Source organism: Belnapia mucosa (genome assembly GCF_016775475.1).
GTDB lineage: Bacteria > Pseudomonadota > Alphaproteobacteria > Acetobacterales > Acetobacteraceae > Belnapia > Belnapia mucosa.
In genome coordinates this window covers 55532-110678 of the sequence record NZ_JAEUXJ010000010.1, presented here as the reverse complement: position 1 = coordinate 110678, position 55147 = coordinate 55532, and the positions used below count along the sequence as shown (strand labels likewise).

Sequence of the window (55147 nt, the reverse complement as noted above, 5' to 3'; positions counted from 1 at the left end):
CTAACGCAGCGGCGGCGGGACTGTTCGCCATCGCACATGGCCGGAAGGTCAGCCCGGCCGGACCTCCGCCCGCACCCAATCCATGAATTCCGCATCCCCTGCCGCCGCCGGCAGGGCCAGGATCGATGGCAGGCTGTAGCTGTGCATGGCGCGGATGCGGGCGCGCAGCGCCTCGAAGTGGCTCCCGGTGGTCTTGAGGACCAGGGCCGCCTCGGTCTCCTCCCGCAGCTCGCCCTCCCAGCGATAGATCGCGGTATGGCCGGGGAGGAGGTTGGCGCAGGCGGCCAGCCGCTCCTCCACCAGCGCCCGGCCGAGGCGGCGGGCTTCCGCCGCATCGGCCGCGGTCACATAGACCCAGAGGACGGGGTCCGCCGCCATCCTCAGGTGCGTTCGAGGATCGAGACGTAATTGGCCACCGCCGCCCCGCCCATGTTGAAGACGCCGCCGATCTCCGCCTTCGGCAGCTGCATCGCCCCGGCCGTGCCCGTCAGCTGCATCGCCGTCAGCACATGCATGGAGACGCCGGTCGCGCCGATCGGATGGCCCTTGGCCTTCAGCCCGCCGGAGCGGTTGACCGGCAGCTTGCCATCGGCGGCCGTCCAGCCCTCCAGCGCGGCGCGGGATCCCTGCCCGTCGGGCGTCAGCCCCATCGCCTCGTATTCCAGGAGCTCGGCGATGGTGAAGCAGTCATGCGTCTCGACGAAGGAGAGGTCAGTGACGGCGCCGAGCCCGGCCTGGTCCAGCGCCCGGCCCCAGGCCTCGCGCGGGCCCTCGAAGCGGATGATGTCGCGGGAGGCGATGGGCAGGTAGTCGTTCACCTGGACCGCGGCGCGGAAGCGGACCGCCTTCTGCATCGCCTTGGCCGTCTCGGCATCGGTGATGATCATGGCGGCGGCGCCGTCGGAAACCAGGCTGCAATCGGTACGCTTCAGCGGCGGGGCGACGAAGGGGTTCTTCTCCGACTCCGCGCGGCAGAAGGCGAAGCCCAGGTCCTTGCGCATCTGCGCCCAGGGGTTGTCGACGCCGTTCTTGTGATTCTTGGCTGCGATCGCCGCCAGCGCGTCGGACTGGTCGCCATGGCGCTGGAAATAGGCCTCGGCGATGCGGCCGAAGACGCCGGCGAAGCCGCCGCGGATATCCTGCTCGGTCTTGCGGTAGCTGGCATTGAGCAGGATCTCGCCGACCTGCGGCCCGGGCGTCGCCGTCATCTTCTCGGCCCCCAGCACCAGGGCAAAGCGGCCCCGCTTGGCCGCCAGGAAGTCCAACGCGCCATGGATGGCGGCGCTGCCGGTGGCGCAGGCATTCTCATAGCGGGTGATGGGCTTGAAGCGCAGTTCCGGAATGGACTGCAGCACCAGCGAGGCCGGAAAGCCCTGGTTGGTGAAGCCCTCGCCGAACACTCCCAGGAATCCGGCATCGATCTCGGCCGGGGAGATGCCGGCATCCTCGATCGCGGCGCGCCCGACGCGGGCGAGCAGGCTCTCGATATCCGGCTCCTCCAGCTTGCCGAAGGGGGTATGGGCCCAGCCCACGATGCAGGCGTCCATGGCATCCTCCGTTTGGCGCTTGGCCGGACCATAGCTAGGGTCGCCCGCACCACAAAGGGGGAAACCGGGCATGAGCTGGCAGCCGGAATTGGAGGAGCTCGCGACGCGCGAGGCGATGGCGCGGGCAATGGGCGGGCCCGACAAGGTCGCCCGCCAGCATGCCGGCGGCCGGCTGACGGTGCGAGAGCGGATCGATGCGCTGGTCGATCCCGGCTCCTTCCATGAGGTCGGCGCCATCGCCGGGCGGGCGGAATACGGGCCGGATGGGCGGCTGAAGCAGCTGACGCCCTCCAACTGCGTCATGGGCCGCGGCCGGGTCGACGGGCGGCCGGTGGTGGTGGTCGGCGACGACTTCACCGTCCGCGGCGGCAGCGCCGATGCCACCATCCGCGAGAAGCCGATCATGGCCGAGCGCATGGCGGCCGGGCTGCGCCTGCCGCTGATCCGGGTAATCGAGGGCTCGGGCGGCGGCGGCTCGGTCAAGACCATCGAGACCACGGGCCGGGCCAACCTGCCGGGCGGGATCGGGGGCGAGGCGCTCTACCAGCTCACCGGGGACAACCTCTCGCTCGTGCCGGTGGTCGGGCTCGGCCTCGGCTCAGTCGCGGGGCTCGGCGCGGCGCGGCTGGCGGCGACGCATTTCTCGGTCATGACCAAGGAGACGAGCGCCATGTTCGTCGCCGGCCCGCCGGTGGTGAACGCGATGGGCGGCACGCCGCTCGGCAAGCAGGAGCTGGGCGGCTGGGAGATCCAGACCCGCTCCGGCGCCGTCGACCATGCCGTGGAGGATGAGGCGGAGGCCTTCGCGGCGGCGCGGCGCTTCCTCTCCTACCTTCCCGCCTCGGTGCATGAGGTCGCGCCGCGCACAGCGTGCGAGGACGATCCGGCGCGGGCGGAGGAGTCCTGGCTCTCGGCCATCCCGCGCGACATCCGCAAGCCCTACCGTGCCCGGCCGCTGCTCGAGAGCATCTTCGACCGCGGCAGCTTCTTCGAGATGGGGCGCTATTTCGGCCGCTCGGTCATCACCGCCCTCGCCCGGCTGAACGGATTGCCGGTCGCGGTCATCGCCGGCGACCCGATGTTCTATGCCGGGTCCTGGACCGCCGATGCCTGCGCCAAGGTGATCCGCCATGTGGACCTGGCCGACACCTTCCACCTGCCCGTCGTGCATATGATGGACTGCCCCGGCTTCATGATCGGGCTGGAGGCGGAGCAGCGGGCCACCATCCGCTGGGGTGTGCGCACCATGGCGGCGATCAACCAGAGCCGCACGCCCTGGTGCACCGTCATCCTGCGCAACGCCTTCGGCGTCGCCGGCGCCATCCATCAGCCGGCCGGGCGGTTCAATCTGCGCTTCGCCTGGCCCTCGGCCCGCTGGGGCTCCCTCCCGCTGGAGGGCGGGATCGAGGCGGCCTACCGCGCCGATATCGACGCGGCCGAGGACCCGGCGGCGAAGCTCGCCGAGATCGAGCAGCGCCTGCAGCTGCTGCGCAGCCCGCTGCGCACCGCGGAGGCCTTCTGGGTCGAGGAGATCATCGACCCGCGGCGGACCCGCGCGCTGCTCTGCGAATTCGCCGATCAGGCGGAGCGGCTGCGCGAGCCGGGGCGGATCGGGCGCGGGATGCGCCCCTGAGGCGGGGCCGCCTCACTCCGCCCGGATGCCGGCGCCCTGGATCAGGTCGCGGAACTGGGCCCGGTCGCGCTCCATCCGGGCGGCGAGCGTCTCCGGTCCCTCGAACATCGGGGTGAGGCCGTTATCGAGCAGGCGCTTCCGCCAATCCGGCCGCTCCAGCCCGGCGCGGATCGCGCCGGCCCAGGCCTCCACTGCCTCCCGCGGCATCGTGCGCGGGGCGCAGGCGGCGAACCAGCCGGCGATGGTGAAGCCGGGGACGCTGGCCGAAAGCGGCGGGGCGCTGAAATTCGGATGCCCCGTCTCGTCGCCGACCGCCAGCAGGCGCAGCGAGCCCTCGCGGATCTGCCCCGCCACGTCGCCGAGATTGGTGATGAGGATATCGACCCGGCCGCCGAGCATATCCACGATCGCCGGCGCGGCGCCGCGATAGGGAATGTGGACCAGATCGATCTTCGCCAGCCGCTTCAGCAACTCCCCCGCCAGATGCTGGGCGCTGCCGGTGCCGGCGCTGGCGAAGCTCAGCGCGCCGGGCTTCGCGCGCGCCTCGGCCAGCATGGCCGCGACATCGGCGAAGCGGTCGCGCGCCGCGACCAGGCCGTAGGTCGAGAGGGCGAGATTGGCGACCGGCACCAACTCCGTCGTGACATCCAGCGGCAGGCGCTGGCCGGGCAGGTTCGGGGTGATGGTCATTGTGCCCATCGGGCATTGCAGCACCGTCAGCCCATCCGTGCCGGAGCGCGCCACCGCCTCGGCAGCGATGACGCCATTGGCGCCGGTGCGGTTCTCCACCACTGCATTCTGGCCGAGCGCGGCGCCCGCCATCTCGGCGATGATCCGGGCGGTGAGGTCGCCGGTGCCGCCGGCGGCGAAGCCCGCGACGACGCGGAGCGGCCGGTCGGGCTGCCAGGCGGCGGCCGGCATCAGCGGCAAGGCGGCGAGCAGCAGCGCGGCCAGGGCATTGCGCATGGACCTTGGTTCCTCCCCTTTGTCGGCATCCTCCGGCCCAGCCCGGCAGGCCGTCAAGCCGCGGGGGATGGACCTCGGCCCGGCTCTGGCCGAAGCTTCGGGCTTCGCAGCGAGGAGCCGCGCCATGCCGACCAGCCTGATCCGCAATGCCGCCTGGGCGGTGGTCTGGGATGCGGCGGCGGGGCGCCATGCCTATGCCCGCGGCGTCGATATCCGGCTGGAAGGCGGCAAGGTCGCCGCCATCGCCCCGCACGACCCGGCCGCTCCGCCGCCCGCGGGCACGGAGGTGATCCCCGGCGAGGCGCTGCTGGTGCTGCCCGGCCTGGTCGACGTCCATACCCACCCGACCACCGAGCCCGGCCTGCGCGGCGTGCGCGAGGATCATGGCGTGCCCGAGCAGCAGATGAGCGGCCTGTTCGAGCGCGCGCAGTCCCTCCGCCTCGACGAGGCCGGGCGCGAGGCGGCGCAGCGCCTGGCCTATGCTGAGCTGCTCTCGGGCGGCGTCACCAGCGTCGTCGATCTCTCGGCGCCGCATCGCGGCTGGCTCGGGGTGATGCGGGAGTCGGGGATGCGGGTCTGGGCCGGGCCCGGCTATGCCTCGGCGCAATGGGGCATGACGGCGCCGCAGACCGTCACCTGGACCTGGACCGAGGGCGCCGGCCGCGCCGGCTTCCAGCGCGCCCAGGCCCTGATGGACGAGGCCGAGGCCGATCCCTCCGGCCGGCTGTCCGGCATCGTCTTCCCGGCCCAGATCGACACGGTGGAGGAGGCGCTGCTGCGCGATTCCATCGCCCTGGCGGAAGCGACGGGCCGCCCCTTCACCACCCATATCGCCCAGGCCGTGGTCGAGGTGCGGGAGATGATCACCCGCCACGGCATGACGCCGATTCAATGGGCCGCCTCCATCGGGCTGCTGACGCCGCGCAGCATCCTCGGCCATGCGATCTTCCTCGATGAGCATCCGAGCATCGGCTGGCATGGCGCGCGGGATCTGGCCCTGATGGCGGAGCATGGCGTGGCGGTGGCGCATTGCCCCTCCCCCTTCGCCCGCTATGGCGAGCATCTGAAGGATTTCGGCCGCTATGCGCGGCGTGGCGTGCGGATGGCGATGGGCACGGATTGCGCGCCGCACAACCTGATCGAGGAGATGCGGCTGGCCATCCTGCTGGCGCGCAATGCCGGGCGGGACCTCGCCGGGGCGGATACCGCCATGGTCTTCCAGGCCGCGACGGTGGGCGGGGCGGAGGCGCTGGGGCGGCCGGATCTCGGGCGGCTGGTGGTGGGCGCGGCGGCCGATCTGGCGCTGGTGGACCTCACCCATCCGCTGATGAACCCGCCGCGCGACCCGCTGCGCTCGCTCGTCTTCCACGCCGCCGACCGCGCGGTGCGGCAGGTGATCGTGGCCGGGGAGACGGTGCTGCGCGACGGCAAGCCGACCCGGCTCGATGTCTCGGAAGCCGCCGGCATCCTGGCCGAGAGCCAGGCGCGGATGCTGCGGGATGCCGCCGGGCTCGACTATCGCGGCCGGGATGGCGATGCCATCGCGCCGCTCAGCCTCGGGATGCTGGCATGACCTTCTCCCTGATCGGGCGCTGCGCCAGGACGGGGCAATTCGGCGCCGCCGTTACCACCTCCTCCATCGCGGTAGGCAGCCGGGTCCCTTTCTGCGCCGCGGGGGTGGGGGCGGTGCTGACCCAGCACCGGACCGATCCGGGACTCGGGCCGCGCGGCCTGGCCCTGCTGCGCTCCGGCTGCTCGGCCGAGGAGACCGTGGCGGCGCTGGTCGCCTCCACCCCGCACCATGCCTGGCGGCAGATCGCGGTGATGGATGCGGCCGGGCGGACGGCGCATTTCGACGGGGCGCGGGTGAAGCCGGAACGCGCCGCGGCGCATGGGCCCGATGTGGTGGCGCTGGGCAATATCCTCTCGACCGAGGCGGTGCCGGGGGCGATGGTCGCGGCCTTCCTCGCCGCGCCCGGGGCGCCGCTGGCCGAACGGCTGCTGCGGGCGCTGGAGGCGGGCGAGGCTGCGGGCGGCGAGCATGGCGAGGTCAGCTCGGCCAGCCTGATGGTCGTCTGGGGCGAGAGCTTCCCCTATGTGGACCTGCGGGTGGACAAGGCACCGGCGCCGCTGCCGGCGCTGCGCGCCCTCTGGGAGGAATACGCCCCCCTGGCCGATGGCTTCCGGCAGCGGGCGCTAGCGCCGGAGGATGCACCGGTCATCTAGCGAACCCGAGGCGGGGCCGGATCGTTAGGGGGTTATCCAACAGGAGACTCCGCATGAGCATTTTCGGCCGTATCCTCGACAAGCTGCGTGGCCACGCCCAGGCCGCCCCCGCCGGCCCGGCCGGCGGCCCGCCGCAATCCCCGGCGCCGAGCGATGACCTACCCACTGCCGCGCCGGCCGGCGCCGCATCGGCCATGGCGCAGGTGGATGTCGAGGCGATCCTCAACGGCCTGGCGCAGAAGGCCTCGCAGCGGCTCGACTGGCGGCATTCGATCGTCGACCTGATGAAGCTGCTCGACCTCGACAGCAGCCTGGAGGCGCGGAAGTCCCTGGCGCAGGAGCTGCACTTCAGCGGCGACACCAACGACTCCGCTTCGATGAATATCTGGCTGCACAAGCAGGTCATGCAGAAGCTGGCCGAGAATGGCGGCAAGGTCCCGGCCGAGCTGCGGGACTGAGCATCGCGCTTCCCTCCGGACGGCGGCGGCACAAAGCCGTTCCGCCACCGGAGGGGGCTGCCTCAGCCCTCGCTACGCGAGCACGGCAACCGCCTCGATCTCGATCAGCCATTCCGGCATGGCGAGGGCGGAGACGCCGATCAGCGTGCTGGCCGGTGGCGTCCGGCCGGCGAAGAAGGGCGATCGGGCCTGGCCGATGATGGGCCGGTGCTCCGGCCGGTAGTCCACGACATAGATCGTGATCTTCACGATATCCGCGAAGGATGCGCCTGCCGCGGCCAGGGCCAGCCCGACATTGCGCATCGCCTGCGCGGTCTGGGCGCCGAGGTCGCCGGCCCCGACCAGCCTCCCCTGCTCATCGATGGAGACCTGGCCGGCCGTGTAGATCGTGCGCGATCCCGAGGCGACGACGACCTGCGAGAAGGCCGGGTTGTTCAGCAACCCCTGCGGCTGGGGATATTCGATCCTGCCCATGTCCTGGATACCTCCGGTATCGCAAATCCTGGACCGGGGTCGCGCTTGGCGCCAGATTGGCCGCACGGATAGCCAGGGGACGAGACGCCATGAAGACACGCGCGGCGGTGGCCTGGGCGGCGGGGAAGCCGCTGAGCATCGAGACCATCGAGATCGAGGGGCCGAAACCCGGCGAGGTGCTGGTCGAGGTGATGGCGACCGGCCTTTGCCATACCGACCAGTACACCCTGAGCGGCCGCGACCCGGAGGGGCTGTTCCCGGCCATCCTCGGGCATGAGGGCGCCGGGATCGTGCGCGAGGTCGGCGCCGGCGTCACCAGCCTGAAGCCGGGCGACCATGTGATCCCGCTCTACACGCCGGAATGCCGGCAGTGCAAAACCTGCCTCAGCCAACGCAGCAACCTCTGCACGGCGATCCGCGCGACCCAGGGTCGCGGCGTGATGCCGGACGGTACCAGCCGCTTCTCCTGCGAGGGCACGCGGGTGATGCACTATATGGGCTGCAGCACCTTCGCCAATTTCACCGTCCTGCCGGAGATCGCGCTGGCGAAGATCCGCGAGGACGCGCCCTTCGACAAGATCTGCTATATCGGCTGCGGCGTGACCACCGGCGTCGGCGCCGTCATCAACACCGCCAAGGTCTGGCCGGGCGCCAATGTCGCAGTCTTTGGCCTGGGCGGCATCGGGCTGAACGTGCTGCAGGGCGCGCGGATGGTCGGCGCCGACAAGATCATCGGCATCGACCTGAACCCGGCGCGCGAGGCGATGGCGCGCCAGTTCGGCATGACCCATTTCATCAACCCGAACGAGGTCGGCGCCGACAAGGTGGTGCAGGCGATCATCGACCTGACCGGCGGCGGGGCAGATTTCTCCTTCGAGTGCATCGGCAATACCAAGGTGATGCGCCAGGCGCTGGAATGCACCCATCGTGGCTGGGGCGAGAGCATCATCATCGGTGTCGCCGGCGCCGGCGAGGAGATCAGCACCCGGCCCTTCCAGCTCGTCACCGGGCGGAATTGGCGTGGCACCGCTTTCGGCGGCGCACGGGGGCGGACCGACGTGCCGAAGATCGTCGACTGGTACATGGAAGGGAAGATCGACATCGACAGCCTGATCACCCACACCATGCCGCTCGAGCAGATCAACCATGGCTTCGAGCTGATGGAGCGCGGCGAGAGCATCCGCAGCGTGGTCATCTACTGATGCGGCGGCGCGCGCTGGTCGCGGGGCTGATGGCCGCGCCGAGCCTGGCGCGCGCCGAGGGCCCCTTCCCCAACCGCCCCATCCGCCTCGTCATCCCCTGGCCGCCGGGCGGCACCAACGACATCGTCGGCCGGCTGGTGACGGAGGGGATGGCGGCGCGGCTCGGCCAACCCATTGTCATCGAGAACCGCGGCGGCGCCGGTGGCATGCTCGGTGCCGAGGTCGTCGCCAAGGCGCCACCGGATGGCTACACCCTGGTGCTGGGCGGCAGCGGCAGCCTGACCATCACCAGCCTGGTGCAGGCGCGCGTCCCCTATGACGTCGCCACCGCCTTCGCCCCGATCGGCATGATGGCGCTCGGACCGAATGTGATCGTCGTGCATCCGTCCTTGCCGGTGCACAGCCTGAAGGAATTGCAGGCGGTGGCGCGGCGCTCCTCCCCGCCCCTCTCCTATGCCTCGCCCGGCGTCGGCAGCACCGGCCATGCAGCAGGGGCGATGATCGCCCAGGCGCTGGAGGTGGAGATGGAGCACATCCCCTATCGCGGCACCGGCCCGGCGCTGAACGACGTGCTGGCCGGGCGGGTGCCGGTCTTCACCAATGCGCTGGCGCCGATGCAGCCGCATATCCAGTCCGGCGCGCTGCGCGCCATTGCCATCGCCGGGCAGCGGCGCAGCACCGCCATGCCGGCACTGCCGACCACCGGCGAACAGGGTTTCCCGCAGATCGAGGCGGCGACCTGGTTTGCCCTCCTCGGCACCGGCGGGACTCCGCCCGACCGCATCGCCACCCTCTTCGCCGCGCTGAATGCGACCCTCGCCGACCCCGAGGTGCGACGGAAGCTGCTGGAAGGCGGGCTGGAGGTGGAGCCGAGCGAGAGCCCGGAGGCCTTCGCCCGCTATTTCGCGGAGGACCGGGCGCGCTGGGCACCGGTGGTCCGGCGGGCGGCGATGCGCGTGGAGTAGCTTGGCAAGCGGGCGCCTTGGCCCCATCCTCCTGGCAACGAAAGAAAGTCTGGGAAACGTCACCATGGACCGCCGCACCCTGTTGCTTGCCACCGCGGGCCTCGCCGCGCCGCGCCTCGCCCGCGCCCAGGGGGGGCCCTACCCCTCGCGGCCCATCCGCATGATCGTGCCCTGGCCGCCGGGCCAGGCGACGGACCTCATGGCCCGGGTCGCCGGGCAGCAGGTCGCGGCACAATGGGGCCAGCCCCTGGTGCCGGAGAACAAGGCCGGCGCCGGCGGCATGATCGGGACGGATGCCGTCGCCAAGTCGCCGCCCGATGGCTACACCATCCTCGCCGCCTCGACCGGGCCCATCACCACCGCGCCGCTGGTGCAGCGCACGGCCTATGATCCGGAGAAGGATTTTGCCCCGGTCGCGATGATCGGCATCTCGCCCTATCTACTGACGGTGAACCCAAATTTCCCGGCCCGCACGGCGGCGGAATTCCTCGCCGTGGTGAAGGCGAATCCGGGGAAATACACCTATGCCACCTCCGGCACCGGGGCGGCGGCGCATCTCATCACCCTGATGTTCCTGAGCCGCACCGCGCTGGAGACCGTGCATGTTCCCTTCGCCGGCAGCGGGCCGGCGCTGACCTCGGTGGTGGCGGGACAGGTTGATTTCGCGGTGGACACGCTGGCGGCGACCGGGCCTTTGGTGCGGCAGGGGGCGCTGCGCGCGCTCGGCATCTCGCTCGCGGCCGGCAGCCCGCTGGCACCCGACATCACGCCCCTCGCCCAGCTGCCCGAGGCGCGCGGCTTCGATGTCGGCGCCTTCGGCGGCTATATGATGCCGGCCGGGACGCCGGCGCCGATCATCGAGCGGCTGGCAGCGGAGACCGAGCGCGCCATGGCGACCGATGAGGTGAAGTCCCGCATGGCCGCCATCGGCTTCCAGGCCCAGGCCCGCAACACCGCCGACTTCACCGCCTATCTCAAGACCCACCGGGAGCAGTTCCGGCAGGTGATCGAGGCGAACAACATCCGCGTGGAGTAGCGGCTCAGTAGCTCTTCGGCAGGCCCAGAACCCGTTCCGCGATGTAGCAGCAGATCAGGTTCGGGCTCACCGGCGCGATCCAGGGGATGAGCGCTTCGCGCAGGAAGCGCTCCACATGGTATTCGCGCGCATAGCCGAAGCCGCCATGGGTCATGACGGCGTTCTGCGTCGCCTCCCGCGCCGCCTCCGCCGCCAGGTATTTCGCCGCATTGGCCTGGGCGCCGCAGTCGAGGTGCTGGTCGTAGCGCCAGGCGGCCTGCAAGGTCATCAGCCAGGCCGCCTCCAGCGCCATCCAGTCCTTGGCCAGCGGGTGCTGCACCGCCTGGTTCTGGCCGATGGGCCGGCCGAAGACCGTCCTCTCCCGCGCATAGGCGGCGGCGCGGGATAGGGCGGCGCGGCCGATGCCGATGGCCTCGGCGGCGATCAGCACCCGTTCGGGGTTCAGCCCGTGCAGGATGGTGCGGAAGCCCGTCCCCTCTTCGCCGATCCGGTCTTCGACCGGGACTTCCATATCCTCGAAGAAGATCTCGTTCGAATCGACCGCCTTGCGGCCCATCTTGTCGATCTCGCGGATGCTGGCACGGCTGCGGTCGAGCTTGGTGTAGAACAGGCTGATGCCATCGGCCGGGTTGCGGCACTGCTCGATGGGCGTGGTGCGGGCCAGCAGCAGGATGGTGTCGGCGACCTGGGCGGTGCTGATCCAGACCTTCTGGCCGTTGACGATGTAGCGGTCGCCCCGCCGCTCGGCGCGCGTCTTCAGCCGTGTGGTGTCGAGGCCGGTGGTCGGCTCTGTCACGCCGAAGCAGGCCTTCACCTCGCCGCGGGCGATGGGCGGCAGCATGCGCGCCTTCTGCTCCGGCGTGCCATGCACCACCACCGGATGCAGGCCGAAGATGTTGAGGTGGACGGCGGTCGCGCCCGACATCCCGGCGCCGGAGGCGGCGATCGCCTCCATCATCAGCGCCGCCTCGGTGATGCCGAGTCCGCTGCCGCCATACTCCTCCGGGATGCAGATGCCGAGCCAGCCGGCCTCGGCGAGCGCATGGTGGAAGTCGTGCGGGAAGCCGCCCTCCTTGTCCTTCCGCAGCCAATAGGCATCGTCGAACCGGGCGCAGATGGCGCCGATCGAGCGGCGAATCTCCTCCTGTTCGGGGCTGAGCGCGAAATCCATGGGGGTTCCTCCTGCCGCCAAGCCTGGGGCATCCTGGCCGCGGACAAAAGGGGGGGCGGGGATGCTGCCGCTGATCGGGTATCTCGACCGGTTCTCGGCCCGGCCGGGCGAGGCGCTGGCGGTGAAGGTCTCCGCGGCGCGGCCCTACCGCGCCGACCTGGTGCGAATCCGCCATGCCGACCCGAACCCGGCGGGGCCGGGGATGCGGCTGATCCCGGTCGAGGCCGACTGGGCGGGCGAGTATCCAGCGCGGGAACAGGCGGTGGCGCTCGGCTCCCATGGCGAAGCCGAGGGGCGGCTGGCTCTGGGCCGCGCCTTCACCCTGCTGCTGCGGCTGCAGCCCTGGCTTCAGGGCGGGGTGCCCCTGGCGCTCGAGGTCGGCGACCATGCGCTGCGCCTCAGCCTCTCGCCCGAGGGGTTGCGGGCCGAGGCGGATGGGGCGGCCTGCACGGTGCCGGCGCCCCTGCCCCGCCGCTGGTACGAGGTGGCGGTGCGGATCGGCGAGGGCCGGCTGCGCCTGTCGCAGCGGGCGCTCTCGCCCATTGCCGGCCGGGACGACGAGGGCGAGGCGGAGACGGCGCTGGCGGAGGCCGACTGGTCCGGCGCCGCGCGCATCGCCTTCGGCACCGGCACTGACGGAAGGCTGGAGGACCCGCTGCTGCTGGCGGGCATTGCCCCGGCCGGGCTGGAAGCGCCGGAGGCGCTGCTGGCGGAGGGGCGGGTGCTCGCCTGGTGGGACTTCGCCGAGGGCATCCACACCCAGACCATCAGCGATCGTGGCCCTGGCGCGCTGCATGGGCGGCTGGTGAACCTGCCGGCCCGGGCGATGCGCGGCAGCCGCTGGACCGGGGCCGAGCATTGCTGGCGCCACGCCCCTCGCCACTATGCCGCCATCCATTTCCATACCGACGACCTCGCCGATTGCGGCTGGGAGACCGCCTTCACGGTGCCGATCCCGCCGGACATGCGCAGTGGCGTCTATGGCGTGCGGCTGCGGGCGGAGGGCGCGGAGGACATCATCCCCTTCTATGTCCTGCCCCCCAGGGGCGAGGCACGGGCGCCCATCGCCTTCCTCGCCAGCACCTTCACCTACCAGGCCTATGCCAACCATGCCCGGGGCAATTTCGATGCGGCCTTCCGGGCGCGGGTCGAGGCCTGGGGCGCCTGGCCGCACAACCCCGACGACCATCACGACTTCACCCACAGCACCTACAACCGCCACCCGGATGGCAGCGGGATCGGCTTCACCACGCGGCTGCGGCCGATCCTGACCATGCGGCCGGGCTTCCTGACCTTCGACGACCCGCGCGGCTCCGGCCTGCGCCACTTCCCGGCCGACAGCCACATCACCGACTGGCTGGAGGAGCTTGGCTTCGCCTTCGACGTCATCACCGATGAGGACTTGGACGAGGAAGGGCTGGCGCTGCTCGCCCCCTACAAGGCGGTGGTGACGGGCAGCCACCCGGAATACCACACCCAGGGCACGCTCGACGCGCTGCAGTCCTATGTCGATGGCGGCGGGCGGCTCGCCTATCTCGGCGGCAACGGCTTCTACTGGAAGGTGGCACGCCGCGGCCCGGTGCTGGAGCTGCGCCGGGCGGAGGGCGGCATCCGCGCCTGGGCCGCCGAGCCGGGCGAATACTGGCACCAGTTCGACGGCGCGCTCGGCGGGCTGTGGCGCCGCAACGGCCGCCCGCCGCAATTGCTCTGCGGCGTCGGCTTCTCCGGCCAGGGCGCCTTCGAGGGCTCGCATTACCGCCGCCTGCCCACGCCGCCGCATCTCGCCTGGATCTGGGAAGGGATCGAGCCAGCGGTGATCGGCAATTTCGGCCTTTCGGGCGGCGGCGCGGCGGGGTTCGAGCTGGACCGGGCCGACCCGCTGCTGGGCACCCCGCCAGGGACGGCGATCCTGGCGCGATCCGAGGCGCATCAGCCGCATTTCGTCACGGTGCCAGAGGAATTGCTGGGCCGGCTGACCACCATCAATGGCGAACCGGCACCGGATCTAGTGCGGGCCGAGATCGTCTATGGCGAGACGGCGGGGGGCGGCGCCTTCTTCTCCACCGGTTCCATCACCTTCGCCGGGAGCCTATCCCATGCCGGCTACGTTAACCCGGTCTCCCGCCTGCTCGAGAACGTGCTCCGCCGTTTCAGCTTGTGACCGATTGGATAGCCCCGATGCCCGATAGCGCCCCGCACACCACCCGCCGCGCCGATTACCACCCGCCCGTCTTCCTGATCGATACGGTGGAGCTGGATTTCCGCCTCGACCCCGCCGCGACGCTGGTGCGCGCCCGCCTCGCCTTCCGGCGCAACACGCCGGGGCCGATGCGGCTGGACGGTGTCGGCCTGACCCTGCTGGAGGCGAGCCTCGACGGCACGGCGCTGCCGCAGGAGCGGCTGGTTCACGGCGAGGATGGCAGCCTGACGGTCGAAGGCGTGCCCGACTCCGGCACGCTGGAGACACTGGTGCGGATCGCGCCGCAGGAGAATACCGAGCTCTCGGGCCTCTATACCTCCGGCGGCAATTTCTACACCCAGTGCGAGGCGGAAGGCTTTCGCCGCATCACCTACTTCCCCGACCGGCCCGATGTGATGTCCCGCTACACCGTGACCATCACCGCGCAGCGGGAACTCTGCCCGGTGATGCTGTCGAACGGCAATCCCGGTGGGACCGGCCATGGCAAGGACGGCACGCATTGGGTGCGCTGGGTCGATCCGCATCCGAAGCCGAGCTACCTTTTCGCCCTCGTCGCCGGTGAGCTGGTCACGGTGCATGAGCCCTTCGTCACCAAATCGGGCAAGCAGGTCTCGCTGAACATCTGGGTGCGGCGCGGCGACGAGGATCGCTGCGGCCATGCGATGGACAGCCTGATCCGCTCCATGCGCTGGGACGAGGAGGTCTTCGGCCTCGAATACGACCTCGACGTGTTCAACATCGCCGCCGTCTCCGATTTCAACATGGGGGCGATGGAGAACAAGGGTCTCAACGTCTTCAACACCAAATACGTGCTGGCGAAGCCGGAGACGGCGACGGATGGCGACTACCAGGGCATCGAGACCGTCATCGCCCATGAGTATTTCCACAACTGGACCGGCAACCGCGTCACCTGCCGCGACTGGTTCCAGCTTAGCCTGAAGGAGGGGCTGACGGTCTTCCGCGACCAGGAATTCAGCGCCGACCAGGGCAGCCGCGCAGTGAAGCGCATCCGCGATGTGCGCGGGCTGCGCGCGGCGCAATTCCCCGAGGATGCGGGGCCGATGGCCCATCCGGTGCGGCCGGAGAGCTATATCGAGATCGACAATTTCTACACCCCGACCGTCTACCAGAAGGGCGCCGAGGTGGTGCGGCTGATCCATACCCGGATCGGCGCCGCCGCCTTTCGCCGCGGGATGGATCTCTATATCGCGCGTTGTGACAACCAGGCGGTGACGATCGAGGATTTCGTCTCCGCCATGCAGGAGGCTTCGGGCGTCGATCTCTCCCGCTTCATGGGCTGGTACGACCAGGCCGGCACGCCGGAACTCACCGCCGAGGACCGCTATGAGCCGGAATCGCGCCGCTGGGTGCTGACGCTGCGGCAGCAGATCCCGCCGACGCCGGGCCAGGCGCAGAAGCATCCGGTGCCGATCCCGGTCGCCATGGGCCTGCTGGACGGCGCCGGCACCGAGCTGCCGACACGCCTCGCCGGTGAGAACGAGGCGCGGCCGGGCACGCGGCTGCTGCTGCTGGAAGGCGCCGAGCAGAGCTTCACCTTCGAGGACGTGCCCGCACCCCCTACCCCGTCCCTGCTCCGCGGCTTCTCCGCGCCGGTGAAGCTGAAGGGCGTCGCGCCGGAGCGGCTGCGCTTCCTCGCGGTGCATGACACCGACCCCTTCGTCCGCTGGGAGAGCGGGCTGCAATATGCGACCGGGCTGATGCTGCGGATGGTGGAGCAGCAGCAGCGCAGCGAGCCGCTCGGCTTCGATGCGGCGCTGGAAGAGGCGGTCCGCACCACCCTGCGCGCCGCCGAGACCGACCCGGCCTTCGCCGCCGAGGCGCTGGCCCTGCCCGGCGAGGGCTTCGTCGCCGACCAGATGGAGATCGCCGACCCGGCCGCGGTGCATGCGGTGCGGGAGCATCTGCGGGCCGAGATCGGCCGCCGCTGCGCCGATGCGCTGCGCGCCACCTATGACGGGCTGGCGGAGTCGGGCGAGTATCGCGTCGATGGCCGCAGCATCGGGCGGCGGGCGCTGCGCAATGCCTGCCTCGCCTATCTCGTCGCTGCCGGCGATACCGGCCTGGCCTCGGCGCAATACGGATCGGCGGGCAATATGACGGACCGTCTGGCCGCGCTCTCGCTGCTGGCGGATGCCGAGGGTCCGGCGCGGGAGGCACCGCTGGCCGATTTCCATGCGCGCTGGCACGGCGACGACCTGGTGCTGGACAAGTGGTTCTCCATCCAGGCCATGTCCAAGCGCGCCGATACGCCGGCTGCGGTGCGGGCGCTCTACCGCCATCCGGATTTCGACCTGCGCAACCCGAACCGCGCGCGGTCCCTGATCGGTGCCTTCGCCAGCGGGAATCCGCTGCATTTCCATGCCGAGGATGGCGAGGGCTACCGCTTCCTCGCCGATGCGGTGATCGCCCTCGACCCGATCAATGGCTCGATCGCGGCGCGGCTGATCGGGCCGCTCGGCCAGTGGAGGCGGCAGGCGCCGGCTCGGGCCGCGCTGATGCAGCGGGAGCTGCGGCGGGTGCTGGACACGCCGAAGCTCAGCCGTGGCACCTTCGAGAAGGCTTCGAAGGCGCTGGCCTAACCCGAAAGGGTCAGGCCGCCATCCACCACCACGGTCTGGCCCGTCACCATGGCGGCGCCGGCCAGGAGGAAGAGCATCACCTCGGCCAGGTCGTCTGGGGTGCAGCGGCGCTTCAGCAGGGCCTTGTCGATGCTGCTGCTGCGCTGCTCGTTGGTCCATTCGATCATCCAGGCGCTGTCCACCGCGCCCGGCGCCACGGCATTCACCCGCACTTCGGGCGCCAGGGCACGGGCGAGGTTCTTGGTCAGGCTGATGACGCCGGCCTTGGTCGCGCCATAGGCCATGGAGGAACCGGGCGAATTCAGCCCGGCAATGGAGGCGGTGTTCACCACCGCCCCGCCGGCCGCCCGCAGCGCCGGCGCCGCCGCCTTGGTGCAGCGGAAGACGCCGATGAGGTTCACCTGCACGAGCGTCTGCCACAGCTCCTCTGTGATGCGGTCGAGTTCATGGCTGGCGATGCTGGTGCGGCTGCCCGGGGTGCCGGCATTGTTGGCGAGGAAATCGAGCCGGCCGAGATCGGCCACCGCCTGCTCCACCATGCGCGGGCCATCCACCGCGTCGCCGACATTGCCGGGCGCGGCGATGACATCGAAGCCCTCGGCGCGCAGCCGCTCCACCTGCTCCGGCCCACGCGGATCATCCGCCAGGTGGTTCAACGCGACCCGGGCGCCGTTACGGGCCAACTGCGTTGCCAGGGCGAGGCCGATGCCGGAAGCGGCGCCGGTGACCAGCGCCGTCTTGCCGGTGAGGTCGTAGCGGATCATTCGCTGCGCTCCAGCCCGGCCATAGTGCCGATCTCCCGCATCGCCTGCTTCAGTGCGATCAGGCGTCGGTCACGCGCCTCGAACAGCGCGGCAGGGTCGCCCGGCCAGTCATAATAGCCGGCGCCGGCGAGGACGCCGGTGCGGCCTTCGGCCACCAGCCGGTCCAGAGTGTCGCTCCGACCACGCACCGGGGGAGGCGTATAGCTCTTGTTGGCGAGGATCGCCTGGGACAGGGCAAGGCCGGTGAAATCCGCCTTGGCGAAGACGCCGAGGATGGGCAGGCGCAAGGCAAGCCCGTGGATGATCGCGGCGTCGATCTCGGCCGGGCTCGCCACGCCTTCATCGAGGAGATGCTGCACCTCCAGCCCGATCGCCGCCTGGATGCGGTTGGCGACATAGCCGGGGACGAATTTCTTGAGGCCGAGCGGCTGCTTGCCCATGGCGCGCAGCATCCCCATCACGCCCTCGAAGGCAGCCGGCTCGCAATGCGGGCCGGGGATGACATCGACGAGGTCGACCAGATAGGGCGGCGTGTACCAATGGGCGATCAGTGCCCGCGCCTGCCGCGCCTCCGGGATCAGCGGAAAGACATCGAGATGGCTAGTATTGCTGGCGATCACCGCTTCAGGCGGCGCCAGGGCGTCCAGCTGCTCGAAGAGAGCGTGCTTCGCCTCCGGCGTCTCGATGATCGCCTCGACGATCAGCTCCGCCCCATCCACCGCGGCCGCGAGGTCGGGATGGCGGGTGACGGCCTGGGCGAGATGGGCGGAGGTCCAGTCCGCCGGCGCCTCGCCGCCCTCGACCAGCGTGGCCAGCGCCTTCTCCATCAGCCCCTGAGCGCGGGCGAGCGTCGCCCCGTTGCTGTCCGTCAGCCGCACTTGGTGCCCGCCCAGCGCAAAGACCAGCGCCAGCGCATGCCCCATCGTTCCCGCGCCGATGACCGCGACCCGTGCCATGGCTTTCCTCCTCTTTGGATTCGGGCCGATACTGCCGCCGGAGCGGAGGAAACAGAATGGCCGATCTGCTGATCCAACAGGGGCAAGGCCCCGGGCTGCGCTACCAGGACCTGGAGAACGGGGAGGATATCTGGCACTGGCTGGACGCGCCGCCGGCAGGCGCCACGGGCGGCATCCCCTACGCCTTCATCGCATCGCTCGGCGATGTCTCGCGCCCTGCCCCTTTCCTCTACACGGTCGAACTCGACATCGCCGAGGCCGACCTGCCCGCGATCTTCGAGTGGTATGAGCAGGAGCACCTGCCGATGCTGACCAGCTGCCCCGGCTGCATCGGCGGCACGCGCTACCAGCGGCTTGATGGCGGTGCGCCGAACCTGCTCGCCGCCTACCGCTTCGAGCGGCCGGAGGCGAACCAGACGCCGGAGTGGATCGCTGCCCGCTCCACCCCCTGGACGGAGCGGGTGCGGCCGATGTTCCGCAGCTCCCGCCGCTTCACCCGGCGCCTGCTGGCGTGACGTAGCCGAGCGCCCGATCGCGCGCCACTGCCTCGGGGCTGCGGCGCGCGGGGTCGCCGAAGCCGCCGCCGCCAGAGGTTTCGAGCCGGATGCGGTCGCCGCGCTGGAGCGGCACGTTGTCGGATTTCGGCGGCATCGGGCTTTCGCTGCCATCGCGCGTCAGCACCAGCTTGCCGGTGCTGGCGGGCGCCCCGCCGGCGAGGCCGTAAGGCGCATGGACGAAGCGGTCCATGTTCGCAGTGAAGAAGCAGCGCGGGCTGTCGATGCGCCATTCCCGCAGCAGGCCGAGGCCGCCGCGATGCTCGCCCGCGCCGCCGGAGTTGGGCAGCAGCACATAGCGGGTGATGGTGAGCGGGGCCTGCGCCTCGATCATTTCGATGGGGATGTTGCTGTTGTTGTGCATCCCGGCCGAAAGGGCGTTCACGCCGTCCTTCTTCGGATGCGCACCGGTGCCGCCGATCTCAATTTCGACCAGAACCTCGCGCTTCTCGTCCGCCGCCACGGTCTGGAAGGTGCAGACATAGGAATTGCCGTAATAGGCCGCCGGGATGCGGTCCGGCACCGCCTGGTGCAGCGCGCCGAACATGGCGTTCAGCAGCCGGTGGGTGACGGCGATGCGGTGAACGACCGGCGCCGGCGCCCGGGCATTCACCACCGAGCCTTCCGGCGCGATGGTGCTGACCGGCCGGTAGCAGCCGGCATTGGCGGCGAAGGGTTCGTCGCAGGCGCACATCACGGCGAACATGACAGCGGCATTGCTGCTGGCGAGCGTCGCATTGGTCGGCCCCTGCACCTGGGGCGAGCAGCCGGAGAGATCGACCGAGATGCTGTCGCCCCGGATGGTCAGCGCGACATGCAGCCTGATGGGCTTGTCGAGGTCGATGCCGTCATCGTCGAGCCAGTCGGTGAATTCATAGGTGCCGTCCGGCATGCGGGAGATGGCGGCGCGCATCGCCTGCTCACTCATGTCGAGGATGCGGCGCCCGGCCTCGATCATGCCCTCGGCGCCATAGCGGGCGGCGAGGCGGCGGAGTGCTGCGGCGCCCACCTCAAGCGAGGCGATCTGGCTCTGCAGGTCGCCCAGCAGCAGGTCCGGCTTGCGGATGTTCTGGCGGATCATCGCCCAGACGCCCTCGTTGCGGCGTCCGTTCTCGATCAGCTTCAGCGGCGGGATGCGAAGCCCTTCCTGAAAGATCTCGATGGCCTTCGCCGCATAGCTACCGGCGACCAGCCCCCCGACATCAATATGGTGGCAGAGCGTGCCGACGAAGGCGATGCGCCTGCCCTCTCGGAAGACGGGCTTGAAGGCGCAGATGTCGGGCAGGTGCTGGCCGCCGCAATAGGGGTCGTTGGAGATGACGACGTCATCCGGCCCCCAGGTCGCGGGATCGACATAGCGGTCGAGGATCTCCCGCAGGAAATGGGACATGCTGTTGAGGTGGCTCGGGATGCGGGCGGATTGGGCAAGGTTGTTGCCCTCCGCATCGAAGACGGCGGTGGAATAGTCGAGCAGCTCGCGCACGATGGTGCTGCGGCTGGTCCGCCAGACGGTGACGTCCATCTCGGCGGCGGCGGCGGTCAGCGCGTTGCGGATGACCTCGATCTCGATCGGTCCGAGGCTCATGCGTCGCTCCTGGCAATGAGGGCGCCGGCGGTGCCGAGCGTGGCGGTCCAGCCGGAGCCGATCCAATGGGTGGCGAAGGGTTCCTCGACGATGGCGGGGCCGGTGATGCGGTCCTCGGGCTTCAGCGCCTCGCGATCCCAGACCGGCAGGTCGTGCCACGCGCCATCGGCGAAGACGCGGCGCTGGCCCTTCAGCGATGGCCGGTCCTCGGGGCTGGGCTCCGCCGCATCCGGCTTCGGCAAGCGGCCGGTGGCGATGGCGCGGAGGGTGACGATCTCGACCGCCTCCTGCTCGTCGGCATAGCTGAAGCGCTGGCGGTGCACCGCATGGAAGCGGGCGAGCAGCGCGGCGAGGTCCGGTATCTCGGGCCAGGGGATCAGCAGCTCGAAGGCTTGGCCGTGGTAGCGCATGTCGGCGGCGACGGCGACCTCGCGCCGTTCGGGCGGCACGCCGTCACGGGCCAGGCCGGCCTCGGCCTCGGCGCGGAGGGTGGCGATGCTCTCCTCGATAGCGGGCAGGCTTGCCGGCACGGCCGGCATGACGCGGGAGCGGGCGATGTCCTGCACGAGGTCGCTGTAGAGGATGCCATAAGCGGAGAGCGTGCCGGGCTCCCTCGGGAAGATCACCTCGCGGATGCCCATCTCGGCGGCGACATCGGTCGCATGCAGCCCGCCGGCGCCGCCGAAGCTGAGCAGCGCAAAGTCGCGCGGGTCGAGCCCCTTCTCGAAGAGCGAGAGCCGCACCGCCGCGCCGAGATTGGCGTTGGTGACGGTCAGCATGCCCTGCGCCGCCGGCTCGACCGCGAGGCCGAGCGGGGTGCCGACGCGGGCGGCGATGGCCTCGCGCGTCGCCGGCATGTCTAGCTTCATCATGCCGCCGAGGAAATAGTCGGGATCGAGCCGGCCGAGGGCGAGGTTGGCATCCGTCACCGTCGGCTCCGTCCCGCCGCGGCCATAGGCGACGGGACCGGGGCGGGAGCCGGCACTGCGCGGGCCGACCGTCAGTCGCCCGCCGCTGTCGACGCTGGCGATGGAGCCGCCGCCGGCGCCGATGGTGCGCATCTCGACCATCGGCAGCCGCACCGGCAGCCGGTCGATCTCGCCCTGGGTCACGACGGAGACGCGATGGCTCTGCACCACGGAGACGTCGTAGCTGGTGCCGCCCATGTCGACGGCGACGAGGTTCGGCCGCCCGAGCAGCTCGGCGATGCGGCCCGCGGCCAGCGCGCCGCCGGAGGGACCGGAGAGCAGCAGCCGCGCCGGCTGCCCGGCCGCCTGGCGCAGGCTGCACACGCCGCCATTGCTCTGCACGAGGAAGACGAGCGGATGGAAGCCCCCTTCACCCAGCCGCGCCTCTAGCCGGTCGAGATACGCTTTCACCACCGGCATCAGCAGGGCGTTCAGCACGGTGGTGCTGCTGCGCTCGTATTCGCGGGTCTCGGGGCTGATCTCGGAGGACAGCGAGATGGGCAGTGCGGGCCGGGCGGCGGCGATCAGTGATTTCAGCCGCCGTTCATGCGCCGGGTTGACGTAGCTGTGCAGCAGGCAGACCGCAACCGCCTCCGCGCCGAGCGCATCGAGTTGCGCGAGCAGGCCGGGCAGCGCCGCCTCATGGAGCGGCTGTTCGGCAGTGCCGTCGGCGCGCATGCGCTCCGGCACGCCGAGGCGGCGGTCGCGCTCGATCAGGCAGGGGAAGGGATCGAGGTCGAGCTTGTAGAGCTCGCGCCGTACATGGCGGGTGATCTCCAGCACATCCTCGAAGCCCGCCGTGGTCAGCAGCACGCCGCGGGCAAGCTTGCGCTCGAGCACGGCATTGGTGGCGATGGTGGTGCCGTGCAGCAGCAGCCCGACCTCGGGCAGGGCGAAGCCGAAGCGCGCCGCCGCCTCGGTCACGCCGCGCAGCAAGCCGATGGACGGGTCCTCCGGCGTGGTCGGCGTCTTCCAAGCGCGGACGGCGCCGTCGCGGGCGTCGAGGATCTGCAGGTCGGTGAAGGTGCCGCCGATATCGACGGCGATGCGGATGGGCTTCTCGCTCATCCCATCACCCGCGGCAACCAGAGCGCGATATCGGGCCATATCATCATCAACACCACCGCCAGAAGATAGGCCCCGAGGAAGGGCATCACGCCCGCGAAGACATCGGTGATGGGCCCGGGCCGCGGCCGCATCCCCTGCAACACATACATCACCGTGCCGTCCGGCGGGCTGATCTGGGCGATCTCGACCAGCATCGTCACCATGACCCCGAACCAGATGGGATCGTAGCCCAGCGCCTGCACCACCGGGAAGATCACCGGCACGGTGGTGATGATCATGGAGAAGCCCTCCATGAAGGTGCCAAGCGCCAGATAGAGCGCGAGGATCGCCGCCATGATCGCCCAGGGCGGCAGCGGCAAGCCGCCGATGAAGGCGGCAAGCGTCTGCGGCACGTTGATCGTGGTCAGCAGGTAGTTCAGCAGGTAGGCGCCGAAGATGATGAGGCCGAGCAGCGCCGTGTTGCGCGCCGTCGCCTCCGCGCTGGCGTTCAGCAGGCGAAGCGAGAGCTTGCCCTCGATCGCGGCGAAGACCGCGGCGCCGATCACGCCAAGCGCCGCCGCCTCGGTCGGCGTGGCATAGCCGGCATAGATGGAGCCGAGCACCAACAGCATCAGCAACAGCGTCGGCACGAGATCGACAAGCGCCCGCAGCTTGAGGGCCAGCGGCAGCCGTTCCGGCTTCGGCAGTGGGTGCCGCAGCCCGTGGATAGTGATGACAAGGATGAAGAGGCCGGTCACCAGGATGCTCGGCAGCAAGGCGGCGATATAGAGCGCGCCGACCGAGGTCTCGGTAATGAGGCCGTAGATGATGAAGGTGATGCCCGGCGGAATGAGGTTGCCGAGCGCCCCGCCTGCGGCCAGCGAGCCGAGCACCATCCGCTGGCTATAGGCCGAGTTGTTGAAATAGGGCAGCGCGACGGAGCCCATCGTCGCCGCCGTCGCGACCGAGGAGCCGGAAATCGCCGAGAAGACGGCGCAGGAGACGATGTTGGTGTGCAGCAGACCGCCCGGCAGCCGGTTCAGCCACACGTTGAGCGCCCGGTAGAGCCGGTCCGAGAGGCCGGCGCGCAGCAGGATCTCCCCCATCAGCAGGAAGAGCGGCACGGCGACGAGCACGAAGTTGGAGGACGGGCCCCACAGCGTCTGCCCTGCGAAGGCCCACCAGGGCCGGTCGGAGAAGGTGAGCCCGATCAGCACGCCGAGCAGGCCGAGCACCGCCGCGACATAGACGCCGGCACCGAAGAAGACGAGGAAGGCCCCGGTCAGCGCCAGGATTTCTGCCAGTGGCATCGCCTGGCCGCCGCTCACCGCCGCGAACAGCGCAAAACCCAGCAGGACCAGCATCAGGACGACGGCGATCATGGGTGACGCGCCATCTCGACGGCCTCCAGGGCCTCGGCCGCTTCATCGTCGATACTGCGGGAGCCAAGCAAGCGGTCCAGCTCCTCGGGCCGGCCAGCGAGCAGGGCAAGGACGCCGTCCAGCATCAGCACCAGGATCATGGCGCAGAAAGCGAAGATGCCGAAGGCCCAGATGCCCTGCGGCAACACCAGCGGCACGCGCAACGCGCTGTTGTCGTGGGCGTCGAACAGGATGCTCTCATCCACCAGCGACCAGGCGGCCCAGGCGCAGAACGCGGCGAAGACGCCAAGCAGCAGCAGCGAGAGCAGGTGCAGCACCGCCCGCAGCCGCAGCGGCAGGCGGTTCACCCAGACATCGACGCGGATATGGGCCCGCCGCGCCAGGGTATGCGCCAACGCCCAGGCGATTCCGCCGGCCAGCATATAGCCCGTCACCTCCACCGTGGCGGCGGAAGAGATGCCGAGGAAGCTGCGCCCCAGGATATCGAAGGTGATGAAGACTGCGCAGGCCAGGTAATTCCATCCTGCGACATAGGCCATGCCCGCCGCCAGGGCGGCGACGCCGCGCCGCAACCCCCTCACCCGCCGAACCGGATGCCGGAGATGGGCGCGATCACCTGGTTGTAGACCTCGCCGCAGCGCGCGCCGCAGCGGCGGACGAAGCCGGGCAGGACAGTCTTCTCCAGGATCTCGCGCAGCGCGGCGCTGTCGGCGGCGGTCGCCGGCACCTCCGTCATCGGCCGCGTCGCCAGGCTGTGGATCCGGCAGGCATCGGCCTTGCCGATGGCGCAGTCGAGCCCGTCCCGCGTCGCCGCGGCGCCGAGCTCCCACTGCTTCTCGCTCACCTCGCGCAGCGCGCCTTCGAGGAAGGCTCGCACCTGCGGGTCGAGCCGGTTCCACCAGGCGATGTTGACCATGTAGCCGGCCAGCGCCCAGGAGACGGGGAGGTTCGAGACATGCGTCGTCACCTCTGGCCAGCGCGCTGCGACGCCGCTGCCGGTGCCGGTGATGGCGCAATCCACCACGCCGCGCTCCAGCGCCGAATAGACCTCGGGGAAGCCGATCGAGACCGGCTGCGCACCGAGGGCGGTGAAGAAATCCACCAGCGAATTGCCGAAGGTCCGCACCTTCCGCCCGCGCAGGTCGGCAAGGCTGGCGAAGGGCGCGCGGCAGAAGACCACCTGCGCCGGGAAGGGATAGATCACCATCAGCCGGGCGCCGAAACGCTCCAGGTCCCGGTTCACCACCGGCAGCATGGCCTCGGCGATGCGCTTGGCCGTGCCGATATCGGGCGCGAGGCCGGCGAGATCGACCATGTCGAGGATTGGCACATCGCCCGAGAGCGTCGTCAGTGTGGCGGCACCGATATCGGTCTGGCCGGAGCGCACCAGCCGCACCAGCTCCGTGCCGGAGAGGTTGCGTTCGGCATGGGTCGAGAGCTGCACCTCGATCCGCCCACCGCTGCGTTGGCCGACCGCCTCGCGCAGCACGGGGATATCGACGCGGGTATATTGCGGCTGGGTCGGCAGCGGCTGGGTCACGGCGACCACCGTCACCTTCGGGCCGGCCGGCAGGCTCGCCGGCACCTGGGCGGTGGCGGCGCCGGCCAGGGCGAGCGCCGCCACGGCGGCAAGCAGGATCGATCTCATGCGGAAGCCACTCCCAGCTCGATGGTGATGTTGCCGAACCCGTCCAGCGCCGCGACGGCGCCGGGCGGGACCAGGCAGGTGCAGTCATATTCCTCGATGATGAGGGGGCCGGCCTGGGGCGCGGCCAGCGCGGCGCGGGCCAGCACCGGCGTCTCCAGCCAGCCATGGGCGCGGCCGAAATAGGCGGGGCGCGCCGGCTCCGGCGGCGGCGTGGCCCCGGGCGAGAGCCTGTCCGGCATGCGCGGCCGCTCCGGCAGGCCGCGGCCAAGCACCTGCAGCGCCACGACCTCCACCGGCTCGTCGGCGCCGGCGCGGTGGCCATAGGTGCGCTCATGCTCGGCGCCGAAGCGCTCCGCCAGCACATCCGGCCCATCGCCCGCCCCGAAGCCCACCTGCAATTCGAAGGACTGGCCCTGGTATCGCAGCGTCGCGGCGCGCTGGACGGCGATGCGGGCGGCGGGGAAGCCCTGCGCCGCCAGGCGGCTCCTCGCCTCCTCCACCAGCGCCGCACTCGCCGCCTCCAGCGCAGCGGGATCGAGGCCCTGGACGGGCCGCCGCCAGGAGCGGGAGAGATGCACCTCGACATCCGAGGCGAGCAGCCCGACCGCGGAGAAGACGCCGGCCGAGGGCGGGATCACCACCTGCCGCATTCCCAGCGCCTCGGCCATGCCGGCGGCGAAGAGCGGCCCGTTGCCGCCAAATGCGACCAGGGCGAAGCCACGCGGATCGCGCCCCCGTTCGGAGGAGACGGCCTTGATGGCGCGGATCATGTTGGAGGCGGCGATCAGATGCGCGCCATGCGCCGCTTCCTCGGGCGCAAGGCCGAGCGGCACGGCGATCTTCCCGGCGATGGCGGCGCGGGAGGCGGCGGCATCGATCGGCAGTGCACCGCCCACCAGATGGCGGGGATTCAGATAGCCGAGCACGACATTGGCGTCCGTCACCGTCGGCTGGGTATTGCCGCGGCCATAGCAGACCGGGCCGGGCAGCGCCCCGGCACTCTCCGGCCCCACCTGAGGTGCGCCCGCCGCATCGAGCCAGATCAACGAGCCGCCACCGGCGCCGACCTCGGCCAAGTCGATGGACGGGACCTTCAGCTGGTAGCCGGCGCCCGAGAGCAGGCGGGAGCCGACCATGATGCCGGCGCCGACGCTGTATTCGCCGGCCCGCGCCACCTCATACTCCTCGATGACGCCAGCCTTGGCCGTGGTGCCGCCCATGTCGAAGGAGATGACGCGCGGCAGGCCGGCCCGCCGCGCCAGGGCCTGGGCGCCGATGACGCCGGCGGCCGGGCCACTTTCCACCACATGCACCGGCAGCCGCGCCGCCTCGGCGGCCGGCATCAGCCCGCCGGAGGATTGCATCAGCAACAGTGGCGCCCGCAACCCGCCGCCTTGCAGGTCGCCGATCAGGGCATTGAGGTAGCGCCCCAGGACCGGGCCGATATAGCTGTTAATGACGGTGGTCGAGCTGCGCTCGTATTCCTTCATCTCCGGCAGCACATCGACGCTGAGCGAGACCGGCAGGTCCGGCGCCAGCTCCGCGATGATGGCGCCGATCCGCCGCTCATGCGCCGGATTGGCATAGGAATGCAGCAGGCAGACGGCAATAGCCTCGACACCCTCGCGCAACAGCGCCTCCACCGCCGCCCGGGCTCCGGCCTCGTCGAGCGGGATCTCCACCTCGCCGCGATGGTTGACCCGCTCCGTCACGCCGAGGCGGAGATGTCGGGGCACCAGCGGCGCCGGCTTCTCCCAGCGCAGGTCGTAGAGGCGCGGCATGCGGAGGGTACGGATCTCCAGCACGTCGCGGAAACCCTCGGTGGTGATGAGGCCGGTGCGGGCCCCCTTGTGCTCGAGGATGGCGTTGGAGGCGACCGTCGTCGCATGCAGCACCTCCTCCACCTCCCCGGCGGCGAAGCCGGCCTCGTCGAAGAGCATGGCCAGGCCCTCGACGATGGCGCGGCCGTAATCGCCGGTGCTGGAGGAGACCTTCTTCGTCCGCAACGCGCCCTCGTCGCTGATGGCGACGAGGTCGGTGAAGGTGCCGCCGATATCGGCGCCGACCCGCCAGCTCATGCTGCGCGCTCCCGCGTGATGGCAGGCAGCGGGCCGCGGCCGGCGCGGCGCTCAGCCCGCAGCACCTCGGTCGCCTCCCGGTCCACCGCCCAGCCCGGGGTAATGACGACGCCGTAGTCGAGCCGCGCCGCATGCAGCGAGACGAGGCCGTTGCGCGCGTCGCGCAGCACCAGCGCCGGGTCGCGGGCCAGCGGGTCGCCCCAGCCGCCGCCCCCCGGCACCTCCAGGCGGAAGAGATCGCCATGGCGGAGGGTGATGCAGAATTTGGAGGGCAGCGGCTCGGTCTTCCCCTCCCGCGTCAGCCAGTTCATCGAGGGCGCACCGGCGCCGCCGCCTTGCAGCCCGAAGGGCAGGAAGGCGCGGCGATCGGCGCGGACCTGAAGCACCCCCTCGGCCTCGAGGAAGCGGTATTCGCGGCAGAAGGGCGCGCCACCGCGATACTGGCCGGCGCCCATGGTGTCGGGCAGGAACTCGTAGCGGGTGATCTGAATCGGCTGCTCCGCCTCCGTCACCTCGATCGAGGGTGAGGCCATATTGGCGAACATGTGGCTGTTGCCGTCACAGCCATCGGCGAAGGGCCGGCCGCCCCAGGCGGAGCAGGTGAAGTCCACATAGATGAAGGGCGTCCGCTCCGGCGTGTAGCCGCCGATGGAGACGCCGATATTGCCGCCGTCGCCGGCGGCGCCGACCCGTTCGGGCAGCATCTGCGCCAGCGCACCGAAAAGGCAATCGACCATGCGGAAGCCGGTGAGGCCGCGCGCCGCGCAGGCGGCGGGCAGCACGCCATGCGCCAAGGTGCCGCGCGGCGCAATCACTTCGATGGCGCGGAAATAGCCCTCATTGTTCGGGATATTGGTCGGCAGGACGCTGCGGATACCGCAATAGGCCGCCGAGCGCGTATAGCTGAAGGTGTTGTTGATGGCGCCCTTCACCTGCGGGCTGGTGCCGGTCCAGTCCACCACCATCCGGTCGCCGCGCTTCTCGACCCGGACGCGCAGCGGGATCGGCTTGCCGACATCAACGCCATCATCGTCGATATGGTCCTCGAACCGCCATTCGCCATCGGGCAGGTCGAGCAGCGCGGCGCGGGTCAGCCGTTCAGCATAATCGAGCAGCTCATCCATATAGAGCTGCGTCATCTCCCGGCCGTAGCGCGCGACCAGCTCCTTGAAAGCCCGCTCTGCGATGGTGCAGGCGGCGAGCTGGGCGCGGAGATCGCCGAAGACCTTGACCGGCACGCGCACATTGCGCTCGATCATCATGTGCAGGGTCGGGTTCGGCCGACCGCGCTCATAGAGCTTCAGCGGCGGGATGCGCAGCCCTTCCTGATAGATCTCCGTGCTGTCGGAGGCATTGGAGCCGGGGACGCGGCCGCCCACATCGGTGTGGTGGCAGATGGTCGCGGCGATCGCCACCCGTTCCCCATCCACGAAGATCGGCTGGAACAGGAAGATATCCGGCAGGTGCATGCCGCCCTCGAAGGGGTCGTTGAGGACGAAGATGTCGCCCTCCTGCATGTCCTCGCCATAGCGGCGGATCACCGCGGCCAACGCTTCGGGGATGGAGCCGAGATGGCTCGGCAGCGTCAGCCCTTGCGCCACCAGCCGGCCGCCCGCGTCGCAGAAGGCGGTGCTGTAATCCATATTGTCCTTCAGCACCGCGGAATAGGTGGTGCGATGGACCGTCAGCGCCATCTCATCCGCGATGGAGAAGATGGCGTTCTTGAACAGCTCGAACTCGATCGGGTCGTAGTCCCGGGCCGCCATCTGCCGCCTCCGCGCCGATTTCCGCGGCAGCATGGCATGGCTGCGCCGCCTGTCCATCATCCGCGGCGGGGGCAATGGGGCCGCAGCGACCAGCCCTGCCCGCCGCTTGGGCAGGCGAGCCCAGCCCCTGGGCAGGCGCTGGGGACTTTGCGGCGCGGGATGCTGTGCTAGCCTCCGCGCCGAGGATGGGATGGATCGGCATGCCGCAGAGGATCGGACGCAGGGGCCTGGTCGCCTCCGGCATGGCGCTGGCCCTGCCGGCCTGGGCGGAGACCTATCCCAGCCGGCCGATCCGCATGATCGTCCCCTTCCCGCCCGGCGGCGGCGTCGATCTCACCGCCCGGCTGCTGGCCGAGCCGTTGCAGCGGGAACTGGGCCAGACCATCGTCATCGAGAATCGCGGCGGCGCCGGCGGGGTCATCGGCGTGGAGGCCATGGCCCGCTCGCCGGCCGATGGCTACACCCTCTCGCTGACCGGCGCCGGCACTACCACGGCCGGGCCTCATCTGCGGCCGCTGCCCTATGAGGCAATGGGTCTCGCCCATATCACCCGCCTGGTGCGGATGCCCTTCATCATCGCGGTGCGCAACACGCTGCCGGCGAAGACGCTCGAGGAGTTCATGGCACTCGGCCGCCGCGGCGAGATCCGCTGGGCCTCGGGTGGCATCGGCACCAGCCAGCATCTGGCGGGCGAGCTGTTCAAGCAGATGTCGGGGCTTGCCATGGTGCATGTCCCCTATCGCGGCACCGGGCCGGCGCTGAACGACCTCGCGGCGGGGGTGGTCGATGCCTATTTCGGCGATCCGGCGACGCTGACGCTCATCAAGGGCGGTCAGGCGCGGGCGATGGCCGTGACTTCGCCCGAACGCTGGCCGCTGCTGCCGGAGGTGGCGGCCGCGGCCGAGGCGGTGCCAGGCTACGAGGCCGAGAATTGGTATGGGCTCGCCGCGCCGCCGGGCACGCCGCAGGCGGTGCTCGACACGCTCTCGGCCGCGATCCGCAAGGTGATGGCGGACCCGGCCGTGGCAGCCAAGTTCGATGCGGCGGGGCTGCATCCGGCGCCGCTGCCCATCACCGAGTACCGCGCCTTCCTGGCGCGCGACACCGAGACCTGGGGCCGCGTCGTGCGGGCCGGCAATATCCGCGTGGATGGCGATTAGCGCATGCTGAGACTGGCGGTCGATATCGGCGGCACCTTCACCGACCTGGTGCTGGAGGAGGACGGGCAGTCCTGGTCCACCAAGCTCCTCACCACCCCCGCGGCGCCGGAGCAGGCGGTGCTGGATGGCACGCGGCGCATCCTGGCGCTCGCGGGGCGGCAGCCGGCGCAACTCGGGCTTGTGGTGCATGGCACGACGCTCGCCACCAATGCGCTGATCGAGCGCAAGGGCGCCCGCACGGCGCTGGTGACGACCGAAGGCTTCCGCGATTCCATCGAGATCGCCTGGGAACATCGCTTCGAGCAGTACGACATCCATATGGAGCGGCCGGAGCCGCTTGTGCCGCGGCCCTGGCGGCGCGGCGTGCCGGAGCGCGTCGCCGCCGACGGCGCGGTGCTGAAGCCGCTCGACGAGGCGGCTCTGCGCGCCATCGCCGAGGATTTCCGCCGCGACGGCATCGAGGCCGTGGCCATCTGCTTCCTCCACAGCTTCACGCATGAGGCGCATGAGCGCCGCGCCGCCGAGATCCTGGCGGAGGCGCTGCCGGGCGTCGGCCTGTCGCTGTCCTGCGAGGTGGCGCCGGAGATCCGCGAATACGAGCGCGCCTCCACCACCATTGCCAATGCCTATGTGCAGCCGCTGATGGCCGGCTATCTCGGCCGGCTGGAGAGCGGGCTGCGCGAGGCCGGCATCGTCGCGCCGCTGCTGCTGATGATGTCCTCGGGCGGCGTCACCACCGTCGAGACCGCGCGGCGCTACCCCGTGCGGCTGGTCGAGAGCGGGCCGGCGGGCGGCGCCATCCTGGCACAGGCCGTCGCCGCCGAATGTGGGCTCGACCGCGCCGTCGCCTTCGACATGGGCGGCACGACGGCGAAGCTGACGCTGCTCGACGGATTGGAGCTCCAGCGCTCCCGCCAGTTCGAGGTGGCGCGGGCCTATCGCTTCGTGCAGGGGAGCGGCATCCCCGTCCGCATTCCGGTGATCGAGCTGGTGGAGATCGGCGCCGGCGGCGGCTCCATCGCGCGGCGCGATGCGCTGGGGCGCATCCAGGTCGGGCCCGACAGCGCCGGCAGCGTCCCCGGCCCTGCCTGCTACGGCAATGGCGGCACCGAGCCGACGGTGACGGATGCCGATGCGGCGCTTGGCCGGCTCGATCCGGCGCGCTTCGCCGGCGGCAGCATCCCGCTGCATCTCGACCGCGCCGAGGCCGCTCTCACCGGGCTCGGGACCGATGCGGCGGCGGGCGTGGCCGAGATCGTGGACGAGACCATGGCGAGCGCCGCCCGCGTCCATGCCGTGGAGAACGGCAAGGACACCGCCGAGCGCACGCTGATCGCCTTTGGCGGCGCGGCGCCGCTGCATGCGGCGCGGCTGGCGCGGAAGCTCGGCATGGCGCGCGTCGTGGTGCCGGTCGGCGCCGGCGTCGGCTCGGCGCATGGCTTCCTGCGCGCGCCGATCGCCTATGAGGTGGTGCGCACCCGGCACATGCGCCTCGACGCGCTCGATGCCGCGGCGCTGGAGGCGCTGTTTGCCGCCATGCGGGCGGAGGCGGAGGCGGTGGTCCGCCTCGGCGCGCCAGCCGAAGAGCTGGTCGAGACGCGCACCGGCTTTATGCGCTATCGCGGCCAGGGGCATGAGATCGCGGTGCCGATCGCCACGCTCGACTCCGCGGCGCTGCGGGCGGGCTTCGATGCCGCCTATGCAGCCCTCTTCGGCCGCACCATCCCCCGGCTGGAGGTGGAGGCTCTGACCTGGACCCTGGCGCTGGCCACCATCCGGCCCCTGCCCTCGCCCATTGCCGATCCGCCGCCCCGCCCCGCCCCGGCGCCCGCCGCCTGGCGGATGGTGCTCGACCCCGCGACCGGGCTGCGGGAGGAGGCGGCGCTGCATGAGCGGACGGCGCTGGCGCCGGGCATGGCCCTCGCGGGACCGGCGCTGATCGTCGAGGACGCCACCACCACCGTCGTACCGCGCGGGGCCAGCGCGCGGGTCAATGCGCTGGGGCAGCTCGTGCTGGAGATCGCGCCATGAGGGATATCCGCCTGCAGGTGATGTGGAACCGGCTGCTCTCGGTCGTCGAGGAGCAGGCCCGGGCGCTGGTGCGTACCGCCTTCTCGACTAGCGCGCGGGAGGCGGGCGACATCTCCGCGGGCGTCTTCGACCTGGAAGGCCGGATGCTGGCTCAGGCCGTCACCGGCACGCCCGGCCATGTAAATTCCATGGCCCGCAGCGTGGTGCATTTCCTCCGCGAGTTTCCCGTGGAGACGATGAAGCCGGGCGACCACTTCATCACCAACGACCCGTGGAAGGGCACCGGCCACCTCTACGACATCGTCATCACCTCGCCCGCCTTCCATGACGGGAAGCTGGTCGCGCTGTTTTCCTGCACCACGCATGTGGTCGATATCGGCGGGCTCGGGCAGTCGCCGGATGGGCGGCAGGTCTATCACGAGGGGCTGTTCATCCCGTTGCTGCCGCTGGTCCGCGGCGGCGTGTGGGACGAGAGCCTGCTGCGCATGGTCCGCGCCAATGTGCGCGAGGCGGTGCAGGTGGAGGGCGACATCCACGCCCTCGTCGCCTGCAACCTGATCGGCGAGCGGCGGCTCTCCGCCATGATGGAGGAGCACGGCATCGCCGATCTCGACGAGCTGGGCGCGCATATCATCGAACGGTCCCGCGCCGGGATGGAGGCGGCGATCCGCGCCCTGCCGCAGGGCAGCTGGGACGGGCATATGCGGATCGACGGCTATGACGCGCCGATCGACCTCCGCGCCCGGGTCACCATCGCGGGCGACCATGTGGCGGTTGATTATGCCGGGACCTCCGCCGCCTCCTCCTACGGGATCAACTGCCCGATCTGCTATACGGAGGCCTATACGGCCTTCGGCGTGAAATGCATCGTCGCGCCGACCATCCCCAACAATGCCGGGACGCTCGACGCCATCCGGGTGACGGCGCCGGAGGGGACCATCGTCAATGCGCTCCATCCGGCGGCGGTGAATGCGCGATCGACCATCGGCCATATGCTGCCCGATGTCGTCTATGGCGCGCTGCACCAGTGCATCCCCGGCCGGGTGCCGGCGGAGGGGACGAGCAATCTCTGGAACCTCAAGCTCGGCGCCGGGCATGGGATGACGGGCACGGGCGGGGGCGGCACGCCCTTCATGGTGACGACCTTCCATTCCGGCGGGGCCGGGGCGCGGCCGCGGCAGGATGGGCTTTCGGCCACCCCCTTCCCCTCCGGCGTGCGGAACGTGCCGGTCGAGATCACCGAGACCATCGCGCCGGTGGTGGTCTGGACCAAGGAGCTGCGGCCGGATAGCGGCGGCGCCGGGCGGCAGCGCGGCGGCCTCGGCCAGGTGATGGAGGTGGAGCACCGGCATGGCGCCCCCTTCGGCATCTTCGCCACCTTCGAGCGAGTGCACTACCCGGCGCGCGGGCGCGAGGGCGGGCTGCCGGGGGCGGCGGGGCGGCTTTCGCTGGCCGATGGGACGGTGCTGAAGGGCAAGGGCTTCCAGGTGATCCCGGCCGGCGGGCGGCTGGTGGTGGAGATGCCGGGGGGCGGCGGCTATGGCCCGCCGGAGGAGCGCGACCCGGCCGCCGCCGAGCGGGACGCGGCGGCGGGGCTGGTCGCTAAGCCATTGATGCAGCTTCTGGACAAATAGGGATCTGGCCCCGGCCCTGGTCCCCTGCGGGTGCTTTTCGGGCGGAGGCGGCATCGCGGTCTCCTAAGGCTAAGCGGCGCGAGGCTAGCCCTGGCGGGGGTGGCGAAGCAAGATTTCTTTCCTATACCTCTCGCCCGTGCCGGCTTCAGATTAAGCCGAGGGTTATCCCCAGCGCGGTCATGTCGTCGGAGGAGATGATGGCCGAGGGCGCCCTCGTCATCCTCCTTGAAGGGTCGCATGGCGGACCACCAGGGGGTGACGCCATACTGCCCTTCCGGCGTGTCGCCCTTGGTGAGCTTGAAGAGGAGCATGCCCTTCGGCAGCGTCTCGATCCGCCATTGGCGAAGCCGGCCCGGTCGGATTTGCAGAGCCGGTAGAAGCCCGCGATCGAAAGGCTCTGATTAATCATTAGTGTCCTGTTCTTTAGTGGGTCTCACCGTGGAGAAGGCAAATATTTTAGGAAAGAGCTTTGCGGCTTATTAGCGCCAATCGCACCTCAGAATACAATTTCCTATATTTACGTAAATTATAACTTTCCCTGCTCTGCGACACAGTGGCCTGATCTACCATCTGTTGTAAGTTTTCATATGCGTGCCGAAGCCAGTCTAAGCTATTTTGATCGCTCATAATTTCCGCGTATTGAATAGCTTGGTCGCTATACCTCAGCAGATGATACGAACGCCGTGCGTCATTTTTTATGCAGCCCTGTAATACGTCCATGCTTTCCTTAATGCCTTGCAATGCTGTATTATCACGGACGTTGCGCTTCAGTACATCAATGTTGGCTTCAAATAAGATACGTGCATGAGTATTTCTTATTGAAAACACTCGGCCTCGGCTTTTTGATAGTGCTGTATCGATCCAGGAGAAAGCTTCAGTAAAGCTTTTCATTTTTGATAAATAAATTGCACCGTGCTGGTAATCATACGCATTATCGGTCGAGCGTACTAAACGCTCGTAAAACCGTTGTCCGTCTTCAACTCTTGGAAATGCTTTACGTGCAAAATCATTATCGTAAGCATATCTTCGAAATACCGGATAATCTACAATTAGACGCGTTGACACAGACGTGTGAAATCGTTCGAATATGCGACCAAATGAGCGGGAGCTGCACTCCCTGAGCGCAACTCGAGCAAGAGCACCTGACCTCACAGAAAAATGGTCCTGGTCCGAATCATTTGCGAGGTCTACCTCAACAAGAAAGCTGTCTATTCTCCTTATTACGTCGTATACGTCGCCGTATTCTTTACGGTGCTTCGGGAGGTAAGTATAAATCATATCAAAAGAAACTATAGTTCGACAAGCGGCGACATAACACGCCATAATATAAACATCAAACGCTTCCGAATCTTTTGCTTCAAATTCTGCCAATTTCGATCGAAATCTGCTAGTTAAATTTTCATCCATTACATGGCGGCGGAACGACTCAAAAAGCCCTAATTCGCTACTATCGTACTCCACCATGTCAATTTCATCAGGGTGCCACCTCCTGATATCAACTGGTATCGAATCAATAATCCGCTGCAAGTCCTGAATTAATATATCTGAACTGGAATGAACGTCAAGTCTTGCTTGCATAGACCGTAACCCGACCGAGTCAAAGTATATACTTTGCTCTGCGCAGACAATTTGCGCGCCTATCTTGTTCACAAGAAGATCAATAGGATCTCGGGAATCAATTAAATTATCGACAAAAATCAGGGCTTTGCCGGCCTGTCCATGATGCTCCGCAACAATTTTATCTGCTTGCGGATTCGTAATTCTATCAAAGTACAATATCGGTCGATCAGCCGCGAGCTCTGCTGCAACCTGTTTCAAAATCGTTGTTTTTCCCGACAGCGGGAGGCCAACAATCGCCACATGTTTGCCATTAAAAATTGAGTTTTTTACGGCGGAGTTAATCCTCCTTCTAACTACTTGACTTGAATACGCATCAGACCACTCAGGCTCAGCCCCAAGAAAGAAATTGCGAATAGGTCGTTGCGCTACCTCAGCAATGTTTGGAACTTGGCCCGTGAAGATCTGGCGCCCAGATCGAACTACAGCAGGCGTAACTGGATTAGTTCGATCCGCAACGAACTTTAAAAAGTCCTCCGCTTCACCAACGATAACATGGAAACCCAAACTAGTATAAAGTGCACTTGCCGCTTCATCATGGCGTCTCAGTAAAATCCATCGATTTACAAGCGACCTCGAAGACCCATCTTGAAGAGCCTGCAGAACACCAGCATCACGCATTCCGTAGCCAAGAAAAAACGTAGGCCGCGCCTGCAACTCACGTTGGAAAACATACCAAGTTTGGCGATCAGATGCGAAAGCCGAAGCGATTTGACCAGGCGTAAAAAGAAAATCCGAATCTTCGTGGCGAACATTTCCGTGGAGGGGAATGAATTGGACAACTTCCGATGGTTGGCGCGGAGCCCCATACAGAGTAAGATCATGCAGAACTCTTTTATCGTCACCGCCACGAGCATCAAATATTTTAAAGGGAAGGTCATCTATGTTAGTGGTGTAGAGAAATTCCACTTCTAATGACCTGAGGGCATCATATCTACTGTCATAATCTGTTACTGTAAATGTTTTTGCAAGAAAATCCCGGAGTGCATCTCGCCTATCTGCCAGTAAGACTGCATAAAGGCCTGCAAGGTCCAAGCTTGCATACGGCTCTAAATTGAATTCTTTCACCAATAAATCTTTAAGTCCATCACCGACGGGAAGGGACTTGGTAAAGCGGTTTTTTGCAAGGGTAGAAAATCCTGCTCCGAGAAACAAGTTCACACCCCGCACGAAATCTGCGCTTAACAAGCCGGATTCACTTACGTTTAACACAGCTTTTCCCTCCACGCTCCCAAGCGTCCCATAAATTTATCGCGCGCGCAATATTTTTGTAATCCATCTTGTTCTATTTTTTATTTCTGCACTATTTTTTTTCTTTCTTTAAATTTTTGTTGTTCGATTGCTTTTTTGGATGACCGAAAAGGAGCGCCGCCGGCGCCGTGGCTCACAAGCGCCAGCCCCGCCTCAGCCATCATCGCCGAAGCCCGGCTTCAGATAAACCCAAGCGCCATCCCCAGCGCCGTCATGTCATGCGCCGAGATGACCGCCGAGCGCTTGATATGCACATCCCTCAGATTCGGGATGAAGAGCTGCCAGGCCTCCAGACCGCCCAGCACATCGGGCAGCATGGCACTGCCATTGACCTGCCTCTCCTGGGCCTTGCGGGCGCGCATATCGGCCAGGTTGTAGTTGGGCGCGCTCCATTTCGGCTGCGGCGTGAAGGTGCCCCAGAAGGCCTTGGCATCGTCCAGCAGCTCCACCTGGACGTAATTGTCCAGGTCGTTCCAGTCGATCCGCACCGCGGACATGAAGCGGACCATCGCGCTCATGTCGATGCCGTTGAGCTTGGCCTGCTGGTAGCGGCCGAGGGCGCCCTCGTCATCCTCCTTGAAGGGCCGGACGGCGGACCACCAGGGGGTGACGCCGTACTGCCCTTCAGGCGCGTCGCCCTTGGTGAGCTTGAAGAGGAGCATGCCCTTCGGCAGCGTCTCGATCCGCCATTTGGCGAAGCCGGCTTGGTCGGATTTGCGGAGCCGGTAGAAGTCGGCGATCGAGAGGTTCTCGTTGAGCATGGATGTGGCGCTCCCCCTGGTCCGGGGAGGGCCGGACATTCCACGATCCTACAGATATTGACGCGTAGGTTACATTGAAATCCAGAAGCACACGTTTGCGGCGAGGACGCGCGATGCCTGTACGACCCTGCGCGGGAACGTCCCTGATGCCGCCCGTTCAGTGAATACCATCCCACGGCATGGAATTCGGACCGGCCCCATCGCAGGAAATAGACCTCGCACTATTCGCCGAATAGTCGAAGTAAGCGCCTTGAAATAATCTTCACGTCCCAGGCAAAATCCGGACTCCGTCCAATCCTCGGTGGTAATTCTCCAGCCGCTACCTGGCCCGACCACAGGGAAGTATTTACCATGCGCAACAATATCGCCAGCCTCCGGCTGGCCACGCTCCTGCTCGCCCTGAGCCTCCCCGCCGCGGCACAGACAAACCCCGCCCCGCAGCCCTCGCCGGTCGCCGCCTCGGCCGAGGGGGGGCCGGATATCGGCCTGCCGAACCCGACCCTGATCAACTGCCTGCCCGTCTTCGGGGAGGGCGCCCAGGCGGTCGGCCCCGTCAGCGCCGATCCGGAACAGGCGACGGTGGGCCGGCCCATCATCGGCACGCGCTGCGCCCCGGCCGAATAGCCCGCCGCGGCCATGCGGGCTTTCCTGCTGGCCTATCTGGCGATCCTGGTCACGCCGGGGCCGAACCTCCTGGTCATCGCCGGGGTCGCCGCCCTGCGCGGCCTCCGCGGGGCGGTGCCGATCTGCCTCGGCATCGCCCTCGGCGCCGGCACGCTGAACGCGGCGCTCGCGGCGACCCTCGGCACGGCGCAGCTGGCGGATGAGGTCGCTGCGGGCGGCCGCCTCCTCAGTGCGGCGATGCTGCTCTGGGTCGCCTTCTCCATCGCCCGCAGCCGGCCGCCGGATGCCGCCCGCGCCGCCCGCCGCGCCCAGGGGGCCGAGTTCAGCGCCGGCTTCTGCACCGCCCTCACCAATCCGATCTCGGCGGCCTTCTTCGCCGCGCAATTCCTCGGGCCGCTCGGCGCGATGGCGGCGGTGCGCCCGCTGGTTCCGGTGGCCGTGGTCGGGATGGCCCTGCTGGTGTCGCTCGGCTTCGCCATGCTGCTGGCGCATCCGGCCTGCCAGCGCGCGGCGCTGGCCTGGCATCGCCCGATCCGGCTCGGGGCCGCCCTGGCCCTGGTGCTGATGGCGACCTCGGTCCTCGCCTCCCTGGTGGCGTGACCGGGCCGGGCTACGGTCAGCCCGCGACGACCCTGCCGGCGAAGACCACCAGCCCGCGCGGCGCGTGCTGCCCGATCGCCTCGCCCACCGTCTCGGCGGGAATGGCGAAGAGGTGGGCGGGCGCGCCGACCGCGAGGGCCGGCGCCTCCTCCCCCAACGCCGCGGCTCCGGCGGCGCCGACCATGTCGAAGATCTCGGCCAGCGCCGCATCGGTCCGGGCATCCAGCCGCCAGCCGATGATGGCGGCGCGTTCCAGCATGTCGCCGGTGCCATAGGGACTCCAGAGGTCGCGCAGGTTGTCGTTGCCGCAGAAGACGCGGACGCCCGCCGCGCGCAGCCGCAGCAGCGGCGGCAGGGGGGCGCCGCCGGCGCCATGGCTCACCAGCGCCAGCCCGGCTTCGGCCATCATCGCCGCGGCGGCGTCCTGCCGGCTCTCGGCGATGCCGCCGAGGCAGAAGCCGTGGCTGATCGCCACGCGCCCCTGCATGCCATGGGCCCGGGTCCGCGCCGCGATCTCGGTGAGGGTGAAGAGGCCGAGATCGCCCGCCTCATGCAGGTGGATGTCGAGGCCGACGCCATGCCGCTCCGCGAGGCGGAACAGGATATCGAGCTGACCCTTGGGGTCGCGATCCACCTCGCAGGGGTCGAGGCCGCCGAGCAGGTCCGCCCCAGACCGCAGCGCCGCGTCCAGCAGCGCCTCGGTCCCCGGCGCGGTGACGAGGCCGGCCTGGGGGAAGGCGACGGTCTGGATGCGGACCTCGCCGGCATGGCGCGATTTCGCCTCGAGGATGCCCTCCAGCATCGTCAGGCCGAAGGTCGGGGTGATGTCGGCATGGGTGCGGATCAGGGCGGTGCCCTGCGCCACGCAGCGGCGGATGAGGGCGCTGGCGCGCTCGGCGGGCGGCAGCGGCAGCTGGGGCATCAGGCGCTGGTCGGTCTCGATCCGGCTGGCGCGGGTGGGGCCGGCGGCATGCGGCATCCAGGGCAGGCCCATCAGCGTCTTGTCGAGATGGAGATGCCCGTCGGTCAGACCGGGCAGCAGCAACTGGCCGCCGATCGCCTCCACCCGCGCCGCGGGCGGCAGCGGCGCTCCGGGCGGCAGGATGGCGGCGATGCGGCCGCCGGTGCAGGCGACGGCCATGCCGGTGCGGCCATCCGGCAGCCGGGCATCGGTGAGGAGGAGATCGGCGGGGTTCATCCCCGCAGTGAAGGGGATGCGCGGACCGGCGGCAACGGCGCCGTGGCTTGGCCCAGGCGGCGCGGCATGGCCATCATCGGCAGGCCGACCCGGTTCCGCCGGGCGACCCCATCACGGAGGACGCGCCATGAAGCTGCCGGGACCCGACCATCCCATCACCATCACCCCGACCGAGGGGCGGGTGCGCGTGACCTTCGCCGGCCAAGTGGTGGCGGAGACGAGGCGGGCGCTGACGCTGCGCGAGGCCAGCTACCCGCCGGTGCAATACATCCCGCGCGAGGATGCGGCGATGGCGCTGCTGGAGCACCGGCCGCGCCGCACCCATTGCCCGTACAAGGGCGATGCCAGCTACTACAGCATCGCCGCCGGCGGGCAGCGGGCGGAGGATGCGGTCTGGAGCTATGAGGACCCCTTCCCCGCCATGGAGCAGATCCGCGGCTACCTCGCCTTCTACCCGGACCGGGTCGAGGCCATCGAGCTCGGCTGAGCCGGCACCAGGGCGCGCACCGCATCGGCCAGCGCCGCCAGGGCCCGGGCGGTATGGCCGGCGGCCGCCTCGGCCTGGGCGCGGGCGATGCCGGCCCGGGCGGCCTCAAGCGGCGGGGTCAGCCCGTCGCGGCTGATCCGCAGGCGGAGATGCGTCTCGGCGAGATCGAGATTGACCGCGCCGGCGCGGGCATGATCCCCGCGGAAGTCGTGGTCGGCGCCGAGCAGCAGGTCGAGCAGCCGCTGGGCCTCAGGCGAGCCCGCCGGCAGCGGCACCACATGCGGCGCTGGCGGGTCCTTGTCGTGTTCCGGCCCGTGATGCAGGCGGGGGACAAGGCTGGCGACGAAGATGTCGAGATAGGGGTGGGGCTTGGTCCGATCGAACATGGCGCTGTGCCTTCCGAGCGGCGACGACCGCCGCAGTTGGAATTTGGGCGCATCCGGGCTGCTCCGCCTGCGCAACTAGGCGTGAGCGCCGTGGCTTCCGCGTAACGGCGGGGCAAGCCGCTCAGACCACGCCGGCGAAGGGGGCCGGCTGTTCCTCGACCAGGGTCTCGGCGACCAGCCGCAGGGCGGATCGCAGCGCCGCGGCCCCGGGCGCCGCACCGAGGGAGAGGCGCACCTGGTTGGGCGGCGGGGCCTCGACGGCGAAGGCATCGGCCGGCACCACGGCCAGCCCGCCGCGGCGGCGGAGATGGGCCGCGAATTGCAGCCGGTCCCAGCGCGGCGGCAGGCGGAGCCAGAGATGCAGCCCCTCCGGATGGGCGGCGAAGCTGCCGGGCGGCAGGACCTCCCGCGCGATCCGCTGCCGCGCCGCACATTCGCGGCGGATCGCCGCCAGGACCCTGCCGGCGATGCCGTCGCCGATCCAGCCCGTCGCCAGCCCGGTCAGCAGGGGCGAGGCCATGAGCGTATTGGCCCGCAGCGCGCCCGCCAGCCGCGCCGCGGCCCCGGGATCGGGCGCGACGCAATAGGCGACGCGCAGCGCCGGGGTCAGGAGCTTGGAGACAGTTGCCACATGCCAGGTCAGCTCCGGCGCCAGCGAGGCCAGGGCCGGCAGCGGCGCCGAGGGCAGCAGCCCATAGGCATCATCCTCGAGGATGGGCAGGCCATGCCGCCGGGCAATCCCGGCAATCACCTGCCGCCGCGCCGGCGGCAGCGTCGCGGAGGTCGGGTTGTGGATGGTCGGGATGCAATAGAGCGCCCGCGCCCCGCCCGCTCGGCAGGCCTCTTCCAGCGCCTCGGGAACCAGGCCTTCGGCATCGGTGGCGAGGCCGCGGAGCTGGATGCCGAGCTGGGCGGCGGCGCTGCGCAGGCCAGGATAGGTGACGGCATCGGCCAGGACCGCATCGCCCGGCCCGGCCAGGCTGCCCAGCACCGCCAGCAGGGCCGGCTGGGCGCCGGGGCAGACCAGAACGCGTTCCGGGTCCACCGGGCCGAGCGTCGGGCGCAGCCAGGCGGCGCCGGCCGCCCGCTCCTCGGCAGTGCCGGCACCGGTGCGATAGGTCAGCAGGCCGGGCGCATCGCGCGCGAGCAGCGCCGCCAGCCCCTGTCGGAGCAGGTCGCGCAGCGGCGGATCGGTGGGTTCCGGCGGCAGGTTCATCCCGAGATCGACGGGACCCGACGCCTCCCCGCCCGGCGGGGGGCTGATTGGCCGCTCCCGCACGAAGGTGCCGCGGCCGACCGTCGCCTCCAGCAAGCCGCGCTGGCGGGCCTCGGCATAGGCGCGGGTCACGGTGGTGAGGTCGAGGCCGAGCGCCTCGGCCAGGGCGCGGTGGGTCGGCAGCCGCTCGCCAGGCCGCAGCTCCCCTGTGGCGATGGCAGCGGCGATCGCCTCGGCGATGGCGAGGTAGATCGGACCGCCCCTGTTCCCGAGGCGGGGAACCCAGCCTGCAGTCATCTTGCGCTCAAACCCGACAATCCATATATTCGACTCAGAGCCGGACGGATTGTATGTATATCCTTCGGCATTGTATGGCAAGGGCATGCCCCTGCCCGCAAGGGAGACCGAAGATGGCCGAGACATCCAAGCTGGCCCTGGGCCTTCGGCGGGGCCTTGGCCTGCGCTGCCCGCAATGCGGCGAGGGCCGGCTGTTCGGCCGCTTCCTGAAGGTCAGCGACCATTGCGAGGCCTGTGGCGCCGACAACACCATCTACCCGTCCGACGATGCGCCGCCCTACCTGACGCTCTTCCTCGTCGGGCACCTCATCCTTCCCTTCATGTTCTGGATGGACAAGGCCTGGGAGCCGGCGATGTGGGTGATGTTCGCCCTCTGGCTGCCGCTGGTGGGCGGCATGACCCTGGCCCTGCTGCCCTATATGAAGGGCGTGGTGGTGGGCTTCGCCTGGGCCAATGGCGTCACGCGCGAGACGGCGCGGCAATAGCGGAGGGGGAAACCCCCTCCGCCCCAATCGCTCAGTCCTTGTAGTCCGGCTCCTTGCGGTCGAGGATCCGCTTCAATGCCGAGAAATGCCAATCGGCATTGGAGCGCCCGCCATATTTCTGCGCGCTGGTGCGGAAGCTGTTCATGGTGTGGTCGATGACTTCCTGCGGCAGGTGGCGCAGCGGCTTGCCCGTCCACATCGCATAGAGCTGCACCTGGGCCACGCGCTCGACATAGTAGAGCCGGTCATAGGCCTCGGCGACGGTGCGGCCGACCGTGGCGACGCCATGGTTCGCCATCATCAGCACGGTCTTGTCGCCGATGACGCCGGCCAGCCGCTCACCCTCGGCGGGGTCGAAGGCGAGGCCGGTATAGGTCAGGTCATAGGCGGTGTGGATCATGGTGCCGAGCTCGGTCTGGCCGATCGGCAGGATCCGCGGATCCTCGAGCCGCGACAGCGCGCTGGCATAGGGCATATGGGTGTGGAAGACGGCGGCGGCGGCCGGGATCAGCCGGTGCATCGGCGCATGGATGCAATAGGCGGAGCGCTCGATCTCGCCCTCGCCGGCCAGGCGTGCGCCGTCATAGCCGATTTCCATGAAGCAGCTGGCCGTCACCTCGGACCAATGGGTGCCGAAGGGGATCTGGTAGTAGCGATCCTCCGTGCCCGGGACACGCAGGGTGAAGTGGTTGAAGATGCCCTCATGGAAGCCGTGCATGACGGCGAGGCGATGGGCGGCGGCGAGGTCGATGCGGGCCTGCCAGCGCTGGTCGGCCAGCGTCAGCTCCTCGGTGGGGACGGATTCCAGCGGCATGAACGGCTCCTTCCTAGACGGAGCGACGATGCTAAGCCGATGAGCAGCAGGGGCAAGCTTTCGCTGCGGCTCAGCAGCCGGGCGGGGCGGTCCGGTCCGTGGGCCCGATCAGGCTGAAGCGGAAGGGCGTGGCGGCGGCGGGATCGACCTCGACCACCACGGCGCGCGTATCGCCATCGCCCGGGACCATGACGCGGAGCAGGTTCAGCGCGGCCGGTGCCGGCCGGTCCTCCAGCCAGAAATGGCTGTCGCCATGCAGCAGCAGCACCGGGCGGCCGAAGCGGCGGGCGGCTTCGGCCAGGGCGTTGCGGGTATCGACATGGCCGGCGACGGTGCCGCGGCCGCAGCGGTCGCGGAAATACAGATCGGCCTGCAGGGCGACGACCACCGCCTGGCTGCGGGCGGCCGTGGCGGCGGCGAAACCTGCCTCCAGCCAGGCGAGGTTGGCGGCGTTGCGCGCCGGATACTCGGCGGCGGCGCCGGGCGGCAGGCCGGGCTGGTTGTCGAGCGGCCGGTTGTTGTCGGAGCCGGGGACATGGAGGGTGAGGAAGGTCACCCCCTCCCGCTCCCAGCGGGCATTCTCCGGATAGCCCCGATGCGCCGGGTCGAGATCGGATTGCCGCAGCAGGCGCATGGGCGCCTGGCCGAGGCTGACCGGGGCGGAGAAGAAGCGGGCGCGCAACAGGGCGAGGCGTTCGAGCGGATCGTGCCGGCCGGCGCGGGGCTGCCAGCAATCGGTCCACTCATTGTCGCCCGGCGTATAGACCAGCGGCCCGGCGATGCGGTTGAACCAGGCGGCGGTGCGGTCGAGGATGATGGCGTCGGTGCAGGCCTCGTTCCCCGCCTTGGTGTCCCCGAGGAAGACGCTGAAGGCGGGGCGGGCGGCATTGATCTCCGTGGTCAGCGCTTCGACCCGCGCGACCTCGGCCGGGCAGTCGGTGGGGCCGGTGCGGCAATAGGGCATGTCGCCGAAGGCGACGAAGCGGAAGGGCTCGGCCGCAGCCGGCAGGGCGAGGAGCGAGAGCAGAAGCAGGGCAAGCAGGCGCATGGCGGCAGGCTAGCCCGGTACTGCCAGGGGCGACAGTGACCGAACCGGGTCAGCCGGGCCGGTTGCCTTCGCCGCGTGGGCGGGCTACCGCCCCCCGACCATGCGCACCGAGGATTTCGACTTCGACCTGCCCGAGCGGCTGATCGCCCAGGAACCGGCGCGGCCGCGCGATGCGGCGCGGCTCCTGGTCGTGGGACGGGAGGCGGCGGAGGATCGCCTCATCCGCGACCTGCCCGGCCTGCTGCGGCCGGGCGACATCATGGTGGTGAACGATACGCGGGTGATCCCGGCCCGGCTGCGCGGCCGCCGGGGCGAGGCGGCCGTCGAGATCATGCTGAACCGCGCCGAGGGCGGCGGGCTCTGGGAAGCGCTGGTGCGGAATGCCCGCCGGCTGCGCCCGGGCGACACGGTGGCCATCGAGGGCGCCCCTGCCCTCGCCCCGCGCGTGGTCGAGCGGCGGGAGGGCGGCGTGGTGCTGCTCGATTTCGGCCCCGACCAGGCGGCACTGGCCGCGGCACTGGAGGCGGCCGGCGAGGTGCCGCTGCCGCCCTACATCGCCCGGCCCGAGGGGCCGCGGCCGGAGGACCGGGAGGACTACCAGACCATCTTCGCCGCCCGCCCCGGCGCCGTCGCCGCGCCGACCGCGAGCCTGCATTTCACCCCCGCGCTGCTGGAGGCGCTGGCGGCGCGCGGGGTCGGCCGGGCGGTGGTGACGCTGCATGTCGGCGCCGGCACCTTCCTGCCGATGCGGGCCGAGGATCCGCGCGAGCACAAGCTGCACCCGGAATGGGGCGAGGTCGGCGAGGAGGCCGCCGCTGCCATCAATGCCGCGCGGGCGGCGGGCGGGCGCATCCTCGCCATCGGCACCACGGCGCTGCGGCTGCTGGAGACGGCAGCGGGGGCGGATGGGCGGATCGCGCCCTTCCGGGGCCTGACGGATATCTACCTGCTGCCTGGCCATCGCGTCCGCGGCGCCGATCTGCTGCTGACCAATTTCCACCTGCCGCGCAGCACGCTCTTCATGCTCGTCTCAGCCTTCGCCGGCGTCGCGCGGATGCGGGCGGCCTATGCGCATGCGATCGCGGCCGGCTACCGCTTCTACAGCTATGGCGATGGCAGCCTGCTCTGCCGCGAGGATCTGCCATGACCCTGCATTGGACCCCGGCGGCGCGGGACGGCGCGGCGCGGGCCGGCGTGCTGCATACCGCGCATGGCACGGTGGAGACGCCGGTCTTCATGCCGGTCGGCACCGCCGGCACCGTCAAGGCCATGACCGCCGATGCGGTGCGGGCGACGGGCGCGCGGATGGTGCTCGGCAATACCTACCACCTGATGCTCCGCCCGGGGGCGGAGCGCGTGGCGCGGCTCGGCGGGCTGCACCGCTTCATGGACTGGCACGGGCCGATCCTGACCGATAGCGGCGGCTACCAGGTGATGAGCCTGGCAGGCCTCCGCACCATGGACGAGGAAGGCGTCACCTTCCGCAGCCATGTCGATGGGGCGAAGCACCGGCTGACTCCGGAACGGAGCGTCGAGATCCAGCGCCTGCTCGGCGCTGATGTGACCATGTGCTTCGACGAATGCACCCCCTTCCCCGCGACGGAGGAGCAGGCGGCCACCTCCATGCGGCTGTCCATGCGCTGGGCGGCGCGGTCGCGCGCGGCCTTCCAGCCACGCGAGGGCCATGGGCTGTTCGGCATCGTCCAGGGCGGCGTGCATCCGCCACTGCGGGCCGAGAGCGTCGCGGCGCTGACCGCGATCGGCTTCGAGGGCTATGCGGTCGGCGGCCTCGCGGTCGGCGAAGGCCAGGCGGCGATGTTCGCGACGCTCGACTGCACCGTGCCGCTGATGCCGCAGGAGGCGCCGCGCTACCTGATGGGCGTCGGCACGCCGGCCGATATCCTGGGCGCCGTCTGGCGCGGGATCGACATGTTCGACTGCGTCATCCCGACGCGCTCGGGCCGCACCGGGCGGGCCTATACCAGCCGCGGCGTCCTGAACCTGCGCAATGCCCGGCATGCCGAGGACCCCTCCCCGCTCGATCCGGCCTGCGGCTGCCCGGCCTGCGCGCGGCATTCGCGGGCCTATCTGCATCACCTCATCAAGGCGGAGGAGATGCTGGGGCCGATGCTGCTGACCTGGCACAACATCCAGTACTACCAGGATTTGATGCGCGGCATCCGCGACGCCATATGCGCGGGGCGCCTGGCCGAACACGCGGCGGCGTTGGAGGCGGGCTGGGGATCATCCCCCCAGGCGCCCGCGGAGGAGAAGGATGGCTGAGGCGACCACCGATACCACCGGCCTGACCCTGCTCGGCCGCCCGTCCGGGCTGCCGGCGAGCCCGGAGGAGGCGCGGCTGGAGCGGGTGCCCAACCCGCATCCCGGCACGCGCTACTGCGTGCGCTTTGCCGCGCCGGAATTCACCTCGCTCTGCCCACTGACCGGACAGCCGGATTTCGCCCATCTGGTGATCGACTACATCCCCGGCGACTGGCTGGTGGAGAGCAAGTCGCTGAAGCTCTATCTTGGCAGCTTCCGCAACCACGGCGCCTTCCACGAGGCCTGCACGGTCGCCATCGGCCGGCGGCTGGTCGAGGAGCTGGCGCCGGAATGGCTGCGCATCGGCGGCTATTGGTATCCGCGCGGCGGCATCCCGATCGATGTCTTCTACGCCACCGGCCCGGCGCCCGACGGCGTCTGGGTGCCGGATCAGGGCGTGCCGGGATATCGCGGGCGGGGCTAGAGCTCCGCCGCGATCTCCTCGGCGCTCATGAAGGGGAAGCGCAGCCAGAGCGTGCTCTTCGGATCGGCCAGCGCCTTGCACCATTGCGGGATCTTGCCGGCCGGGGCGGTCTTGGTGCCGGTGACGGCGCCGCCATTCGGATATTGCCGGACCTGCGGGTTCATGAAGGCATGGCCGGCGCTGACATGGCCGTAGACGCCATAGCCTTCCTGCGCCCAGGGCTTCATCGCCTCGGAGATGCGCCAGGCATAGCCGCCATCCACGCCGCAGGTGCAGGCATAGAGCACGACCTTCACCGAATACTGGCCATAGGCCCAGACGGCATTGGTCAGCTCGTCGAGGGATTTCAGGTTGAAGCCGGCCGAGGGCATGCCGTCCTTGTAGCCATGGCCGAAATAGACGATCGCGTCATACCAGCCGCTGGCGGCACCGACGCTCAGCGCGTTGAGGATGGAGGCGCGGCGCTGGTCGCCCGGCAGGTGGTTGTCGAATTTGAACATGGTCACGTCGCAGCCGAGCTTCTTGTAGTATTTCTCGTACATGGCGGCGCCGGGCCAGAAAGCGCCGGTGGCGTCATTCCCCTGTGGGTTGTTCACATCGGGCGCCTGATTGTGCATGGGGTAGAAGACGAAACTGCGCTGGGGATTTTCCATTCTCGTCTCCTGTCGGCCACTGACGGGATTGTAACCGTGGCGTCCCGGCGGCAGCTTTCATCAGGCCGTTACTATTGTTGCGTCTGTCGCAGTTCTTGTCGCGGCGATGGCGAGGATTTCCGCCAGAGGCGGAGATGCTGTAGGAGCGCCCCGTGACCGCTGATCCCATTCGCGCCGAGGCGCGGCGTCTCGGCTTCGACGCCGTGGCCTTCACCACCGCCACCCTGCCCGAGGAAGCACGCGCGCGGCTGAACCGCTTCCTCGCCGAGGGGATGCATGGGACGATGGGCTGGATGGAGGGCCGGGCCGAGCAGCGGGCGCATCCCCGCGCCCTCTGGCCCGAGGCGGTGAGCGTCGTCTCCCTCGGCCTGAGCTATGCCCCGGCCGGCGACCCGCTGGCGGTGCTGGCGCAGCGGGATCGCGGCGCGATCAGTGTCTATGCGCAGAACCGCGACTATCATGACGTGGTGAAGGCCCGACTGAAGGCCCTCGCCCGCTGGATGGTCGCCCGCTGGCCGGACGCACTGGTCAAGGTCTTCGTGGATACGGCGCCGGTGATGGAGAAGCCGCTGGCGCAGCAGGCCGGGCTCGGCTGGCAGGGCAAGCACACCAATCTGGTCAGCCGCCAGCACGGCTCCTGGCTCTTCCTCGGCGAGATCTACACCACGCTCGAGCTGCCGTCCGATCCGCCGGGGCAGGACCGGTGCGGCAGTTGCAGCGCCTGCCTCGATATCTGCCCGACCCGCGCCTTCCCGGAGCCGCGGCGGCTCGATGCGCGGCGCTGCATCAGCTACCTCACCATCGAGCATCGCGGGCCGATCCCGGAGGAGCACCGGGCGGCCATGGGCAACCGCATCTATGGCTGCGACGACTGCCTCGCGGTCTGTCCCTGGAACAAATTCGCCCGCGCCCATAGCGAGCCCGCCTTCGCCCCGCGCGCCACGCTGGATGCGCCACGCCTGGCCGAACTGGCGGGGCTGGACGATACCGGCTTCCGGGCGCTGTTCACCGCGAGCCCGGTCAAGCGCATCGGCCGCGACCGCTTCATCCGCAACGTGCTGGTCGCCATCGGCAATTCCGGCGATCCTGCGTTGCGCGCCACGGCCCAGACGCTGACGGAGGATCCGGACCCGGTGGTGGCGGAGGCGGCGCGCTGGGCGGCGCAACGGTTGGAGGCGGCATGATGCGGCAGGACGCAGCGCTGGTGCTGTTCAGCGGCGGGCAGGACAGCGCCACCTGCCTTGCCTGGGCGCTCGACCGCTTCGCCCATGTCGAGACCATCGGCTTCGATTACGGCCAGCGCCACCGGGTCGAGCTGGAGGTGCGCGACGCCTTCCGCGCCCGCCTGCTGCGCGAGAACCCCGGCTGGGCCGCGAAGCTCGGCGAGGACCACCTGCTCGCGCTGGATGCGCTGCGCGCCGTCTCCGACACCGCGCTGACGCGGGAGACCGAGATCGCCATGCAGGCGGACGGGTTGCCCAATACCTTCGTCCCCGGGCGCAACCTGCTCTTCCTCACCTTCGCCGCGGCGCTCGCCTATCGGCGTGGGCTGAAGCATCTCGTCGCCGGCATGTGCGAGACGGATTATTCCGGCTATCCCGATTGCCGCGACGACACGCTGAAGGCGCTGCAGGTGGCGATCAATCTCGGCATGGAGCGGCGCTTCGTGCTGCACACGCCGCTGATGTGGCGCGACAAGGCGGCGACCTGGGCGCTGGCCGAGCGGCTCGGCGGCGGGGCACTGGTCGAGGCGATCCGCGAGGATACGCATAGCTGCTATCTCGGCGACCGCAGCCAGCTGCATGACTGGGGCTATGGCTGCGGCAGCTGCCCCGCCTGCGACCTGCGCCGCGGGGGCTGGGAGCGCTGGCGGGGACGGCTCACGGCGGGATGACGGGCGGGGGCTGCGACCATCCGGCGCATCCCGCGATGGGGCCGGATGCGCTTCCTCCTGATCCTCGCCTTCCTCCTCCTCTCGGCCTGCGGCGTGCTGCAGCCGGCCAGCGGGCCGCCGAGCTATAACGAGCGGAATATGGGCGGCACCAATAGCGGTGCCTGATCCCGGTCAGGCAATCTCGGCCAGGGTGCTGGGGTGGAACAGCGCCTCGGGCGGGATCGCCTGGGCGGCCAGCCCGTCGGCGACGGCGAAGCGGATCATCGCCGCCACCTCCTCCCGGTTGCGGGCGAAGCCATAGGGCCAGGGATCGCCGCCCATGATGGCGGCCTGTTCCTCATAGGCCGCGGCGATCCAGGGCAGCGAGGCGCGCAGCACATTGACCAGCTGCAGTTCAGCGAGGGCGATGGCGCGCGCCCGGGCGAAGGCGCGGAAGATCTCGACCGGCAGCCAGGGATAGCGCTCCGCCAGCTCCCGCCGCAGCGCGACGCAATGCATGATGGGGAAGAAGCCGGTGGCGCGGTGCCAGGCGATCTCCTCCGATTTGTAGTCGGGATAGAGCCGGGCGATGCCGGCACCGGCGGGTGGGCGCGGGGCGATCAGCGCGTCGATGGCGCCCTCGGCCAGGGCCGCCGCCGGGTCGCGGCCGAGGGGCTGCACGTCGAAGCCGGGCGGCAGGGTGATGGCGATGCGCTCGCTGCCGATGCGCCAGGCGATGCCGCGCGTATCGACGCCATAATGCTCCCGCAGGATGCCCCGCACCCAGAGCGCCGCGGTCTGCTGGTATTCCGGCAGGCCGATGGTCCGGCCGGCAAGATCGGCGGCGCCGCGGATGCCGCGGTCGGTGCGGATATAGATGGCCGAATGGCGGAAGGCCCTGCTCGGGAAGACCGGTACGCCGATATAGGCACTGTCGCCCCGCGCCGTGGTGACGATATGCGAGCCCATCGAGAGTTCGGTGATGTCGAAGGCCCGGTCGCGCAGCGCCCGGCGAAAGATGTCCTCCGGCTCGCCGGGCAGCGGCAGCAGCTCGACTCCGGGGATGGTGACGCGTCCGTCCAGCAGCGGCCGCGTACGGTCGGAGGCATGGCAGGCGAGGCTGAGGGTCAGTCGGCTCATGCGCGGGCCAGGTTGTCCGGGGTGAAGGGAAGCTGGCGCGGGCGGATGCCGAGCGCCTCGGTGATGCCGCCGGCGATGGCGGCGATGGTCGGCGCCATGCTGGCCTCGCCAGCGCCGAGGAAGGGCGCCTCCGGCCGGTCGATCAGGGCGAGTTCCACCTTCGGCACCTCGGAGAAGCGGAGGATCGGATAGTTCTCCCAATGGTCGCTGGTGACGCTGCGGCGGTCGAAGCGCACCTCCTCCAGCAGCGCGACGGAGGCGCCGTGGATGGCGCCGCCTTCATATTGGTTCAGGACGCCATCGGGATTCACCGCCTCCCCCACATCACCGGCGATCCAGAGGCGGCGGCAGAAGACGCGGTCCAGCGCCTCCACCTCGGCGATCACGGCGGCCCATGCGCCGGTATTCTTGTAGCGGGCGAAGCCGATGCCCATGCCGGAGCCCTCGCGCCGCGAGCGGCCGGCCCAGCCGGCGAGGTCGGCGACGCGCCGCAGCACGGCGATGGCGCGCGGATCGTCCAGATGGCGCAGCCGGTAGTCGAGCGGATCGACGCCGGCCAGCGCCGCCGCCTCGTCCATCACGCTCTCGATCGACCAGACATTGATCGTGGCGCCGAGGCCGCGCAGCGCGGAGGTGCGGATCGGCATCTCCAGCAGCCGCGTCGTCTCCACGCTCATCGCCGGGATGCGGTAGAGCGGCACGGCGTTCCGCGGCGCCCCGCCGCCCGCCACCATGGCCGGGTTGATGCTCGGCTTCACCGGGAAGGGCGCGGCGAGCATCGAGGCCGAGAGCAGCGTCGGCTCCGGGTCGCGGCCCGGCCGGCTGGAATGGCCGTTGCTGATGATATGGCTGCGCCAGCCGATCAGGCTGCCCTCGGCGTCCAGATCGGCCTCCACATCCACAAGCATGGCCGGCGAGAAGGGTGACCAGCCGAGCTCCTCCGCCCGCGACCAGAGCAGGCGGACCGGCCTGCCGGGCACCGCGCGGGCGGCCAGCACGGCATCCAGCGCCACGTCGTCGGCGCCGTTATGGCCGTAGCAGCCGGCGCCCTCGCGGTGGCGGACGGTGATCCGCTCCGGGTCGCAGCGCAGCGTCTTCGCCAGATCGGCGCGGAGATTGTAGGGGCCCTGGCTATGGGTGAAGACCTCCACGGTCTCGCCCTCCCAGCGCGCGACGGCGCAGGAGGGGGCGATGGAGGCATGCGCCAGATAGGGCCGGTGGAAGCTGCGGCGCAGGGTCTGCGCCACCGGCGGGGCTGGGTCGGCGCGGCTGGCGATGCCGCTGCGCTCGCCACGGCCAGCCGCCTCGCGCAGCCAGTCCGGCAGCAGGGCCTGCTCCGGCAGCGTGTCCGTCGCATCCCAGCTGGCGCGGGCGGCGAGGCGTGCTGCGGCAGCCTCCGCTTCCCATTCCGTCGCGGCGAGGACGGCGAGGAAATCGCCGTCGCGCACCACCTGCGCCTCGCCGGGCAAGGGGCCCTCACGCAGGGCGAGGAGGCGGGCGCGGCGGGCCGGCGGCCGCACCACCCGCGCATGCAGCATCCCCGGCAGGCGCAGGTCATGGACATAGCGGGCGGCGCCGAAGACCTTGTCCGGCAGGTCGATCCGCGGGATGGAACGGCCGGCGATCCGCCGCTCGCCCGGTGCGCGGGGCCGCGCCTCCTCCGGCGCCTCGCAATCCAGCAGCGCCTGGTCGGCCAATGCCCAATAGCTGCCGATCGGGCCGGCGGGACCGTGGAAGATGCCGTCCTCGATGCGGATCGCCTCGATCGGCACGCCGACGCGCTGCGCCACGACGCCGAGGAAGATGGCCCGCGCCGCGGCGCAGGCATGACGCAGCGCGCCGCCGCTGTCCTGGGTCGAGAGCGAGCCGGAGGTGACTCCCTCATCCGGGCTCTCGGGTGTCGAGGCCGGCCGCGCCTCGATGCGGGCGAGATCGACTTCCAGCTCCTCCGCCGCGATCTGGCTGAGGGTGGTCAGGATCCCCTGCCCCAGCTCCACCTTGCCGGAGGTGATGGTGACCCGCCCCTCGGGATGGATCGCCAGCCATTGGGAGAGGCGGCGGTTGGTGTTCAGGTTGCCCGGCAGACGGTGGCCCATCACGCCATCTCCCGCGCGGCCCGCGAGTCATCTCCGCGCGCTGCTCGCGCGACCGCGCGCAGGATGCGGTTGTGGCTGCCGCAGCGGCAGAGATGCGGCTCCAGCGCAATGCGGATCGCCGCCTCCTCCGGCTGCGGGTTGTGCGCCAGCAGCGCCGCGGCGCTGACCAGGATGCCGGAGAGGCAGTAGCCGCATTGCCCCGCCTGCTCGGCGAGGAAGGCGGATTGCAGCGGATGCGGCGCCTCGGGCGTGCCGAGCCCTTCCACCGTCACCACCGCCTTGCCGGTGACGGCAGCGAGGGAGAGGGTGCAGGCAGTGCGCGGCTCGCCATCCACCAGCACCATGCAGGCGCCGCATTGCTCGTTGCCGCAGCCGAAGCGCGGACCGGAGAGCCCGGCCGGGCCGCGCAGCGCGTGCAGCAGCGTCGCATCCTCCGGCAGGTCGAGCGCTACGGCGGCACCGTTCAGGGTGAAAGCGTGCATGGCGCTAGCCTATCTCGATCCGGGCCAGGCGGATCCACTCCCGCTGGCGCTCGATGTCGCGGCGGAGGAAGGCGTCGAATTCGGCGGTGCTCATCAGCATCGGCTCCGCCCCGCCACGGGCCATGCTGTCGCGCGCCGCGGGCGCGGTGAGGACCCGCCCCACCTCCTCATGCAGCCGGGCGATGATCGGTGCCGGCAGGCCGGCCGGGCCCATCAGGCCGAGCCAGATCGAAGCCTCGAAGCCCGGCACGCTTTCGGCGACGGAGGGCAGATCCGGCAGCAGCGGGCTGCGGGTGAGGCCGGTGGTGCCGAGGCCGATGACGCGGCCATTGGTGATCTGCTCCCGCATGGTCGGAATGGCGTCGAACATGATCGGCACCTGGCCGGCGATCAGCGCCGTCCGGGCCTCGTTGCTGCCGCGGAAGGGGATGTGATTGAGGCGGATGCCGGCCAGGGCGGCGAAGACCTCGGAGGCGATATGATAGGGCGTGCCGGGGCCGGAGGAGGCGTAGTCCAGCGTGCCGGGCGCCGCCTTGGCCTTGGCGATCAGCTCCGGCACCGTCCGCACGCCGAGCGAGGCGTGCACGGCGAGCACGTGATAGGCGATGTTGATGGCGGCGACCGGCGCCAGGTCCCGCATCAGCGCATAGGGCCGCTGCGGCAGCAGCGTCTCATTCGCCGTATGGGTGTTCGACATCAGCAGCAGGGTGTGGCCGTCGGGCGCCGATTTGGCGACGAGGTCGGTGCCGATGACGGCACCGGCGCCGGGCCGGTTCTCCACCACCACCGGCTGGCCGAGCGCGGCGCTGAGTGGCTCCGCCAGGAAGCGGGCGGCGAGATCGGCCGAGCCGCCGAGGCCGAAGGGGACGACGATCCGCACCGGCCGGCTGGGCCAGGCTCCCTGCGCGCGGGCGAGGCCCGGCAGGGCGAGGAGGCTGGACCCGGCGAGCAGGCTCCGGCGGCGCATCGACATTTCCCCTAAGCGTTCTTGGCCCCCAGGATTAGCCCGGCCCCGAAGCCTCCGCCAGCCAGTCCGGCGGGGGCAGGCGGAGATAGGCCTCGCGCAGCGCCGCCGACCAGCGTTCGCGGACGCCGCGGAAATAGGCATCCTCCTCGGTGATGCGGCGCCGCAGCCCGACCGAGAGCGTGTCCGCGCGATAGACCAGCAGGTCGATCGGCAGCCCGACCGTGAGGTTGGAGCGGAGCGTGCTGTCCATGCTGACCAGCACCAACTTCACCCCATCCTCGAGCGAAGTGCCGTGTTCCAGCGCCCGGTCGAGGATTGGCTTGCCGTATTTATGCTCGCCGATCTGGAGGAAGGG

General features: G+C 69.7%; 49 protein-coding genes (1 of these 49 only partly in view). 22 read left to right on the top strand and 27 right to left on the bottom strand.

Annotated features, from left to right (window positions below; genetic code table 11):
• Window positions 1-48: 48 nt before the first annotated feature.
• Together cutA and JMJ55_RS20810 are read right to left on the bottom strand one after the other, a co-directional pair.
• The gene (cutA, locus tag JMJ55_RS20815) at window positions 49-378 is read right to left on the bottom strand and encodes a divalent-cation tolerance protein CutA (RefSeq protein ID WP_202827530.1); all 330 of its coding nucleotides are present in this window, start codon (window positions 376-378) and stop codon (window positions 49-51) included.
• Between the two features lie 2 nt (window positions 379-380).
• Window positions 381-1547, bottom strand: coding sequence for an acetyl-CoA acetyltransferase (locus JMJ55_RS20810; protein WP_202827529.1), 1167 nt, complete (start codon window positions 1545-1547; stop codon window positions 381-383).
• A gap of 70 nt (window positions 1548-1617) precedes the next feature.
• On the opposite strand from JMJ55_RS20810, the gene JMJ55_RS20805 reads away from it, so the two are divergent.
• Window positions 1618-3180 carry an acyl-CoA carboxylase subunit beta gene (locus tag JMJ55_RS20805; RefSeq protein ID WP_202827528.1) on the top strand — a complete coding sequence of 521 codons (1563 nt, stop codon included), beginning with the start codon at window positions 1618-1620 and terminating at the stop codon, window positions 3178-3180.
• Between the two features lie 12 nt (window positions 3181-3192).
• Here JMJ55_RS20805 and JMJ55_RS20800 read toward each other — a convergent pair whose 3' ends face one another.
• Window positions 3193-4146: a Bug family tripartite tricarboxylate transporter substrate binding protein gene (locus JMJ55_RS20800; protein WP_202827527.1), complete on the bottom strand. Its 954-nt coding sequence runs from the start codon at window positions 4144-4146 to the stop codon at window positions 3193-3195.
• A gap of 124 nt (window positions 4147-4270) precedes the next feature.
• Between JMJ55_RS20800 and JMJ55_RS20795 the strand changes: the two genes are divergently transcribed.
• From JMJ55_RS20795 to JMJ55_RS20785, 3 genes are read left to right on the top strand one after another with little or no spacing between them, the layout of a single operon-like run.
• Complete coding sequence (locus JMJ55_RS20795) at window positions 4271-5719, top strand: amidohydrolase family protein (protein ID WP_202827526.1); 1449 nt, start codon at window positions 4271-4273, stop codon at window positions 5717-5719.
• Complete coding sequence (locus tag JMJ55_RS20790) at window positions 5716-6372, top strand: DUF1028 domain-containing protein (protein ID WP_202827525.1); 657 nt, start codon at window positions 5716-5718, stop codon at window positions 6370-6372. Before JMJ55_RS20795 ends, JMJ55_RS20790 begins: the two co-directional genes overlap by 4 nt.
• Window positions 6373-6425: 53 nt before the next feature.
• Complete coding sequence (locus JMJ55_RS20785; RefSeq protein ID WP_202827524.1) at window positions 6426-6830, top strand: DUF3597 domain-containing protein; 405 nt, start codon at window positions 6426-6428, stop codon at window positions 6828-6830.
• 72 nt (window positions 6831-6902) lie between these two features.
• Here JMJ55_RS20785 and JMJ55_RS20780 read toward each other — a convergent pair whose 3' ends face one another.
• Window positions 6903-7304 carry a RidA family protein gene (locus tag JMJ55_RS20780; RefSeq protein ID WP_202827523.1) on the bottom strand — a complete coding sequence of 134 codons (402 nt, stop codon included), beginning with the start codon at window positions 7302-7304 and terminating at the stop codon, window positions 6903-6905.
• Window positions 7305-7393: 89 nt separating this feature from the next.
• Between JMJ55_RS20780 and JMJ55_RS20775 the strand changes: the two genes are divergently transcribed.
• The 3 genes from JMJ55_RS20775 (at window position 7394) to JMJ55_RS20765 (ending at window position 10507) form a co-directional block, all read left to right on the top strand.
• The gene (locus JMJ55_RS20775; protein WP_202827522.1) at window positions 7394-8506 is read left to right on the top strand and encodes an S-(hydroxymethyl)glutathione dehydrogenase/class III alcohol dehydrogenase; all 1113 of its coding nucleotides are present in this window, start codon (window positions 7394-7396) and stop codon (window positions 8504-8506) included.
• The gene (locus JMJ55_RS20770; RefSeq protein ID WP_202827521.1) at window positions 8506-9471 is read left to right on the top strand and encodes a Bug family tripartite tricarboxylate transporter substrate binding protein; all 966 of its coding nucleotides are present in this window, start codon (window positions 8506-8508) and stop codon (window positions 9469-9471) included. Before JMJ55_RS20775 ends, JMJ55_RS20770 begins: the two co-directional genes overlap by 1 nt.
• Window positions 9472-9535: 64 nt before the next feature.
• Complete coding sequence (locus JMJ55_RS20765; protein WP_202827520.1) at window positions 9536-10507, top strand: Bug family tripartite tricarboxylate transporter substrate binding protein; 972 nt, start codon at window positions 9536-9538, stop codon at window positions 10505-10507.
• Between the two features lie 4 nt (window positions 10508-10511).
• Here the strand turns inward: JMJ55_RS20765 and JMJ55_RS20760 are convergent, their stop codons facing one another.
• Window positions 10512-11678 carry an acyl-CoA dehydrogenase family protein gene (locus tag JMJ55_RS20760; protein ID WP_202827519.1) on the bottom strand — a complete coding sequence of 389 codons (1167 nt, stop codon included), beginning with the start codon at window positions 11676-11678 and terminating at the stop codon, window positions 10512-10514.
• Window positions 11679-11739: 61 nt separating this feature from the next.
• On the opposite strand from JMJ55_RS20760, the gene JMJ55_RS20755 reads away from it, so the two are divergent.
• Window positions 11740-13839 (top strand): N,N-dimethylformamidase beta subunit family domain-containing protein, encoded by a 2100-nt coding sequence (locus JMJ55_RS20755; protein WP_202827518.1) that lies wholly within the window; start codon window positions 11740-11742, stop codon window positions 13837-13839.
• Between the two features lie 17 nt (window positions 13840-13856).
• Window positions 13857-16478, top strand: coding sequence for an aminopeptidase N (gene pepN / locus JMJ55_RS20750; protein ID WP_202827517.1), 2622 nt, complete (start codon window positions 13857-13859; stop codon window positions 16476-16478).
• On the opposite strand, the gene JMJ55_RS20745 is transcribed toward pepN, so the two are convergent.
• Together JMJ55_RS20745 and JMJ55_RS20740 are read right to left on the bottom strand one after the other, a co-directional pair.
• The gene (locus tag JMJ55_RS20745) at window positions 16475-17242 is read right to left on the bottom strand and encodes an SDR family NAD(P)-dependent oxidoreductase (protein ID WP_202827516.1); all 768 of its coding nucleotides are present in this window, start codon (window positions 17240-17242) and stop codon (window positions 16475-16477) included. The two genes, pepN and JMJ55_RS20745, sit on opposite strands and share 4 nt — an antisense overlap.
• Window positions 17239-18198: a 3-hydroxyacyl-CoA dehydrogenase family protein gene (locus tag JMJ55_RS20740; protein WP_202827515.1), complete on the bottom strand. Its 960-nt coding sequence runs from the start codon at window positions 18196-18198 to the stop codon at window positions 17239-17241. The genes JMJ55_RS20745 and JMJ55_RS20740 overlap by 4 nt, the downstream gene beginning before the upstream one ends.
• A gap of 56 nt (window positions 18199-18254) precedes the next feature.
• Between JMJ55_RS20740 and JMJ55_RS20735 the strand changes: the two genes are divergently transcribed.
• Entirely contained in the window at window positions 18255-18713 is a 459-nt protein-coding gene (locus JMJ55_RS20735; RefSeq protein ID WP_202827514.1) for a hypothetical protein, read from the top strand.
• Here JMJ55_RS20735 and JMJ55_RS20730 read toward each other — a convergent pair.
• From JMJ55_RS20730 to JMJ55_RS20700, 7 genes are read right to left on the bottom strand one after another with little or no spacing between them, the layout of a single operon-like run.
• Complete coding sequence (locus JMJ55_RS20730; RefSeq protein WP_202827513.1) at window positions 18691-20337, bottom strand: hydantoinase B/oxoprolinase family protein; 1647 nt, start codon at window positions 20335-20337, stop codon at window positions 18691-18693. The genes JMJ55_RS20735 and JMJ55_RS20730 overlap by 23 nt on opposite strands.
• The gene (locus tag JMJ55_RS20725; protein ID WP_202827512.1) at window positions 20334-22373 is read right to left on the bottom strand and encodes a hydantoinase/oxoprolinase family protein; all 2040 of its coding nucleotides are present in this window, start codon (window positions 22371-22373) and stop codon (window positions 20334-20336) included. The genes JMJ55_RS20730 and JMJ55_RS20725 overlap by 4 nt, the downstream gene beginning before the upstream one ends.
• A complete protein-coding gene (locus JMJ55_RS20720; protein WP_202827511.1) occupies window positions 22370-23734 on the bottom strand; it encodes a TRAP transporter large permease in 1365 nt (454 codons plus the stop codon). Before JMJ55_RS20720 ends, JMJ55_RS20725 begins: the two co-directional genes overlap by 4 nt.
• The gene (locus tag JMJ55_RS20715; RefSeq protein ID WP_202827510.1) at window positions 23731-24306 is read right to left on the bottom strand and encodes a TRAP transporter small permease subunit; all 576 of its coding nucleotides are present in this window, start codon (window positions 24304-24306) and stop codon (window positions 23731-23733) included. The genes JMJ55_RS20720 and JMJ55_RS20715 overlap by 4 nt, the downstream gene beginning before the upstream one ends.
• Before the next feature lie 5 nt (window positions 24307-24311).
• Window positions 24312-25382 carry a TRAP transporter substrate-binding protein gene (locus tag JMJ55_RS20710; protein WP_202827509.1) on the bottom strand — a complete coding sequence of 357 codons (1071 nt, stop codon included), beginning with the start codon at window positions 25380-25382 and terminating at the stop codon, window positions 24312-24314.
• Window positions 25379-27460 (bottom strand): hydantoinase/oxoprolinase family protein, encoded by a 2082-nt coding sequence (locus tag JMJ55_RS20705; protein WP_202827508.1) that lies wholly within the window; start codon window positions 27458-27460, stop codon window positions 25379-25381. The genes JMJ55_RS20710 and JMJ55_RS20705 overlap by 4 nt, the downstream gene beginning before the upstream one ends.
• The gene (locus JMJ55_RS20700) at window positions 27457-29226 is read right to left on the bottom strand and encodes a hydantoinase B/oxoprolinase family protein (protein WP_202827507.1); all 1770 of its coding nucleotides are present in this window, start codon (window positions 29224-29226) and stop codon (window positions 27457-27459) included. Before JMJ55_RS20700 ends, JMJ55_RS20705 begins: the two co-directional genes overlap by 4 nt.
• A gap of 200 nt (window positions 29227-29426) precedes the next feature.
• Between JMJ55_RS20700 and JMJ55_RS20695 the strand changes: the two genes are divergently transcribed.
• Genes JMJ55_RS20695 through JMJ55_RS20685 form a run of 3 tightly spaced genes read left to right on the top strand, consistent with a single transcriptional unit; the run spans window position 29427 to window position 34051 of the window.
• Window positions 29427-30386 carry a Bug family tripartite tricarboxylate transporter substrate binding protein gene (locus JMJ55_RS20695; RefSeq protein ID WP_202827506.1) on the top strand — a complete coding sequence of 320 codons (960 nt, stop codon included), beginning with the start codon at window positions 29427-29429 and terminating at the stop codon, window positions 30384-30386.
• Between the two features lie 3 nt (window positions 30387-30389).
• Window positions 30390-32417, top strand: a complete 2028-nt coding sequence (locus JMJ55_RS20690) for a hydantoinase/oxoprolinase family protein (protein ID WP_202827505.1) — start codon at window positions 30390-30392, stop codon at window positions 32415-32417.
• Entirely contained in the window at window positions 32414-34051 is a 1638-nt protein-coding gene (locus JMJ55_RS20685; RefSeq protein ID WP_202827504.1) for a hydantoinase B/oxoprolinase family protein, read from the top strand. Before JMJ55_RS20690 ends, JMJ55_RS20685 begins: the two co-directional genes overlap by 4 nt.
• A gap of 456 nt (window positions 34052-34507) precedes the next feature.
• On the opposite strand, the gene JMJ55_RS20680 is transcribed toward JMJ55_RS20685, so the two are convergent.
• Together JMJ55_RS20680 and JMJ55_RS20675 are read right to left on the bottom strand one after the other, a co-directional pair.
• Window positions 34508-36895: a P-loop NTPase gene (locus JMJ55_RS20680; protein WP_202827503.1), complete on the bottom strand. Its 2388-nt coding sequence runs from the start codon at window positions 36893-36895 to the stop codon at window positions 34508-34510.
• A gap of 203 nt (window positions 36896-37098) precedes the next feature.
• Window positions 37099-37680 carry a hypothetical protein gene (locus tag JMJ55_RS20675; protein ID WP_202827502.1) on the bottom strand — a complete coding sequence of 194 codons (582 nt, stop codon included), beginning with the start codon at window positions 37678-37680 and terminating at the stop codon, window positions 37099-37101.
• A 351-nt stretch (window positions 37681-38031) separates the two neighbouring features.
• On the opposite strand from JMJ55_RS20675, the gene JMJ55_RS20670 reads away from it, so the two are divergent.
• Together JMJ55_RS20670 and JMJ55_RS20665 are read left to right on the top strand one after the other, a co-directional pair.
• Window positions 38032-38304, top strand: a complete 273-nt coding sequence (locus JMJ55_RS20670; RefSeq protein ID WP_202827501.1) for a hypothetical protein — start codon at window positions 38032-38034, stop codon at window positions 38302-38304.
• A 12-nt stretch (window positions 38305-38316) separates the two neighbouring features.
• A complete protein-coding gene (locus JMJ55_RS20665; protein WP_202827500.1) occupies window positions 38317-38904 on the top strand; it encodes a LysE family transporter in 588 nt (195 codons plus the stop codon).
• A 16-nt stretch (window positions 38905-38920) separates the two neighbouring features.
• Here JMJ55_RS20665 and JMJ55_RS20660 read toward each other — a convergent pair whose 3' ends face one another.
• Window positions 38921-40102, bottom strand: a complete 1182-nt coding sequence (locus tag JMJ55_RS20660) for an amidohydrolase (protein ID WP_202827499.1) — start codon at window positions 40100-40102, stop codon at window positions 38921-38923.
• Between the two features lie 127 nt (window positions 40103-40229).
• Here JMJ55_RS20660 and JMJ55_RS20655 point away from each other — a divergent pair, with 127 nt between their 5' ends.
• Window positions 40230-40589 (top strand): DUF427 domain-containing protein, encoded by a 360-nt coding sequence (locus tag JMJ55_RS20655; RefSeq protein WP_202827498.1) that lies wholly within the window; start codon window positions 40230-40232, stop codon window positions 40587-40589.
• Here JMJ55_RS20655 and JMJ55_RS20650 read toward each other — a convergent pair.
• The gene (locus tag JMJ55_RS20650; protein ID WP_202827497.1) at window positions 40553-40975 is read right to left on the bottom strand and encodes a hypothetical protein; all 423 of its coding nucleotides are present in this window, start codon (window positions 40973-40975) and stop codon (window positions 40553-40555) included. The genes JMJ55_RS20655 and JMJ55_RS20650 overlap by 37 nt on opposite strands.
• Window positions 40976-41096: 121 nt before the next feature.
• A complete protein-coding gene (locus tag JMJ55_RS20645; RefSeq protein WP_202827496.1) occupies window positions 41097-42488 on the bottom strand; it encodes an aminotransferase-like domain-containing protein in 1392 nt (463 codons plus the stop codon).
• A gap of 113 nt (window positions 42489-42601) precedes the next feature.
• On the opposite strand from JMJ55_RS20645, the gene JMJ55_RS20640 reads away from it, so the two are divergent.
• Complete coding sequence (locus JMJ55_RS20640; RefSeq protein WP_202827495.1) at window positions 42602-42973, top strand: DUF983 domain-containing protein; 372 nt, start codon at window positions 42602-42604, stop codon at window positions 42971-42973.
• Window positions 42974-43004: 31 nt separating this feature from the next.
• On the opposite strand, the gene JMJ55_RS20635 is transcribed toward JMJ55_RS20640, so the two are convergent.
• Together JMJ55_RS20635 and JMJ55_RS20630 are read right to left on the bottom strand one after the other, a co-directional pair.
• A complete protein-coding gene (locus JMJ55_RS20635) occupies window positions 43005-43787 on the bottom strand; it encodes a class II aldolase/adducin family protein (RefSeq protein WP_202827494.1) in 783 nt (260 codons plus the stop codon).
• A 70-nt stretch (window positions 43788-43857) separates the two neighbouring features.
• Window positions 43858-44835, bottom strand: coding sequence for a hypothetical protein (locus tag JMJ55_RS20630; protein WP_202827493.1), 978 nt, complete (start codon window positions 44833-44835; stop codon window positions 43858-43860).
• 100 nt (window positions 44836-44935) lie between these two features.
• On the opposite strand from JMJ55_RS20630, the gene queA reads away from it, so the two are divergent.
• The 3 genes from queA to queF are packed head-to-tail and all read left to right on the top strand — an operon-like array spanning window position 44936 to window position 47581.
• Complete coding sequence (gene queA, locus JMJ55_RS20625; RefSeq protein WP_202827492.1) at window positions 44936-45982, top strand: tRNA preQ1(34) S-adenosylmethionine ribosyltransferase-isomerase QueA; 1047 nt, start codon at window positions 44936-44938, stop codon at window positions 45980-45982.
• Entirely contained in the window at window positions 45979-47118 is a 1140-nt protein-coding gene (gene tgt, locus JMJ55_RS20620) for a tRNA guanosine(34) transglycosylase Tgt (RefSeq protein WP_202827491.1), read from the top strand. The genes queA and tgt overlap by 4 nt, the downstream gene beginning before the upstream one ends.
• On the top strand, window positions 47111-47581 hold the full coding sequence (gene queF, locus JMJ55_RS20615; protein ID WP_202827490.1) for a preQ(1) synthase: 471 nt from the start codon (window positions 47111-47113) through the stop codon (window positions 47579-47581). Before tgt ends, queF begins: the two co-directional genes overlap by 8 nt.
• Here queF and JMJ55_RS20610 read toward each other — a convergent pair.
• Window positions 47578-48234, bottom strand: a complete 657-nt coding sequence (locus JMJ55_RS20610) for a hypothetical protein (RefSeq protein ID WP_202827489.1) — start codon at window positions 48232-48234, stop codon at window positions 47578-47580. The genes queF and JMJ55_RS20610 overlap by 4 nt on opposite strands.
• 152 nt (window positions 48235-48386) lie before the next feature.
• Here JMJ55_RS20610 and queG point away from each other — a divergent pair, with 152 nt between their 5' ends.
• Both queG and queC read left to right on the top strand, forming a co-directional pair.
• Window positions 48387-49418 carry a tRNA epoxyqueuosine(34) reductase QueG gene (gene queG / locus JMJ55_RS20605; protein ID WP_202827488.1) on the top strand — a complete coding sequence of 344 codons (1032 nt, stop codon included), beginning with the start codon at window positions 48387-48389 and terminating at the stop codon, window positions 49416-49418.
• Window positions 49418-50128 (top strand): 7-cyano-7-deazaguanine synthase QueC, encoded by a 711-nt coding sequence (gene queC, locus JMJ55_RS20600; protein ID WP_202827620.1) that lies wholly within the window; start codon window positions 49418-49420, stop codon window positions 50126-50128. The genes queG and queC overlap by 1 nt, the downstream gene beginning before the upstream one ends.
• A gap of 171 nt (window positions 50129-50299) precedes the next feature.
• Here the strand turns inward: queC and JMJ55_RS20595 are convergent, their stop codons facing one another.
• The 5 genes in view from JMJ55_RS20595 to JMJ55_RS20575 are tightly spaced (at most 34 nt apart) and all read right to left on the bottom strand, a layout consistent with a single transcriptional unit that may run on beyond the window.
• Window positions 50300-51247: a substrate-binding domain-containing protein gene (locus JMJ55_RS20595; RefSeq protein ID WP_202827487.1), complete on the bottom strand. Its 948-nt coding sequence runs from the start codon at window positions 51245-51247 to the stop codon at window positions 50300-50302.
• Window positions 51244-53343, bottom strand: coding sequence for a xanthine dehydrogenase family protein molybdopterin-binding subunit (locus JMJ55_RS20590; protein ID WP_202827486.1), 2100 nt, complete (start codon window positions 53341-53343; stop codon window positions 51244-51246). The genes JMJ55_RS20595 and JMJ55_RS20590 overlap by 4 nt, the downstream gene beginning before the upstream one ends.
• A complete protein-coding gene (locus tag JMJ55_RS20585; protein WP_202827485.1) occupies window positions 53343-53825 on the bottom strand; it encodes a (2Fe-2S)-binding protein in 483 nt (160 codons plus the stop codon). The genes JMJ55_RS20590 and JMJ55_RS20585 overlap by 1 nt, the downstream gene beginning before the upstream one ends.
• A gap of 4 nt (window positions 53826-53829) precedes the next feature.
• Window positions 53830-54792 carry a tripartite tricarboxylate transporter substrate binding protein gene (locus tag JMJ55_RS20580; RefSeq protein WP_202827484.1) on the bottom strand — a complete coding sequence of 321 codons (963 nt, stop codon included), beginning with the start codon at window positions 54790-54792 and terminating at the stop codon, window positions 53830-53832.
• 34 nt (window positions 54793-54826) lie between these two features.
• A protein-coding gene (locus JMJ55_RS20575; RefSeq protein ID WP_202827483.1) for a peptidase crosses the window boundary here: on the bottom strand, window positions 54827-55147 show its 3' portion. The gene runs 432 nt beyond the window's last position; the window shows 321 of its 753 coding nt (coding positions 433-753); its start codon lies beyond the right edge, outside the window; the stop codon is at window positions 54827-54829.

Excerpts from the sequence above, each read along its gene's own strand:
- cutA (WP_202827530.1), bottom strand. The coding sequence starts at position 378 with ATGGCGGCGGACCCCGTCCTCTGGGTCTATGTGACCGCGGCCGATGCG.
- JMJ55_RS20810 (WP_202827529.1), bottom strand. The coding sequence starts at position 1,547 with ATGGACGCCTGCATCGTGGGCTGGGCCCATACCCCCTTCGGCAAGCTG.
- JMJ55_RS20805 (WP_202827528.1), top strand. The coding sequence starts at position 1,618 with ATGAGCTGGCAGCCGGAATTGGAGGAGCTCGCGACGCGCGAGGCGATG.
- JMJ55_RS20800 (WP_202827527.1), bottom strand. The coding sequence starts at position 4,146 with ATGCGCAATGCCCTGGCCGCGCTGCTGCTCGCCGCCTTGCCGCTGATG.
- JMJ55_RS20795 (WP_202827526.1), top strand. The coding sequence starts at position 4,271 with ATGCCGACCAGCCTGATCCGCAATGCCGCCTGGGCGGTGGTCTGGGAT.
- JMJ55_RS20790 (WP_202827525.1), top strand. The coding sequence starts at position 5,716 with ATGACCTTCTCCCTGATCGGGCGCTGCGCCAGGACGGGGCAATTCGGC.
- JMJ55_RS20785 (WP_202827524.1), top strand. The coding sequence starts at position 6,426 with ATGAGCATTTTCGGCCGTATCCTCGACAAGCTGCGTGGCCACGCCCAG.
- JMJ55_RS20780 (WP_202827523.1), bottom strand. The coding sequence starts at position 7,304 with ATGGGCAGGATCGAATATCCCCAGCCGCAGGGGTTGCTGAACAACCCG.
- JMJ55_RS20775 (WP_202827522.1), top strand. The coding sequence starts at position 7,394 with ATGAAGACACGCGCGGCGGTGGCCTGGGCGGCGGGGAAGCCGCTGAGC.
- JMJ55_RS20770 (WP_202827521.1), top strand. The coding sequence starts at position 8,506 with ATGCGGCGGCGCGCGCTGGTCGCGGGGCTGATGGCCGCGCCGAGCCTG.
- JMJ55_RS20765 (WP_202827520.1), top strand. The coding sequence starts at position 9,536 with ATGGACCGCCGCACCCTGTTGCTTGCCACCGCGGGCCTCGCCGCGCCG.
- JMJ55_RS20760 (WP_202827519.1), bottom strand. The coding sequence starts at position 11,678 with ATGGATTTCGCGCTCAGCCCCGAACAGGAGGAGATTCGCCGCTCGATC.
- JMJ55_RS20755 (WP_202827518.1), top strand. The coding sequence starts at position 11,740 with ATGCTGCCGCTGATCGGGTATCTCGACCGGTTCTCGGCCCGGCCGGGC.
- pepN (WP_202827517.1), top strand. The coding sequence starts at position 13,857 with ATGCCCGATAGCGCCCCGCACACCACCCGCCGCGCCGATTACCACCCG.
- JMJ55_RS20745 (WP_202827516.1), bottom strand. The coding sequence starts at position 17,242 with ATGATCCGCTACGACCTCACCGGCAAGACGGCGCTGGTCACCGGCGCC.
- JMJ55_RS20740 (WP_202827515.1), bottom strand. The coding sequence starts at position 18,198 with ATGGCACGGGTCGCGGTCATCGGCGCGGGAACGATGGGGCATGCGCTG.
- JMJ55_RS20735 (WP_202827514.1), top strand. The coding sequence starts at position 18,255 with ATGGCCGATCTGCTGATCCAACAGGGGCAAGGCCCCGGGCTGCGCTAC.
- JMJ55_RS20730 (WP_202827513.1), bottom strand. The coding sequence starts at position 20,337 with ATGAGCCTCGGACCGATCGAGATCGAGGTCATCCGCAACGCGCTGACC.
- JMJ55_RS20725 (WP_202827512.1), bottom strand. The coding sequence starts at position 22,373 with ATGAGCGAGAAGCCCATCCGCATCGCCGTCGATATCGGCGGCACCTTC.
- JMJ55_RS20720 (WP_202827511.1), bottom strand. The coding sequence starts at position 23,734 with ATGATCGCCGTCGTCCTGATGCTGGTCCTGCTGGGTTTTGCGCTGTTC.
- JMJ55_RS20710 (WP_202827509.1), bottom strand. The coding sequence starts at position 25,382 with ATGAGATCGATCCTGCTTGCCGCCGTGGCGGCGCTCGCCCTGGCCGGC.
- JMJ55_RS20705 (WP_202827508.1), bottom strand. The coding sequence starts at position 27,460 with ATGAGCTGGCGGGTCGGCGCCGATATCGGCGGCACCTTCACCGACCTC.
- JMJ55_RS20700 (WP_202827507.1), bottom strand. The coding sequence starts at position 29,226 with ATGGCGGCCCGGGACTACGACCCGATCGAGTTCGAGCTGTTCAAGAAC.
- JMJ55_RS20695 (WP_202827506.1), top strand. The coding sequence starts at position 29,427 with ATGCCGCAGAGGATCGGACGCAGGGGCCTGGTCGCCTCCGGCATGGCG.
- JMJ55_RS20690 (WP_202827505.1), top strand. The coding sequence starts at position 30,390 with ATGCTGAGACTGGCGGTCGATATCGGCGGCACCTTCACCGACCTGGTG.
- JMJ55_RS20685 (WP_202827504.1), top strand. The coding sequence starts at position 32,414 with ATGAGGGATATCCGCCTGCAGGTGATGTGGAACCGGCTGCTCTCGGTC.
- JMJ55_RS20675 (WP_202827502.1), bottom strand. The coding sequence starts at position 37,680 with ATGCTCAACGAGAACCTCTCGATCGCCGACTTCTACCGGCTCCGCAAA.
- JMJ55_RS20670 (WP_202827501.1), top strand. The coding sequence starts at position 38,032 with ATGCGCAACAATATCGCCAGCCTCCGGCTGGCCACGCTCCTGCTCGCC.
- JMJ55_RS20665 (WP_202827500.1), top strand. The coding sequence starts at position 38,317 with ATGCGGGCTTTCCTGCTGGCCTATCTGGCGATCCTGGTCACGCCGGGG.
- JMJ55_RS20660 (WP_202827499.1), bottom strand. The coding sequence starts at position 40,102 with ATGAACCCCGCCGATCTCCTCCTCACCGATGCCCGGCTGCCGGATGGC.
- JMJ55_RS20655 (WP_202827498.1), top strand. The coding sequence starts at position 40,230 with ATGAAGCTGCCGGGACCCGACCATCCCATCACCATCACCCCGACCGAG.
- JMJ55_RS20650 (WP_202827497.1), bottom strand. The coding sequence starts at position 40,975 with ATGTTCGATCGGACCAAGCCCCACCCCTATCTCGACATCTTCGTCGCC.
- JMJ55_RS20645 (WP_202827496.1), bottom strand. The coding sequence starts at position 42,488 with ATGACTGCAGGCTGGGTTCCCCGCCTCGGGAACAGGGGCGGTCCGATC.
- JMJ55_RS20640 (WP_202827495.1), top strand. The coding sequence starts at position 42,602 with ATGGCCGAGACATCCAAGCTGGCCCTGGGCCTTCGGCGGGGCCTTGGC.
- JMJ55_RS20635 (WP_202827494.1), bottom strand. The coding sequence starts at position 43,787 with ATGCCGCTGGAATCCGTCCCCACCGAGGAGCTGACGCTGGCCGACCAG.
- JMJ55_RS20630 (WP_202827493.1), bottom strand. The coding sequence starts at position 44,835 with ATGCGCCTGCTTGCCCTGCTTCTGCTCTCGCTCCTCGCCCTGCCGGCT.
- queA (WP_202827492.1), top strand. The coding sequence starts at position 44,936 with ATGCGCACCGAGGATTTCGACTTCGACCTGCCCGAGCGGCTGATCGCC.
- tgt (WP_202827491.1), top strand. The coding sequence starts at position 45,979 with ATGACCCTGCATTGGACCCCGGCGGCGCGGGACGGCGCGGCGCGGGCC.
- queF (WP_202827490.1), top strand. The coding sequence starts at position 47,111 with ATGGCTGAGGCGACCACCGATACCACCGGCCTGACCCTGCTCGGCCGC.
- JMJ55_RS20610 (WP_202827489.1), bottom strand. The coding sequence starts at position 48,234 with ATGGAAAATCCCCAGCGCAGTTTCGTCTTCTACCCCATGCACAATCAG.
- queC (WP_202827620.1), top strand. The coding sequence starts at position 49,418 with ATGCGGCAGGACGCAGCGCTGGTGCTGTTCAGCGGCGGGCAGGACAGC.
- JMJ55_RS20595 (WP_202827487.1), bottom strand. The coding sequence starts at position 51,247 with ATGAGCCGACTGACCCTCAGCCTCGCCTGCCATGCCTCCGACCGTACG.
- JMJ55_RS20590 (WP_202827486.1), bottom strand. The coding sequence starts at position 53,343 with ATGGGCCACCGTCTGCCGGGCAACCTGAACACCAACCGCCGCCTCTCC.
- JMJ55_RS20585 (WP_202827485.1), bottom strand. The coding sequence starts at position 53,825 with ATGCACGCTTTCACCCTGAACGGTGCCGCCGTAGCGCTCGACCTGCCG.
- JMJ55_RS20580 (WP_202827484.1), bottom strand. The coding sequence starts at position 54,792 with ATGCGCCGCCGGAGCCTGCTCGCCGGGTCCAGCCTCCTCGCCCTGCCG.